The organism is Ruminococcus flavefaciens (genome assembly GCF_900119075.1).
GTDB lineage: Bacteria > Bacillota > Clostridia > Oscillospirales > Ruminococcaceae > Ruminococcus > Ruminococcus flavefaciens_Q.
In genome coordinates, this window is the sequence record NZ_FPIP01000004.1 from 230,686 (window position 1) to 288,356 (window position 57,671).

The window sequence follows — 57,671 nt, forward strand, 5'->3', positions numbered from 1 at the left end:
CCAACCGCAGGCGTATGTGCTTATGGAGGCTGAGACGCACACGGTCCTGAATGAGCTTAACGCCGATAAACGGCTGAATGCAGGATATCTAACCAAGCTTATGAGCGTACTTCTCATAGCAGAGGACATACAGAACGGGGAGTATTCTCTTGCTGACGAGCTTACTGCCTCCGAGAGCGTCACCAATACCAAGGGAGCTGTCATATGGCTCGAAAGCGGCGATAAGATGTCAGTTGAGGAGCTTCTGAAAAGCGTTATAATCGGAAACGCCAACGACGCTATGACAGTTCTTGCGGAGAAATCCTCGGGAAGTACCGAAAGCTTTGTCATGGACATGAACGCAAAGGCTTTTGATTTAGGTCTGCGTGATACGCGGTTTGTCTCGCCCTATGGATATTATTCCGCGGAGGAGTACACGACAGCCCGTGATATGGCGGTTATCTGCTGTGAGCTGGCAAAATATGATTTTCTGACGCCTATGTTTTCAACGTGGCGTGATTTTGTAAAGGGCGGAAAGACAGAGCTTGTAAGCGAAAACGCTCTTATTCGTACTTACGACCGACATATCGGCTTCAAAGCCTGCCATTCTGATGAAACGGGTTACTGCGCTGCCGAGGGCGGACGCAATGAAAGCGGCAGTACCTTTGTATCGGTAGTTCTTGGGGCTGAAAATGCGGATATATCTCTCGGGACTGCAAAAAAGCTCGTTCGCAGCGGCTTCAGCGGCTATAAGGTGGCATTTACAATGTTTCCCGACGAGATGCTTACCCCTGTAAAGGTGAAAAACGGAACTTCTGCGGCTGTGGAGATATACCTCAATGAGCAGGGAAAGACTGTTGTGCCCAAGGGCTCGGGAGAGCTCCGCGCAAGGGTAGTCATTCCCGAATATCTTACAGCTCCTGTGAAAATTGGTCAGCCAATCGGCACAGCAGCCTTTTATAACGACGATACGCTTGTATACGAAAGCGAACTGCTGACGAAAAGCGCTGTTCCGAAACTGAGCTATAAATATATTTTATATAAGCTGTTGGATAAAATGATGGAAAAGTGAGGATAGAATTGTTATAAATATACAAATGTTGAAATTGTTACGCAAAGGACTTGAAAAAAATCCAAAAATATAGTATCATAAAGATGGTAAATTATATTTGTATGGCTTACCATACATATTGGAGGTAAATTCTAATGTCTTTAAAACTCAACACCAAATACTTGAAGGACTTCGTCAATGCTGACGAAATGGCTGGTATCAAGGCTCAGGTAGAGGCTGCTGCTCAGTCACTTCACAGCAAGTCAGGTCTCGGCAATGATTTTTTAGGCTGGGTAGAGCTCCCTACAGCCTATGATAAGGAAGAATTCGCACGTATCAAGGCAGCTGCCGAGAGAATCAAGAAGAATTCAGATATCCTTATCGTTATCGGTATCGGTGGTTCATATCTTGGCGCAAGAGCAGCTATCGAGCTTCTCAAGTCGCCTCTTTACAACAATATGAAGAAGGACACACCTGATATCTATTATGTTGGAAACAGCATCAATCCTGCTTATCTCAACGAGATCATTGCTCTCTGTGAGGGTAAGGACTTCTCTGTAAACGTTATCTCTAAGTCAGGTACGACCACAGAGCCCGCTCTTGCTTTCAGAATCTTCAAGAAGATGGTTGAGGATAAATATGGCAAGGAAGAAGCTAAGAACCGTATCTTCGCTACTACAGACAAGGCAAGAGGAACTCTCAAGAACCTCTCAGACGCTGAGGGCTACGAGACATTCGTTATCCCTGACGATGTAGGAGGACGTTTCTCTGTTCTTACAGCTGTTGGTCTTCTTCCTATTGCAGTTGCAGGCTGCGATATCGACGCTCTCATGAAGGGCGCTGCCAAGGCACAGGCTGACTTCTGCGCAGATTTCGACAATAACGATTGCTATAAGTACGCTGCACTCAGAAATATCCTTTACAGAAAGGGCAAGTCAGTAGAAATGCTGGTTTCCTACGATCCAAGCTTCGTAATGATGTCTGAGTGGTACAAGCAGCTCTTCGGCGAGAGCGAAGGCAAGGACAACAAGGGCATATTCCCGTCAGCAGCTGTTTTCTCAACAGACCTTCACTCAATGGGACAGTATATCCAGGACGGTGCAAGAATTCTCTTCGAGACAGTTGTTGACATCAAGAAGCCCAAGACTGATCTCTTCCTCGAGCCCGACGCTGAGAACCTTGACGGTCTCAACTTCCTCACAAACCAGAATATGTCAGTAGTAAACAGAAAGGCTTTCGAGGGTACTGTTCTCGCTCATACAGAGGGCGGAGTTCCTAACATCATTCTCGAGCTTGACGATACTACAGAGGAAAATGTAGGCTACATGATCTATTTCTTCGAGAAGGCTTGCGCTATCTCAGGCTATGTTCTCGGTGTTAATCCTTTCAACCAGCCAGGCGTTGAAAGCTACAAGTCCAATATGTTCGCTCTTCTCGGCAAGCCGGGTTATGAGGGCGCAAAGGCAGCTCTTGAAGCTAAGCTCGGCTGATCGCTGTGTTTAGTTCATAATACAAAATATAATACGTCACAAATGCCGCAAGGCACGGAAGGAGTAAATTATGATTAAACTTATTACAGGTAAAAAAGGCACAGGTAAAACAAAGATACTTATCGACCAGATCAACGAAGCTGTAAAGTCAACAAACGGCAACCTCGTTTGCATCGAAAAGGGCGATAACATCAGACGTTCTATCAGCTTCAGAGTTAGATGGTGCGATACAGAGAGCTTTGCTATTGAGGGTACAGACGCTTTCTATGGCTTCGTAGCAGGTATGCTCGCAGGCAACTACGATATCAAGGACGTTTTTGTTGACGGTATCCTCAAGATCGTAGGCAGAGATTACGACGCTCTCGGCAATCTCTTTGAGAAGCTCGACAAGCTCACAGGCGAAGAGGCTACTATCGTATTTACAGTTTCAGCTGACGATTCTGAGCTTCCTGAGAGCGTAAAGCAGTTCATCAAGTAATTCTGCGGAAAAATTTGAAATTTTTACACCGAAGTATTGACAGATAAAGTCAATTGGTGTATAATATATCTTATAGTGCTCTGAAGGATTGTTGTATGAAGATCAATTTAAAGCAGATATTCAATATTGTCGGAGAGAAAAAAGATTTCTCCTATGAGATAGCTCCAGAAGAATTCGGTGATATCAAAGGATTTTCATTCGGTTCCGATGTTAGTCTCAGCGGAAAGCTCTATAACAGGGCAGGCGTAGTCTATCTTGATTATACTGCCGTATTCAAGCTTCTTCACACCTGCGACAGGTGTCTGAAAGAGTTTTCCAGAGAATATGATCTTTCCTTTGACCATATTGTTGTTCCTTCCGTCAGCAACGATGATAACGATGATTATATCGTGGCAGACGGCGAGAGCATTGAATTGAATGAAGTTGCGCTGAATGATATTCTCCTCAGTCTGCCGACTAAGGTGCTTTGCAGGGAAGACTGCAAGGGACTGTGCATGGTCTGCGGCTGTGACCTGAATGAGTCTCAGTGCGATCATCTTAATTAATCTGAGCCGTGAGGCTCTGTAAGGAGGTGCCACAATGGCTGTACCAAAGAGAAAAACTTCTAAGGCAAGACGCGACAAGAGACGTTCTGCTGTTTGGAAGCTCGAAGCTCCTGCAATGTCCAAGTGTGACAACTGCGGCGCATATAAGGCTCCCCATAAGGTCTGCAAAAACTGCGGATTCTATAAGGGCGTTGAGGTCCTTAAGATCGACGCTGAATAATCGGCTTGATCCGATAAAAGAGAAGGAGAGGAGGAGAGAATCCTTCTCTCCTTTTTAAGTATCTGATTTTTGCAATAACAGACCGCTTTGCAGGCTTATGCCAAAACGTATTATCGAAGAATTTCAGCAGATATTCCTCGAAAATACTGCGCTTCAGAGCTGAATAACGTGTATCAGCTCGTAGGGGGGAATATGGAAAAGAGCAGACTTAAAGTCATAAACCGCGACGTGATAAAGTATATCATCATATTTTTCATGTTCTGGGGACATCTTTTCGCATGGCTGAGCGTTGGTGATACGCCGCCTGACGGACTTTTTGCCGATTGTCCCTTTTGGCAGAGAATTTTCATTCGGCTTAGTCTGATGACTCCGCCTGTAATGTTCTTTTTCATTGCCGACGGCTACAAATACACTCGCTCTGTTAAGAAATACGCACAGAGGCTTTTTATTTTTGCCTGTATAACGCAGGTCCCGTTCACTCTTTTGTGGGGACCTATAACAGGCTGGTGGGGCGCGAACATCATGTTCACCCTGTTTTTCAGCCTGCTTGCTTTATGTGCATGGGAGAGCCATTTCAAGCTCTGGCAGCGTATCGCCCTTATAGTGCTTATATGCGGCGTTACTACAGCTCTTGTGTCCGAGTGGTTCATATTCGGACCGCTTATAGTGCTGGGGCTCCATATCTTCCGTGAAAAGCCGAAGGCAAGGCTGATATGGTATGCCTGCGTCTGGGCAGTATATATCCTCGTATCGGATATACCGCTGTATTTTGAGGGATTCTCGCTTATAAAGCTTGAATCGACAGCTATGCATATATTCGATTTTGCGGCGGCATATGCCCTTATGACAGTGTTCTACAACGGCAGAAAGGGAAGATTCCCTAAGTTTTCAAAGTGGTTTTTCTATATATTCTATCCTGCCCATTTATGGCTGGCAGTGATACTCAGACTTGTTTTGAAGTAAAGAGAGAAAGGAGAGCAATACAATGTCATTACCGATAGTTGCAGTTGTTGGACGTCCTAATGTAGGAAAGTCCACACTTTTCAACAAGCTTATCGGACAGCGCTTGTCTATCGTAGAGGATACCCCCGGCGTTACACGCGACCGTATCTATTCTAAGTGCGAGTGGCGCGGCAAGGAGTTCATGGTGGTGGATACAGGCGGTATCGAGCCCGAAAGCAATGATGTTATCCTTGCGCAGATGAGAAGACAGTCGGAGCTTGCTATCGAAAAGGCTGACGTTATCGTGTTTGTAACGGATATCAAATGCGGAGTTACCGCTGACGACTATGCCGTGGCACAAATGCTCCTTAAAAGCGGCAAGCCCATAGTTCTTGCTGTAAATAAAGTTGATAATCTCGGAGATCCTCCGCTGGAGCTCTACGAGTTCTATAATCTGGGACTTGGCGATCCATATCCAATATCCTCTGTTCACGGTCACGGCACAGGCGATATGCTGGACAAGGTGTATGAGAGCCTGCCTGACGGTGAGGAGACTGACTACGGCGAGGATCATATCAAGGTCGCCGTTATCGGTAAGCCAAACGCAGGAAAGTCCTCGCTTATCAACAAGATAGCAGGCGAGGAGCGTGTTATCGTTTCCGATATTGCAGGAACTACCCGTGATTCAACGGATACCGTTATCAATAACGAGTACGGCAATTTCGTATTCATTGATACCGCAGGTATCCGCAAGAAGTCAAAGGTCACAGAAAAAGTCGAGCACTACAGCGTACTCCGTGCTTATATGGCTGTTGACCGTGCTGACGTGTGCGTAATTATGCTTGACGCAGCCGAGGGCTTTACAGAGCAGGATTCTAAGGTCGCAGGCTATGCTCATGAGCAGGGAAAAGCCTGTGTCGTAGCTGTAAACAAGTGGGACCTCATAGAAAAGGACGACAAGACCATGCAGGAGTACAGAACTAAGCTGGAAAATGATTTCAGCTTTATGTCATACGTACCCTTTGTGTTCATATCTGCTAAGACAGGACAGCGTATCAACAAGCTCTATGAGCTCATCAAGTACGTTTATGAGCAGAACAGCATGAGAATATCAACGGGTATGCTCAACGACGTCCTTGCATACGCTACCACAAGAGTTCAGCCTCCGTCGGACAAGGGCAGAAGACTGAAGATATACTATATGACACAGCCCTCTACAAAGCCTCCGACCTTTGTTACCTTTGTAAACAGGGCAGACCTTTTCCACTTCTCATACAGAAGATATATTGAAAATCAAATACGCTCAACATTCGGACTTGAGGGAACTCCTGTTCGCTTTATAGTCCGTGAGAGGGGAGGAAATGATAAATAATGAAGGTGTTTTTCTCAATTATCGTCGCCGCAGGTCTTGGATATTTCCTCGGCAGTATAAATTTCTCTATCATCGTCGTAAGAATGATGACTGGCAGAGATATCCGCGATATGGGCAGTAAAAATGCAGGACTTACCAATACTCTCAGATGTGCAGGCAAGCCCAGCGCGCTTCTTACTCTCATAGGAGACCTCTTAAAAGGCGTAGTGGCAGTATTCCTTGCAAGAGGCTTCTGTCATCTTCTCCATGCAGGAATGCTCCCGGGCAATGATACACACTATATCGGCTATATAGCAGGCTTATTTGCAATAATAGGTCATGTTTTCCCGATATATTACGGATTCAAGGGCGGAAAGGGCGTACTTGTGGGGGCGGCTTCGTTTTTAGCTGTTGACTACAAGGTATTCCTTGCACTTCTGGCTATTTTCGTTGTGATACTTGCAATTTCCAAGTATGTTTCGCTTGCTTCAATAATTTCGACAGCATACTGCCCGCTTGCAACACTGCTGATGTCATGGATAGTTGACGGCTATTCATTCGGAAGAAGCTGTCTGTATATGCTTCTTTCACTGCCAATGGCGGCAATGGTCATATTCATGCACCGTTCAAATATCCAGAGACTTATTGACGGAAATGAGAATAAATTCACATTCAACACCATAGATATAGGCAGAGAATGATTTATCGTAAGGAGTGATCTTCTATGGCAAAAATAGTTATACTCGGTTCGGGCGGTTTCGGTCTTGCACTGGCAATAATGGCTGAACACTGCGGAAAACATGATGTTACAGTATGGTCGAAGTTCCAGTCGGAAATAGATGATATCCGCTCTCACGGCGAACATGTTCAGAAGCTCCCGGGAGTACCTATCTCCGAGAGTATTGCCCTTACAAGCGATATCTCCTGTATAAAGGGCTGTGATATGCTTGTATTCGGTATCCCGTCATCATTTGTGCGCAGCGTAGCCAAGGAGGCTGCTCCCTACTGTGACGACCATATGGTCATCGTCAATACAGGTAAAGGACTTGAAGAGGGAAGCCTTAAAACTCTCAGCGAAGTAATACGTGAGGAGATACCAACCCCAAAAATGGTAGTTCTCTCAGGACCGTCTCATGCTGAGGAGGTCGCAAGATGTGTTCCCACAACTGTAGTTGCTGCTTCTGAGAATCATGACGCTGCCGAGTACGTTCAGCGTGAATTCGGCAATAACTTCATGAGAATATATCTTAATGACGATGTAAAGGGCTGCGAGATAGGCGGAGCTCTCAAAAATATCATTGCTCTCTGCGTTGGCATATGCGACGGTCTGGGCTACGGCGACAACACAAAGGCTGCCCTTATGACCAGAGGCATACACGAGATAGCACGTCTCGGAAAAGCCGCAGGCGCTGAGCCTATAACCTTCAGCGGACTTACAGGCATTGGCGACCTTATCGTTACCTGTACGAGTATGCACAGCCGCAACAGACGCGCAGGCATACTTATCGGTCAGGGAGTTTCTCCCGAGGAGGCTGTTGAGCGCGTAGGCACTGTTGAGGGCTATTTCTGCTGCAAGGCTGCTTACGACCTTTCAAGACGCCTTGGAGTTGAGCTGCCTATCACAGAGCAGCTTAATGAAGTGCTTTTCAACGGCGGAGATGTCAGACACGCACTGGGCGCACTTATGAACCGTCCACAGATCTACGAAGAAATATAAGCTACACTATTACGAGGTGAATCAAATTGATTAATATCTGCGATTACAGAGGTCATATCAGAAACTGGAGAGGTCTTTGCGAAGAACTGGGCATTGATAACACGCTTTCCCGTGAGGATCGCGAAAAGGCTATTATCGTCAAGGCTTATGAGAAGTGGGGCAGGGAAATGGCTGACCATTTTTACGGAATGTTCGCATTTGCTCTTTATGATACCGAGAAAGACAAGTATTTCTGTCTCAGAGACCAGTTCGGCACAAAGCCTTTCTATTATTATATCACAGCCGATAACAAGCTCCTCTGCGGAACAAATATCAGCAGGATAATCGGTCAGGAGGGCTTCGTCAAGGAGCTCAATGTGGATATGCTCCAGATATACATGACACTGACCTATGTTGCAGGCGAGGATACATTCTTCAAGGGCGTGAAGAAGCTCATGCCGGGACACTGGCTGGAATTCGAGGGCGGAAAGCTGACAGTTCAGCGTTACTGGACTCCCACATTCAAGCCCGACGAGAGCAAGTCCCTTGATGACTGGGCAAACGAGATACATGATACACTGACTAATATCTTTCCCGAGGTCAAGGACGATGACGAAGTGGCAGAGTCATTCCTTTCGGGCGGCGTTGATTCATCTTATGTGCTTGCAATGAGCGACGCTAAGAGAGCCGATTCCTGCGGATATGACGAGGAAAGATTCGACGAGTCAAGAGTTGCAGCCAAGACTGCTGAGCTCCTTAACGTCGAGCACAGCGTTGCAAATATCCAGCCAAAGGACTTCTTTGATATCGTTCCTTTCGTTATGTACAATATGGAGCAGCCTTTAGGCGACGCTTCTGCTATAGTATTCACTCTCGGCTGCAAGGCTACTGCCGAGCATACAAAGCTTTGCTACTCGGGCGAGGGCGCTGACGAGTTCTTCGGCGGCTACAATATGTACCGCAATGCCGAGCGATACGGCGACAACCTCAAGACCTTCTATGTGGGCAATACCAATATCATGAAAGAAGAGGAAAAGCAGAAGATACTCAAGCACTACGATCCCAATGTGCTCCCCATAAACCTTGTGAAGTACATCTATGACGAGACTGAGGGACTTGATCCGCTGACAAAAATGTCTGATGTGGATATCCAGATATGGCTTGAGGGAGATATTTATCTCAATGTTGACAAGATGAGTACTGCCTGCGGTCTGGAGATTCGTATGCCCCTCACAGACAGAAGAATATTCGATATTGCTTCACGTATGCCTTCAAAGTACAAGGTGAATGAGGAGCAGAACAAGGTGGCGTTCAGAACCGCTGCTGCAAAGGTACTTCCCGAGGAGATCGCTTTCAGAAAGAAGCTGGGCTTCATAGTTCCCGTAAGAATATGGCTTGCTGACGAGCGCTATAACGCAGATGTTCGCGCTAAGTTCAACAGTGATATGGCTGCGCAGTTCTTTGATATCGACGAGATAAACGCTATATATAAGGATTATGTAGGCGGAAACTCTGATAACTGGCGTAAGGTATGGACTATCTATACATTCCTCGTATGGTATGAGGAGTACTTCGTAAAGAGATAATGAATAAGCCCTCTGTGCTTAACAACACAGAGGGCTTCGTTAGGATAATATAAACAGTCACAGCGGAGAGAGGAGTTGTGACTGTAATATTCACTTATGCCAATTTCAGCTGAAGTCTTATCTTATCTGTTACAAGAGCTATAAATTCCGAATTTGTGGGACGTCCGCGGTAATTATCTATAGTATATCCGAAAAAGCTGTTTATGACCTCGGAATCGCCTCTGTCCCATGCTATTTCGATAGCGTGACGGATAGCTCGTTCAACGCGTGATGAAGTGGTATCGTACTTCTGTGCCACACATGGGTAAAGAAGCTTAGTAACACATTCCATGAGCCTGCTGTCTTCGATCGCACTGAGAATAGCTGTGCGCAGATAATGGTAGCCCTTTATATGGGCAGGTACGCCAAGCTTCTGTATTATTTCCGTTACCATTATTTCTGTGTCGGTACAGGTGCTTGAAATGGGGACAGTGCATATGGACTTGATTATAGATGGAAGATCCTGCACATCATACGGTCGTGAGAGATAATATGACGCTCCGTTTTCCATTACCTGCCGCTCAATGAAGCTGTTCTGGATATCAGATACAATAATGAATGCAGGCGTCTTAACGAGAGTCTCTTTGACACGCTCCATAAGGCATATGGCGTCGGTATCCTGCAGACTCAGATCGAGAATGACTGCATCAGGGGCGTCATTGATTATGGAATCAAGTATCGCTCTGCTGTTTTTCTTTCGGGTAAACGCTGTAATATCGTTTTCCCTGAGCGCTGCTGCTGCTTTTACTCCGTTTGATGCTGAATCGTCACCGATCAATACTTTGATTCGTTTGTTTTCCATAGTTTAGGTTTAACTCCTTTTCTTTTAATCTACAAACACATTGTACATCACTTTGAAAGGTTTTTCAAGGGGTGTTTTTAGCGCAAAATGTCGAAAATCAGGAAAATTTATGGGCGATTATTTTAATTTATTATTCTTTGACTATATAGTGGACTTTTTTGTTATATGAAACGCTTTATTTTGTAATATGATAAATATATATTGAAGCCTATTGACTTTTTTTTTGATTTGCTGTATAATATTAAAGTACTTTGCGAGTGTGCTGGAATAGGCAGACAGGCACGTTTGAGGGGCGTGTGTCGAGAGACGTATGGGTTCAAGTCCCATTACTCGCACCAAGGGAGACTTTTTTCTAAGTCTCCTATATATATGGACAGATGGCTGAGCTGGTCTAAGGCGCACGACTGGAACTCGTGTATACGTTAATAGCGTATCGAGGGTTCGAATCCCTCTCTGTCCGCTCTTTTAAAGAAGCCTGTATTTCGAGGAAAACACCGAAATACAGGCTTTTCTCATGCCTGTAGAAAACAGTTTTAAATGCATTTTTGCAGTTGCGTGTGACTGATTTTCAGTCAAAAATCACACGAAATCACACGAAAATCACACGAAATATATTGGTGGTACAAAGCTATTAAAGAAGCCAGCTCCCTTTACGGGAGCTGATTCTATTTAAAAATATTCATTAACAAAAAGCTTTCAATGAATGTTACCGTTACTATACTCTTCCAAGAATTCAGCTGCACTGATCCCACCCTTTATCAGGTGACTTAACCTAATCAGTTCTTTAGGACATTCTTCCATCTCTGACTCTTTGCATGATTCAATAAGGAGCAATGAAAAGTCCCTTTGGATAAATACACCGCTGCTGGAATGACAAGCGTTCTTTTCAAATACCACACAGCTTACGGTCATATCGTTCATATCAAGACCTGTGGTTTTTATAGGACTTCTGTTATCCTCAACGACGACAGCAAATGTATTGTCATAAGTGAATACAACAATATCACTGGTTGCGTATCGATGCGGGATCCAAGCATACGAACTGAATATACTGAAGTTGATTCTGTCGTTATATAGATTCCACATATCATACGGCTCGCCCTGTTCATTGATAAGCGCTGTTATATCTGTAACATTTTCAAATTCATTTATTTTCACTTTTACTATACAAAACTCATTTCCGGAATGATTATTCTTTATTTCATCCATGGCAGTTTCAAATGTATCGAATGTTCCATGGAAACCGATATTATCTCTGTCGTGAGCGTTATAAACGTGATTGTTGTCAGGACGGTACATATCAGCGAGAACCTTCTCGGTAGAATCAATATACTCTTTTAAAGCGGACTTAAAGTCTTTTTCTCGACAATTGTATATTCCCTTGTTGAAATCTTCTGCTGAATATGTATCATATCTCTCTTTCAGTGCTTCTAGCTTCTTCTCTATTGAACATCTGCGGCTACGGACTATCAATATACATTCAATCGCCGGTTCGAGTGTCTGATTTCTAAGATGATCTCTCAGAGTATCTGAGTCGATAAAATCAAGTACGGATATTTTCATAGTCTTAATCCCTCCAAAATTGATCTGAATCTATTGCTTTTTCGCACTTCTATGGTATAATATAACAAAGACCATGTACGAAAAAGCGAACACGCCTATCCGTATACTATAAATAGAACAAGCAGAGCGAGGTGTTACTATGTATACGATACAGCCCAAGAAGCTGATGATCATCAATATTCTCGATATTTTGAAGAAATACACTGACGAAGACCACAGACTTTCTCAGAAGGACATTGTTGATATTCTCAAAAAAGAATATAGTATGCCTGCTGACAGAAAAGCGGTAAAGAGCAATCTGATGAACCTTGTGGACTTCGGATATCCTATCAATTATAGTGAATCGCTTCGTAAGGACAAAAACGGCGAGGACAAGACCGTTCTGACCGACTGGTATCTCAGCCATGACTTCAGCGACGCAGAACTGCGCCTGCTTATTGATGGACTCCTGTTCTCACGCCATATTCCATACAGTCAGCGCAAAGAGCTTATCACGAAGCTGGAGGGGCTGTCCTCTGTTTACTTCCATAGCAAGGTACGGCATATCTGTACGATGCCCGATGACAGCAGCTCGAACAAGCAGCTCTTCTACACTATCGATGTTCTCGATGAGGCTATCGAAAAGAAGCGTCAGGTGGAGTTTGAGTATTGCAGTTACGGTACCGATAAGCAGCTCCACCCTCGCAGGAACGATAACGGAGAGATACGCAGATATATCGTAAATCCATATCAGCTTGCGGTTATGAGCGGTAGGTATTATCTTATCTGCAACTATGATAAGTACGACAGGCTCTCCAATTATCGCGTGGACAGGATAAGCGATATCCGAATGCTCGATACTCCGGTAAAGCCTGCGGATAAAGTCGCCGGATACAAGTACGGACTCGATCTCGCCGAACACATGGCAGAGCACATTTTTATGTTCACAAGCGAGAGGATAAATGTGAAGTTCCGTGCCAACAGCTACATTATCAACGACATCATCGACTACTTCGGAACTGACATTGATATTTCCGATGTCACTGACAAGGATTTCATTGTCCGCGCACATATCAGCGAAGAGGATATGTTCAAGTGGGCGGTACAGTATGCAGGTCACGCTGTTGTTCTTGAACCCGCTCCCCTCAGGGAGCGTGTCATAAATGAACTGAAAAAGTCACTTACTAACTACGGTATATAAAAATGGGGCGGATTATCCGCCCCATAGATTTTATTATTTACATTGTTTCATCGCCACGTTCTACAAAATGCTTAATATGTCACTTGTTCAACAAATCATATTCAAGACGTGCTTTGGCTGCTAACTTAATAATTATCTTATTATTAATTCCAATAGACAAGTATTCTTTCTCGACTTCATCATAGTTGTTTAGACTTTTCCTTGAACCTCGCCAATTACTTGTATGCCACATTTTCATTATAGGTACATCCTTCCCATTGACATTAATGAATAAGATGTCCCCTTTATAATTAGCTCCGATATTTTGAAGAAGATTCATGTTAAAAGTTTTTATTCCAAGCCATACTATAAGATTAGGGGCAATTAGTTTAATTTCTTTTTCAATGAATTCCTTGTATAAATTACAATAATTCTCTATGTGTTTGCCATCGCCGATTTGATTGTTTCCGCCTCGTTTATTAATGTTCATAAATGCAAAGCGTTTTGCAGAATTATAATACTCAGGTGAAGGCTCTTGAATCAACTCATTAAATACGGCACATATACGTTCGCGCATTTTGCCTTTCCAATTGTCATAATGATCATTATAATATTCATTGAAGCTATTTCTTCTATCCCCAGCTTTTTCATATTTAGGATTGTCAATATTCGCTTCGTTAGATATAAAAAGGATTTTATTATTTTCTTTTTTGAATACTTCAGGGTCTATAATACCGTCGCCTATAAAATTGTCTTTCGGAATGTTCTTGGAAGAACCTTTTGTTGTTTCCCAATTTTCTTCACTTTCTATGGAATGAGCTTCCTTCCAGATATTAAAAAGTTCATCAAGGGTTTCAGCTTTGGTAGCTTCTTGTTTAAGTTCTTCAAATGTCATAAAGAACACCTCCTAAGTATATTCTACTTTTATTATATCGCGTCAGTATTATACTTTCAACATTTTTCTATGAACAAATAATATCACAAACGATGTCCGAAAAAACGAACACCTTTATTCTTATAATATAATTGAGGTGATAGTATGAAAGATGAATTCGTTGTTATCGATATAACTTCAAACGATCTTGATGAAGAATCAGAAATAGTCAGCTTTGCCGCACTCCGATTTGAAAACGGAGTTCCTACCTGCCGTTTCTTTGAATATGTCAACAGCGAAGCTGTCCTTTCAGATAGTGTTTCTGAGATACTCGGAATTACCAATGATACGCTGAGCAACTATGGAACAACAATGGAAGATGCTTATTGGCAGTTCATAGAGTTCTGCTGCGGCAGTGATCTGGTCGCTATGCACCATGACTTTGATAGCAAGTTCATAGAACGTATATGCAGGGAGTATGATCTTCCAGCGCTTGAAAATCATATCACTGACCTTGATACCATGTTCCGTATGAAGTTCAACAGAAGCTACAGCACACGCTTCGCCGAAAAGCATCTGGGTATTACCTCTGATGAGAATGACGAATGGAGACATCTCGATATTGCAGGAAAGGTGTATATTGTATTACAAGGAGAATGATTGCAAACCTGCTCCCACTATAGAATTGTCATTCAAACGATGTACGAAATACCGTACATCGTTTCTTTTATACTATAATAGGGGCGATAGTATGAATGATAAGGATATACGCAAAATACTGATAAACTACCTTCTGGCAGAACGTCAAGATATCCGCATATATCAGGAAAAGACAATAGGCAGTTCAATTTGCGATGTAATGGCTGTCAGCTCTCACCTTACGGGTTATGAGATCAAGAGCGACAGCGATGACTACAGCAGGCTTGACAGACAAGTCTCTGCCTATGATAGTTTCTTTGACAAGAATTATCTTGTAATTAGTCAGAAGCACAGAAAATCAGCTGAAAACAAGGTTCCTCGTCACTGGGGAATAATATGCATAGAGCAGGACAATGTTGAAATTCTTCGCAGAGCAGCAGACAATCCTAACGTGTCAAGACGCTCACAGCTAACTGTTTTATGGAAGCTTGAACTGAAAAATATACTTGTCAAAAACTCGATGCCTATGTATGCTCAGAAGGACAAAAACTATATATCATACCAGATCTCAAAACAAGTTGATCCTGCTATTCTTGGTAAACAAATTGCCTATGAGCTCTATAATCGTGAATATTCATATTATGATGCAAAAGACTTTACTATCAAAAACGATAGGGATAGAAGTCAAACACCGTTGTTTGAGCTTCTTGAAAAGGTCACAGAAGACGATACAAACAGCTTTACTCTCGAGGAATGGATATCTTTATATACTCTTCGGTTTGCTACTGTAACTGCATGACCTATATATCCGCCCGTCAGAGCCTTTCCAAGAACAAGTATATCAGGCAGAACAAGATCAGCCACAAAGCGATTTCCTGTACGTCCGAAGCATGTTGCGACTTCATCAAAGATCAGCAATACATCATATTGATCGCATAACTGCCTTGCTCTTTCAAGAAAGCAGACATCATACATACGCATTCCGCCTGCACCCTGAAGCAGCGGTTCAACGATAAAACAGGTCAGGCGTTCTCCGTATTCTTCAAATGCCTTTTCAAGTGCGGGTATCTCTATAGGTATATGGACAACACCACGCTTTTTCTCGCTGTTAACGCCGAACGCAAAGTGATAGTCCTCATCATCACCGACTTCCATAGCCTTGAATGTATCTCCGTGATAGGCGTGTTCAAGCGAAAGTATCATATCCCGGTCAGAACCTCGGTTTGTGTTGAACTGTAATGCCATTTTTAACGCAACTTCCACAGCAACGCTGCCTGAGTCTGAGAAAAAGCAGTAGTCCAGATCCCCAGGCAGCCATTGTGCCAGTTTGTCAGAGAGCTTTTGAACAGGTTCATGTGTCATTCCGCCAAGCATAATGTGTGCAAATTTTTCAAGCTGACCGCTGATAGCAGCATTGATCTCTGGGTGATTGTAGCCATGAATAACACTCCACCACGAAGATACCGAGTCTATCAGGTCTTGACCGTCCTCTGTATAAAGATGAACGCCCTTGGCATGGGATATTTTTATGGGCGCATCAAGTGTTTTCATCTGAGCGTATGGATACCAGATCATATTTTTCTCCTCTGTCACATATTCTTTTCAGTACGTCTTCTGAAATGTCAATATCAGTATCAGTCTCACCGACACAGGCAATAACAGGCAGCCCCGTGAGTTTTTCACACATCAGCTTGTTATCCTCTTCCATTACATCGCCCTTGTGAAAGTTGTTCAGTATCAATCCCCGTATCTCCAGACCGTGAGCCTTCATGTATTCACAGGTAAGAACCACGCTGTTGATCGTTCCAAGTCCTGCATCTGCCACTATGATCGTGGGAAGTCCGAGAGCTTTGATAATATCCTCAAGCATGATCTTTTTATCATCGCAGCGTATGGGACACACGATACCGCCGCTTCCTTCGCAGATAACGTATTCATATTCATCGCAGATCTTTTGGAACTGTTCCCTGACCGTACTGATTTCCACAGGATCACCCTCTATCCTTGAAGCGAGATGAGGTGATACTGCTGTTTCGTATATATAAGGACACATTGTATCAAGAGGCTGCGATATTCCTGAAATTTTCTTTACATAGGCAGCGTCACCCGGTATCAGTCTGCCGTTTTCATCACGTTCGTTTCCGCTGACTGCCGCTTTGAAATAGGCAGTGGCACAGCCTGCATTATGTAGCTTCCTGACAAGCAGTGCTGTGACAAAGGTCTTTCCAATATCCGTCCCCGTGCCTGTAACAAATATTCCTTTATTCATTTTTATCGCTCCCCGTACAATAGCCGATCCTGTTCAGCATAGCAATATCTTCACGGATACGATTGCCCGATGTCGTCAGCATATCTCCTGTGATAGCCGAATTTGCACCCGAAAGGAAAGCACGTTCACCACAGTTTGTCATAAGGTTTCGTCCTGCGGCAAGGCGAATATCGGCTTCGGGAACGATAAAGCGGAATATCGCAACAGTCCGCAGAATATCAGACTCGGTGATACGTTCGATATTTTCCAGAGGTGTGCCTTTAATGGGGATAAGAGCATTTATCGGTATCGAACTTACGCCAAGCTCACTGAGTGTCAGAGCCATGTAGATACGATCCTGCCAGCTTTCGCCCATACCTATGATACCACCCGAACATATTTCAAGTCCTGCCGCCTTCGCTCTGCGTATGCATTCCAGCTTATCCTCAAAAGTATGTGTTGTGCAGATGTTTTTAAAATTTGCTCTCGAAGTCTCTATATTCGCATGATACCTTGTAACTCCTGCACGGCGAAGATCAGAAAACTGTTCTTCTTCCAGAAGACCGAATGAAGCACATAAACCAACATGGTTTTCACATGAAAGGGTACGGTAGGTGTCAAGGGCCTTTTCAAACTCATCACCGCTCAGTCTGCGCCCTGCGGTAACTATCGCAAAGCGGTGTACGCCCTGTTTTTCGTTATGATTACATTCAGTTACGATCTGATGCTTATCAAGAAAAGCATATTCTTCGATACCCGTACAGTGATGGGCGGATTGTGCACAGAACTTGCAGTCCTCGGAGCATCGACCGCTTCTGCCGTTGATGATACTGCAAAGATTGGCTGTGCCACCGCTGAAATGTTTACGCAGTTTATCTGCACATTCTGTAAGCACGTCTAATTCAGTGTTCAGCAGAAAACTCAGATCATCATTTTTCGTCAGCCTTCTGCCGTTGATTATCTGTTCGGTCATATTCTTGATATCCATTATATTGTTCCTTTCGCATAGATTACAGGCATAAGCCGTTTTGCTAAAGTAGTAGATAATAAGCAGAGTGCAATATCTCCTGGTACTGCAAGCACAAAGCAGTACAGGAACAAAGCGCCGATACCGATAGGGTCACGCAGGTATACTGCACTTATCATATAATAATATAGCATTCCAAGTGCATAAACAACCGCAAGTCCTGTAAAACAGCCGATCAGGATGTGTTTTGTATCAGGTTTTCCGCTGTGAGCAATACATCCGGCAATATATGAGCCTGCAATAAAACCAATAAGATAGCCGAATGTCGGTTGCAACACATAACCTATACCGCCTCCGCCTGTAAAAACAGGCGGTCCTGCAAGCCCAAGAATAACATACAGAGCTGTTGCCGCAGCACCTTTGTTTTTTCCAAGAATGATCCCTGCAAGAGTTGTGAACAGAAACTGCAATGTGAACGGGCAAACAGGGACAGGGATACGAATATATGCGCCTGCTGTTATCAGAGCAGTAAACATTGCTGTCAGAACCATACTTTTTGTTTTGTTTATGTTGTTAATGTCAATCACTTCCTCCGTTCAATATTATAGCACTGCGCAGCTCTGTTGTCAACCATTATTTTTATAAAGGTTGACAATAAAAGTGAAACAATTCACCCTAAATAGAACAGCCCTCAGAATTACTGAAGGCTGTTCAGATATTCAGTTCCAATAGGTTATAACCTGATAATGGGATATACGCTTGCAAAAATGCATTTAAAATTGTTTCCTACTGGCTTCTTTTTAAAAAGCGACAGAGAGATTCGTTTTTTGTAATGCAACGTTTTTGCCTATTTATAGCCGTTTATAAAATTAGTGTGGAATAATTGAGGGGAATAGTATTAATCTGATTGAAATTCATTTCTCCTATAGCCGTTCTCTTTCGATTATTGATATATTGATAATCATGCTTATCTAGCTTAATTTCAATGATATATGAACGACGCAAGTAGTTAACGGCTCCCTGCCAATAGCGTACCGCTATACTATTGGTATATTATAACAGCGATACTCATATCACAGTTACAGGCGCTTTTTTGTTTGGTTTAATTATCAGGAGAGATCAGTGTGTCTTACTGCGTCTCTGACCTTGAGTACAAAGGAAGGCGAAACTGAAAGCTCGTCTATACCCATTCTCAGGAATGTTTCGGTAAGACTTGTGTCAGCTGCAAGTTCGCCGCATATACCTATCCACGCACCATTTGCATGGGCATTTTTGGCAGACATTTCTATGAGCCGGAGAATAGCTTCATGGTGTGTATCAACGAATTGTTCAACGGCACTGTTCTGCCTGTCACAGGCGAGAGTGTATTGTGTCAGATCATTGGTACCTACGCTGAAAAAGTCAACAAGAGGAGCAAGTTTATCGCTTATGACAGCTGCTGCGGGAGTTTCGATCATTATACCGAGTTCTGCGTTTTCATCGAAGTCTACTCCGTCAACGCGGAGCTCCTCTCTGACCTCTGCGCATATTTTTTTGATCTGTTCCACCTCCGATACACTTGTTATCATAGGGAACATGATACCAAGCTTGCCGAATGCGGAAGCCCTGTAAAGGGCACGGAGCTGTGTCCTGAATATCTCTGGACGAGTGAGACAGATCCTTATAGCTCTGAAACCGAGGGCAGGATTGTCCTCCTTTGCGAGATCAAAATAATCCACCTTCTTGTCAGCGCCGATGTCAAGAGTACGTATAATGACCTTTTTGCCAGCCATGCTTTCAAGCACCTTTTTGTAGGCAGCAAACTGCTGCTCTTCGGTCGGATAATCGCTGCTCTCAAGATAGAGAAATTCACTTCGGAATAGACCAATTCCTCCTGCGTCGTTGGCAAGAACTGCTCCGATATGATCCACTCCGCCGATATTGGCAAAAATATTGATCCTTGTTCCGTCGAGCGTAACGTTTTCCTTGCCTTTTAACTCCTGGAGAAGCCTCTTCTTTTCCTCGTCCTCTTTCTGCTTCGTTTCGAGTTTTTCGAGAGCCTCGGTGTCAGGAGAGAGGAATACCTCACCGGTATATCCGTCAACTGCGGCAAACATACCGTCTGACACAGCTGAGAGAAAATCATCACCTGCACCAATAACGGCAGGGATATTCATATTCCTTGCCAGTATAGCTGTGTGAGAATTTGAAGAGCCGTGAGATGTAACAAAAGCGAGGACCTTGTTCTTGTCCAGCAGAACGGTTTCGCTGGGAGCCAGATCGTCTGCACAGATTATCACTTTTTCGTCGCTGCTGTTCTCCTGAGAACCGTCGTCTGAAAGGCAGGCGATAATGCGATTCGATATATCCTTTACGTCTGCGGAGCGCGCCTGCATATAGGCATCGTCCATAGACGCGAACATTTCTGAAAAGTTATCGGCGGTCACCGAGACTGCATATTCTGCATTGACAGACTGAGTGTCGATAATACTTTCGATGGACTCGTTGTAATCGTCATCTTCGATCATCATCATGTGTATCTCAAAGATCTGAGCATTCTGCTCACCGACCTCCTTGAGTGCTTTGTCATATATTTCCTGAAGCTGAGCTGTTGCCGCTTCCTTTGCGGCTTCCAGTCTTTTCTTCTCGGCAGCTGTATCGCTGACGTGTATTCGCTTTACAGTTGTGTCCCTTCGTTTGAAAACAGAGATCTTACCGATAGCTACAGCACCGTAAACTCCCTTGCCTTTGAAAATGGTCATATTGATGCACCTCCTTTAAAGGTATGGGACAGCAATGATGCCGTCCCATTTTCGTTTGGAATTATTCGCCGAAACCGTTCTCGAACATTGCAGCGAGTTCATCAAGAACTGCCTGCTCGTTACCGCCGTTAACGACTATTTCCACTTCGGTGCCCTTTTTGAGTCCTGCTGCCATGATCTGCATGACATTTTTAGCCTTGATGTCCTTATCATTGGTTTTGAGAATGACCTCGCTGTCTGAATGAGCCTTGACAGCCTTTGCGATCATACCTGCGGGTCTCATGTGCATACCTTCTGCGTTTACGATATTTACCTTTTTTGATACCATAAATTTTCACTCCTTATAATAATGATTTGTTTTATGCGTTCTGAGGATGCTTCTTTTTGAGCAGAGCCAGCATTAACATTCCAACTACTGAGCCGATGGCAAGTGCTATAACATACTGGAGAGGGTGTCCTACCACAGGGAATACGAATATACCGCCGTGAGGAGCTCTGAGCGTACAGCCGAATGCCATTGATATGCCGCCTGCTGTTGCCGCACCTACGATACAGGAGGGGATCACTCTTGCAGGGTCAGCTGCGGCGTAGGGGATAGCGCCTTCTGTTATGAAGCTGAGTCCCATAATGTAGTTGACGGGACCGTTCTTGCGTTCCTCCTCGGTAAATCTGTTTTTGAAGAATGTGGTAGCCAGTGCTATAGCGATAGGGGGGACCATACCTCCTAACATTACTGCTGCCATGATATTGAAGTTGCCCTGAGAGATAGCAGCAACGCCGAATACATAGGCTGCCTTGTTGAAGGGACCGCCCATGTCTATCGCCATCATACCTCCGAGTATGCAGCCAAGGAGGATCTTGCTCGAGTCGCCCATGCTGTTGAGGAAGTTGGAGAGACCGTCGTTGAGAATGCCCATTACAGGGTTGACTGCACACATCATGATGCCGACAATGGCGAGTCCTCCGAGAGGATAAATGAGTACGGGCTTGATACCGTTGAGAGCCTTGGGCAGCTTATTGCACGCCTTTTCCAGGCAAAGTGTGAGGTATCCGCCGATAAAGCCCGCCAGCAGTGCACCGAGGAAGCCTGAGGGAACATCTCCTCCCGGAGAAGCAAAGGTTGCACCTGCGGCTGCCATTGCGCCTCCTGCCATACCGACAAGGAAGCCGGGGCGGTCAGCTATGCTGAGTCCGATATATCCTGCAAGCACAGGTATCATGAACTGGAAAGCGTAGTTTCCGATAGTCTTGAACCATGCCGCAGCCGCAAGGTGGGAACCGAAATCACCGTCCTGGGGAGCGCCTCCGAAGGAGTCTATCAGGAAGGCTAACGCGATAAAAATTCCTCCCGCAACTGTGAAGGGCAGCATATTTGAAACGCCGTTCATGAGGTGTTTGTAAAGCTTTCTTCCGAAGCCTTCGCTGTCAGATGTGCTCGATGAGCTGCTGTCGGCTTCGCCCTCATGATGATATACGGGAGCGTCGCCTGCTTCGATGCGGTTTATAAGCTCCTCGGGGATCTTTATACCGTCTGATACCTTGGTCTTTATGACTTTTTTGCCGTTGAAACGCGCCATAGAGACAGTCTTGTCGGCAGCTACGATTATACCGTCACAGGCGTCTATCTCCTCCTGAGTGAGGATATTCTTTGCACCACCTGAGCCGTTTGTCTCAACTTTAATAGAGATACCCAGCTTTTTGCCTGCTTTTTCAAGAGCCTCGGCAGCCATATAGGTGTGGGCAATACCCGTCGGGCAGGCGGTTACCGCAAGAACTTTATATCCGTTTTCGGATCTTTCTTCAGCAGCAGGTTCGTCGGGATATTTCTCCTTCTCCATATCGTCGATGACCTTCAGGAACTCATCAGCGTCCTTGGCTTTCAGAAGGTCGTCTCTGAAATCCTCGTCCATGAGTATAGTCATAAGTCTGGACAGAACTTCAAGATGAACATCTCCGTCATTGGGGGCTGCTATCATAAACAGCAGATTTGAGGGCTCATCATCAAGGGCTTCGTAATCAACTCCATCCGGAACTGTCATTGCCGCCAGTGATGGAGCCTTTACAGCTTCGCTTTTTGCGTGTGGTATTGCAATTCCTTCGCCAACAGCGGTCGAACCCTTTTCCTCTCTTGCGAGGATGCCTTTTTTATAAGATTCCTTATCGGCGATATTTCCGCCTTTTACCTGAAGGTCTATGAGCATATCGATAGCTTCGAATTTTGACTTTGGGGAAGCGTTTAGCTTGATGCTATTTTTGCTGAGCAGATCTACAATTCTCATGAGCTATTCCTCCTTACTGTTGTAATATCAGAGCTGAGCGAGCAGCTCTTCGATCTTGGTTTTTACTGCCAGTCCGTCTGAGAAAGCTGTGGCTCCTCCTGCGGCGGTACCGAGCTTTAATGCGTATTCATAGTCGCCGTTCTGAGCTCCGGTCAGAAAACCTGCTACCATGGAATCTCCTGCACCGACTGAGTTTCTGACTTTTCCCTTGCAGACGCCGCAGCGGTGGCATTTACCGTTCTCGTCAATAAGCATAGCTCCGTCACCAGCCATTGAGATCAGAACATTTATAGCTCCCATGTCTTTCAGTTTTCGGGCATAGCGCTCTATTTCTTCATCTTCCGAGAGGGTTACTCCGAACATCTCACCAAGCTCATGATTATTTGGCTTGATGAGGAAGGGCTTGTACTTCAGAACGTTGAGCAGAAGGTCATTTGTGGCGTCAACAACTGTCCTGATCTTTCTGTCCGAAAGTCTCTGCATGATCCTCTCATAGATGTCCGATGGAAGACTGGAAGGGATACTGCCTGCAAGCACGAGCGTATCACCGTCTGACAGCTTGTCCAGCTTTACGAAAAGTGCTTCCAGCGCCTCGTTGTCTATGTGCGGCCCCTGACCGTTGAGTTCGGTTTCTTCGCCGGCTTTGATCTTGACATTGATCCGGGAGTTGCCGGTTTTCAGTCTTACGAAATCTGATTTTATGCCCATTGCCTTGAAACCGTTTTCGATAGCCTCGCCTGTGAAGCCTGCGGTGAAGCCCAGAGCAATGGACGGTGTACCAAGCTCATTCAGAACTATGGACACATTTATCCCTTTGCCGCCGAAGTACATTTCCTCCGATGATGAACGATTAACTTCGCCAAGCCTCATTTCAGCTGTGTGTACAACATAGTCGATGGCAGGGTTGAATGTTACAGTGTATACCAACTACATCACCTCCTTGATATTTGCAGCTGTCAGATATTTTTTATCACTGAGTTTATCAGTGATTATTATGACCTTATCAAGATCCGTGAAAGTTACTGAGGTAATCTGATCGAATTTGGAATGATCCGAAAGGATATATGCGTTCATGCTGTGTCTGATCACCTCAGCCTTTATGCTCGCCTCATTTCTGTCGGGAGTGGAAACTCCGGCAGAAAGTGAGATTCCGTTTGCTCCGATGAAGCTTTTTGTGAAGTTGTAAGCTTGAAGGCTGCTGACACACTCTGCACCGACGATCGCTTCTGTTGTAAGCTTTATCTCACCGGCTGGGAGGAAAACTTTGAAGCCTCTTTGTGCAAGCTTTTTTGCGTGAACAAAGGCATTGGTAACAAATGTGACGTTTTTTGCAGAGATATAGTCTATCATTTTTTCAGTTGTTGTTCCGGCGTCAATGAATACGAAATCACCGTCTTCTATCAGTGAAGCTGCATACTTAGCTATAGCAGTCTTTTCATCATTATAAAGATGAGATTTTTCTTCAATATTCTGTTCTCCGAAGCTGAATTTGTCAATGCAGGGCATAGCACCGCCATGTATCTTGATAAGCAGTCCGCGTTCTGCAAGGTGATTAAGATCTCTCCTCACGGTAGATGCAGAAGCACCGAGTAATGAGCAAAGCTCACTGAGCGTAACGGCATTTTTGCCGTCGAGTGCATTAAGTATCATCTGATGTCTTTCTTCTGTAAGCAAAATTATCCCCGTCCTGAATATTTAATAGTATCATTATCAAACGAACATTTATGAGTGAATGTGAATGAATATGATTGATGTTGATTGAATTATATCATCAAGTGTCAAAATAGTCAAGAGAATTCAATCAAAAACATTCATCGGCAGTAAATATCTGTGTAGATAAACAACAAATGACTGCACGATTTGTCTATATTGACTATGGATGATGTTTTCTCAGACGAATTGATGACGGTAATTGACTGTATAAAAAGAAAAAGGTTGAACAGCATTATCATATGCGATTCAACCTTTTTCTTTTACCATTCTGGCGGACAGAGAAGGATTCGAATTTTTATAAAGCCTTGTTTCCGCCTATATATAGCCTTTTGTTTTTTTCGTATGGAATACTTGTATGGAATGAGTTTTTGACTGGTGCAATACTATTCTTCTATTTGAATTCAATTTCAACATCATTATCAATAATACAATTGGACTTCTCCAAACACCTTCAACCATCTCCACAGATATTACGAGCAAAAGTATAATTAAGGAGTCCCCTTTATTTGCAACGTTTCAAATGATAAAAAACCATGTATTTGAAACGCTTTTTGAATGTGCCATAAGACTTTAGTCTATTGAAATACAAAAAAAGCATGTCATCTAAGTCGTTTTTAGGCTTTTGAAATATTGCAAATAAAAACGATATCCTATTGAAAGAGTATGAGCCGGCAAAATGCCGGCTCGCTCCTGTTTATTTAATCTTTCTTTCGTACTCTTTGACCCTGCGATAAAATGTGTTGGCACGCAGGCCCATCTCTTTCTGAAACCATACCGCCGTTATAGCGCCAGACTTCCACTGCTCGTACAGTTGACCGAACTTTATCCAGTCGATAGGTAAAGGCTGCCGGCCTTTATATTTACCCTGTGACTTTGCAATAGCGATACTCTCACGCTGACGCTGTAAAGTCTGCTCACGTTCAAGCTCTGAGAGTGCCGCGAAGATAGCGTCAAAACAGAATGTGCTTGCTCCGTCAACGCTGAGAGGATACGGCATACTTCGCAGGAACAGATTACAAAGCCTCATGCCGCTTGATGTAAATGCAGTAAACAGTTTTACTGTACAGCAGGCGATAAACGAAGACGCTGCAAAGGTGGGTGCAAAAACGATTAAAGAAGGCGTTCATCTTATATGTGCAGCGCTGAAGCTCTACGACATTAGACCTGTGCTGAGTGTTACATACCCTGCAAGAAAGCCGAAGCTGAAAGAGCTACCCACGGCGGAACAAGTAATGAACATGGTACGTGGTACAGATATAGAGCTACCATGTCTGTTGGCAATGTGGTTGTCGCTACGTATGAGTGAGGTCCGTGGATTACAGTTCCGTGACCTAAAAGATAATGTACTTACTATATGCCGCAGTAATATTTACTTTGATGGCAGCAACATTGTTCGCGATGTTAATAAGACATACAAGTCGACGAGAAGGCTGACAATACCAGGCTACATAAAGGATCTCATAAATGCTGTTCCTCATGAAAGAGATGATGATTTTATTGTTCAGATGGAGTATCAGACGCTGCGAAGCAAGTTTTATAAGCTGCTTGCAGAGTATAACTATCATATGACTTTTCATGATCTCCGTCACTTGTCTGCGAGTGTTATGCTCATGCTTAACATTCCTGACAAGTATGCGATGGAGAGGTGAGGGTGGTCGACCAATTCTACGCTTAAATCAGTATATCAGCATACGTTCTCAGAGGAGCGTAAGCAGGTCGATAAAAAGATCGACGATTACTTTAACAGGCTGATTGAAGGATCAGATAAGGATAAGAATTTTTGAATGTTAATTATTGCAGCCTTGCGGCTGCCTTTTTTTGTTTGAACTATTGACCAAATTGTGAGCGTATGTTATAATTGAATCAGCAAAATAGTAATTTTTATTATCACAGTTTTCCTTATGCGTGACAACTGGTAAAGGAGTTGGGGACCTGGATTCTTATGTATTAATCAACAATAAATGCTTTGCTTTCTCGCAAAATATGTGTATAATAAAAGCATAGATATCTACGAATTCGGCGGCATTATAGACTGGACCGGTGAAGTAGTCACAAGTGAATGATAAATAATGGAGTGAGCATAGTGAAAAAATTTCTTGTGTGTACATAAAGAATACACATCCTTTTTTTATAATCATATCAGATTCTAAGATATGAAAGGGAGTATTAAAATGAAAAAGGATTATATCAGATTAATAGCTATTATAACTTCACTTATTCTTTTGGCGTTTGTTATTATAGAAGGACTATATACATATGTGACAGCCACAAAGATAATGAATGAGAAAATGGCACTGGCAGAGAATCATGCGTTGAAGTTGTCATCAATTGCGCGGGTAGATAATACTGATAATATAATCCATATGGCTTATTATGAATTTAAACTGCAATCACAGTATTGTAGAAATGACGATATCGGCTTTTACGGAATGATAAAGCTCGATGACGGTAAAGTAGTAGAGTCAGGCGATTTTGTTGAAGTAATGTCTGTTTCAAAGGATAACTCCAATAAATTTGATTACAGGTATTTTCCTGTAAGCTCTGATTTCAAGCGTGAAAATGCATTTATCTCATATTTTGATATTGATGCAATGTGTGACGATAATTTCATATTCAACGGAAAATTTTCCTATCATGAACAAGATCCCAAGAATTTTTCGAAGTATAATACTTTTGAGTATACCATAGGCGACAACGAATTGGCTTCTATAGAGAACGCTGTTCCGGTATCAGAATGGCAGGGTGATAACAACCTTCACGCTGAGTACTATAAAATGGCCCAAACAAAGTACGAAGCCAAGCTTGACAAACAGGCAAAGAAGCAGCTTGCAGAAGTGCGCAGCAAGATAGACAAGGGCTATGTGTTCAAGATATATCAGGATGCCTACACATTCTATTATGTGGGAGAAGTAAGTGATGAAGGCTCAATGCAGAAGAAAATAGACAGTGGCCAGATTGTAAGCTTTGTTCAGTATAAGCTTGGTACCTCATATTATATAACACATTCCTGCATAAACTCCAGCACTGACAATGCGTTCCTCTGCTATGTTTTTCACCCGCTGGAGCTTGCTTTCAGGAGCCATATCTTCTTATACATTATGAGCCTTATTGCCTTTATTATAATTGAAGCTTTTGTTATTGTCATGATGAGAAAGATGTACGGCAATCAAATGAGCTATGAGCTTATGCGGCAGGATCTTACAAGAAGCATCGCTCACGATCTCAAGACTCCTCTTGCCGTAACAAAGGCTTATACCGAGAACTGGGAGTATATTGACGAGGAGGACAGGCATGAATACGCAGAAAAGCTTAACGCTGAAGTAGATAATATGGTGTCTGTTATCAATAATATGCTCAACATGTCTAAGCTTGATTCAGAAAAGGATATAAATCTGGAAGAGGTTGAGCTTTATTCTATGACATCTGAAATATATGAGCGCATGAAGCCTATCATAAATGAGCGCGGACTCAATGTCAAGCTTGTAACAGATGTATTGGGCGGAAAATATGTGGCATATGCCGATCCGAAAATGATAAAAATAGCTATTGGCAATTTTATTACCAATGCCGTAAAATATGCCGAGAGCAGAGTAGCTATAAAGTTCCTCTGCAATGAGAAAAAAATAACATTTATGGTGACAAATGACGGTCAGTGCATAAGCAAAAAGGACATAAAAAGGATATGGGAGCCCTTCTATAAGGTCGACAAGGCAAGAACTGACAGAATGGGCAGCAGCGGTATGGGGCTTGCTATAAACAGCAGCATATTACGGCTTCACAAGGCAAAATATAAATGTATAAGCAGCAATAACGAGACATCATTCTGGTTTGAATTGAAAAAGGTGAAATAAAATGGAAGAAAAATACAGAATACTGTTAGCCGAGGACGATAAGGCTCTGTGTGATATAACAGCGCTGTTTTTTCGCAAGAACGGATTTGAGGTGGACACAGCCGTAAACGGTGATGAAGCCTGCTCCTGTGTCGATAAAAACAGGTATGATATCATTATCCTCGATATAATGATGCCGGGGAAAGACGGTAAGGAGGTGTGCAGATACATAAGGAAGAAGTATGATGTACCCGTGATATTTCTCACTGCTCTTGGTGAGGAGAATGATATAGTTAATGGTTATGAAGTCGGTGCAGATGAATATGTGACGAAGCCTTTTTCAACAAAGCTTCTTCTTGTAAAGGTCAATGCTCTTATTAACAGATATCACGGACTTCTCGTCAAAAACGGCAGAATAGTCATAGATGAATTGGAGATAGAGCCTGCAAGAAGGTATGTTACAGTAAATGGCAGGGAAGTGGTCATGGCTCCTAAAGAGTATGAGCTGCTTATGTATTTTATTGACAATAAGAACATCGCTCTCAGCAGAGACAAGATACTTGATGCAATCTGGGGCATGGACTACGAAGGCTACGACAGAGCAGTTGATACTCATGTAAAGAAGCTTCGTGCTGCTCTTGGAAGTGCAAGCCGACATATAGAAACAGTTTTGAAGGTTGGCTATATGTGGAAAAACTAAGACGATGAACATTATATTATTACAAATATGCGAGATATATAGTAGGTGCCGGTTAAACCGGCACCTTTATATCTTTTAAAGAAGCTTGCATTTCAAGGAAAGCACCGAAATACAAGCTTCTCTCATTCCTGTAGAAAACGATTTTAAATTCTTTTTTCAGTTTCGTGAGCAGTAAAAACAGGTGTAATGCACACGAAATGCACACGACTGAAAGGCAGTATAACGATAAGAAAAGAAGCCAGCTCCCGTAAGGGAGCTGTTGTTCTTTTTGTGCTGTTAATTTAGAATTTGAAGAATATTTACAATGTCTATTCATTAATCATTTTCAAAATATTTTTTAAAAACCCTTGACAAAGTGTAACGCAGTTGATATAATTGTATAAAAGGTAGTTATACAATTTAGACTTTGCTGTCCGGAAAGCAGGTAAAGTTATATAACCACAAGGAGTGTACACTAAAATGAATATCAACATTAGCAACTCATCTGGCGAGCCTATCTATATACAGATAGCAAACCAGATAAAGACAATGATACTGGAGGGAAAACTCAAAGAGGGCGAAGCTTTGCCCTCTATGCGAATACTCGCAACTGAGCTTCGTATCAGTTTTATGACAACTAAACGCGCATATGAAGAGCTTGAACGTGATGGCTTTATCGAAAGCTACACGGGAAAAGGCTCTTTCGTAAAGGCGCAGAACCTGGAGATCTATCGTGAAGAGCAGATCAAGCGTATAGAATCCCTGCTCATGGAAGCAGGTGATTCAGCACGCAAGATAGGCGTCACAATGGAGGAACTCCATGAATTGCTCGACCTTGTTAACGGAGGGGAATAATATGAATGACTATGAAAACGCTGTTGAGATCAAGGGTGTTACTAAAAAATATGACGGCTTTACGCTGGATAATATAAGCTTTGATATACCTAAGGGGTGTATAATGGGCTTTATTGGGCAAAATGGTGCTGGCAAAACTACTACTATTCGCAGTTTGCTCCACATTACCGATATAAATGATGGCGAGATCAAACTGCTCGGTCTTGACCATATTAAGGACGAAAATGCAATAAAAAAGCGTATCGCCGTGGTGTTTGACGAGCTGCCGTTTCATGATGTGTTCAATGCAAAGGATATGGCTAAGATATTCGAAGGTATGTATCCTGAATGGGATAACGATGAATATATGAAATACATTGAGCGTTTTCAGCTGCCACAGAAAAAGAAGATAGGTCAGTTCTCCAAAGGTATGAAAATGAAATTGCAGATTGCCTGTGCGCTGTCCCATAATGCGGAGCTTCTTGTCATGGACGAGGCAACTACGGGACTTGATCCTGTTGTTCGTGACGAGATACTGCACATATTTATGGAGTATCTGCAAAACGGCGAGCGCTCTATCCTGATGTCCTCGCATATTACCTCTGACCTTGAAAAAATAGCCGATATGGTGACATTCATCGACAAGGGAAAGATCCTGCTGACTGGCTATAAGGACGAGATCATCGAGCAGCACGGTATTCTCAAGTGCGGTAAGGACAAGCTGAAAGAAATTGACACTGAGGATATCGTCAGCATTCGCACCAACAATTTTGGTGCAGAGGTCATGGTGACTAACCGTGAGAGTGCTTCCTGCAAATATCGTGACTGCGTGATAGATCCTGCAAGCCTTGATGATCTCATGCTATACTATGTTCATCGTGATGTAAAGGAGTGGTCGTGATGAAACTATACAGATCGCTGATATATCGTGAATTAATGTTGACACGCAAACGATTTATTCTTATGCTGATACTGTTTCTGCTGCTGGCGTTACTGATGATGACTCCACTTATACTCGTCTTTATCTTCAAACCTGTCGAAGGTGAGGAATCGCCTTTAGAAATGATACCTCTTTTTGTGGGAATAGTAGCACTGACAGGCGGATTTATGGCAGGCACGAATAACGGCTTACAGAAAGCGGACATCAGTTCGGGGTGGAAGAGATATTCCTTTGTTCTGCCGCCGACAGCAAAACAGCAGGCTCTGTCCGATCTTCTGACGAAGCTATGCTATATTCTGTTCTTCGGACTGTTATCATGGGCTTTTGAATTTGTATACACTGCAGCAGCGGATTATTCCAATTTCGGTATCATGCTGTATATTTATATGCTGAATATTTATCTCGGCGCTGTCTGTGCCGTGATGCTGGTCGATATTGCTTACAGCTATATCATGATGTACGCAAAGGATAAAAACCAATTGAAGCTGATAAGCGTACTTGCTTTTGTCGGTGCAGGATTTGTATTCAGAGTATTTGGCTTGTTTCCCGGTATGAATAAAGCTGGGAAGCCTGCTGAGGACGATGCTATGATCTCGGAAGAAGCGGTCAACAAATTTGAAACTATTCTGTGTTCTGGGAAAACAACGCTTTGCATATTAGCCGTTTTTGTTGTTTTATGTGTATTATTCTTCCTTGCGATGTGGAGGTCCCATGAAAGGAGAGAGCCGTAATGACAGGTCTGGTTTACAAGGAATGGAAGCAAAACCGTTGGTTTATTCTCTCTATGATACCTTGCGGCTTCGCTCCACTTCTTGCGCTGCTGCTTTTACGTGAGCAGATAACAAGTGTGGATAATATCGCACTTCGTATCGGTGGACTTATCGCCGGATTTCTTGCAGCAGGGGCTTTGCAGCTGCTGGTATTGCGCGGTGATGACCGCAAGCTGTGGGGATACTGGATAACTGCAACACCTGAAGGCTACAAGGGCTTTCTCCGTTTGAAGTATGAGATGATATTTGCTATGGTGGTAGTGTTTCTGTTTTCACTGCAATGTGTGGACAGAGGATACTGTGCTGTTGCAGCAGATATGGGAATTACAGAGATTGAAGAAGTCAGCGGCATTGCCGTTCCACTCTGCTTTGTGCAGATACTTTCCCGTGCCATTGACATACCTTTCGTCTATCGTTTTGGAAGTAAAAAAGGAAGTATTATCAAAATGATCTTTATGGTCACGGGAGCTGTTGCCATTTCAGTATTAATGATACTGAATGCAGAGCATTTTGATACGATCATTGAGATGTGCAAAAAGGTATTCAATGTACAGAATAGCTCTCTGATACTGTCGGTCTGTCTGGTAGTATGTCTTGCGCTGTACTATCTTTCCTACCGCATTACTTGCAGGCTGTATCTGAAAGGAGTGGAGCAGTATGACCACTAAAAAAGAAAATGCCCAAAAGCTTGGCATATATCTGTTGATCGTTTCAATGTTCGTATTGCTTTTCTTCGTTTTCAGAACAACGATGAACAAATCGAATACAGCATTTTTCATTATATATTATTGCCTGTTCTCATTCTCACCTGCGATTGCAAGCCTTATCACAAGAGCCGTTACAAAAGAGGGATTTCGTGATATGAAGCTGCATCTGAATCTCAATGGTAATTTCAGGTGGTATCTGTTGGCATTCGGGCTTCCGCTGATATTCTTTTCAGCAAGGATACTGCTCCCCATTATCGTAAGCGGACACAGCAATTGGCTAGGCGGATTCACAGTTCAGGATGCGGTGGCAAGTGTATTCATGCTTGCGGCATTATCTGTTGTTCAGTCAATCGGTCTGCTTGGTGAGGAGCTTGGCTGGCGTGGATATATGAATCAGAAAATGGAGCCGCTATTCGGCACGGTCGGCACCTGTTTGTTCGGCGGTGTCGTGTGGAGCCTGTGGCATCTGCCAATGGATCTGGCAGGCTGGCTTGACGGTGAAGATACATTTTCCGATACGCTGATGATGTGCGGCGGAAGAATGCTCTTACTGACGTGCTTCGGTACATTCTTGATGTGGCTTACAAAAAAGACGGATAGCGTATTTCCTGCGGTGGTGGCGCATTTCATGTTCAATCAAAGTCAAGGTGCTTTTGGCGGATTTCTCTCGCAGTGCAATATTCCTGAAAACGCCGATCTTGGAGCAATCTCAGATGTATGTGAGTATACTACGATTATCATTCTGGCTGTTTTTTTATTGGGTTGCTATTACGTGAAAACAATAAGAACAAGAGAAATATATAATGTAATATGCACACGAAGAAAAGGCGATATAATGTTATGAAAAATGCCAGCTCCATTATGGATCTGGCATGAGTATGGTTGCAGTAGACTAAGGTCTATTGACACAGTGTAAAACAGTGTCATATAAGTGCTTTTTTCGCTTTTGCAATATTTCAAATTATATGGACAGTCTAATGAAAAAAGAAGGAGCCGTTAACGGCTCCATTCTTATTTATATATGCTTGTCTTCATACTCCTTGATGCGGCGGTAAAAGGTGTTGGCACGCAGGCCCATTTCTTTCTGAAACCATACAAAAGTAAAAACTTAGCTATTATAATACTTCATACAGCTGTCCTAACTGTTTATCATTCTCCTTCAGACAGACAAGGAAATATCTCACCTCAGCCTCTTCGTCTGTAATGGGGACTTGAATGCGGTCTGAACTGTTTCCGAAAAACTCATTTGCAGTATCTGTGCTAAATGACGGGAGGACAGAGGCATTGACGATCTCGTCAAAAGTAAAGCGGTCATTTTGGATCAGAAATCTGGAATGCGGCATCTTTCTGACGGCCATATCGTGCCAGAATCCGATCTCCGACATCAGCAGGAAGCTCTCGCCGTCAAGGTCGGAGAAGGACAGCGCGGCTTCATTTGCAAGCCTGTGTGTCGGCGGCAGCGAGAAGAACAGCTTTTCCGATCCACAGGCAGTGCTGATATAGTGTTTATCCTCGGGATGAAAATGCAGCACGATCAGCTGATACTGTCCGTTGTGGAGACCTTCCAGCAGTTCCGTTTCCTCCGTGATCTCCGTTTGTATCGTCATGGTCGGATATAATTGCGACAGAAGCGGAGTCAGTTTCCATATGGGTGCGGGCGCACAGACGCCAAGCGAAATCGTCCTGCGGCTGCGGTCAAAGTCACGTACCTGCTTTGCAATGCCGTCAATCTCTGACAAGGCTTTCCCGGCAAGCTCAGCGGTCAGTATGCCGTTTTCGTTGAGCTCCAGCTTATTGCGGCTGCGTACAAACAGCGGTACACCAATCTCTTCCTCCAGTTTTCTCATATTCCGACTCAGCGCTGGCTGCGAAAGATACAGCCGTTCGGCAGCTTCGGAAAGTGTGCCGTATTCTTTGAATGCGGCAAGCTGCCGCAGAAGATATAACTCAAACATATCATCACCTCAGTATGATTTTGATTTATAGCAGTATCAGATATTAGCATTGTACAAATCCAAAATAGTATGCTATAATATGCTTGTAACAGGATATCTGTTCTGATTATAACACAAACCAGTATCAAAATCAATACCGGAAAAGAGGGATCATATGCCGGAGAGAAAATTTCTGACTGTATTCTTTTCATGGGGCGGACACACAAGAAAGGCTGCCAAAATGATCACAGAAACAACAGGCGGCGATCAGTTTGAGCTGAAACCGGAAAAGGCGTACTCAAAAATATACCCCATCTGTGTGACACAGGCGAAAAAAGAGCGTGACAAGGACACACGGCCTCCCTATGCAGGAGGTATTGCGGATATATCACAGTATACCGACATTGTGATCGGTTATCCGGCATGGTGGTATACCTGCCCGATGATCGTGCTGAGTTTTCTTGAGCAATACGACCTGACCGGTAAAAATGTGTATCTTTTCAATACCCACGGCGGAAGCGGTTCTGTCGGCACGGACGATATCAAGAAGCTGTGCAAGGGAAATGTCCACAAAAGCATTGACGGAAATCACCTGACAGAAGCTGATGTCAGAGAATGGCTGAACCTATAAGACAAGGAGGAACTTATTATGGAATTCGTAACACTGAACACAGGAGCAAAAATGCCGATTGAGGGCTTCGGCGTATTTCAGGTGCCCGATGCGGCTGTCTGCGAACAGGCTGTATATGATGCAATCAAGACAGGATATCGCCTTATCGACACTGCACAAGCCTATATGAATGAAGCGGCTGTCGGAAAAGCTGTCCACCGTGCGATTGCTGACGGACTTGTAAGCCGTGAGGAACTATTCATCACCACGAAGCTGTGGGTATCAAACATGAAAACAGAAGACGGCGCCTATGCTTCTCTGAAGGAATCTCATGCAAAGCTTGATATGGAGTATATTGATCTGATCCTGATCCATCAGCCTATGGGCGATTATTTTGCAGGCTACCGTGCGCTTGAAAAAGCTTACAAAGAGGGTTGGGTAAAGGCAATCGGCGTATCAAATTTCTATCCTGCTATTCTTGCAAATTTCTGTGAGAATGTAAAAATCATGCCTGCTGTCAATCAGGTTGAACTGCACCCGTTCTTTACACAGGACAGTGCGATCACGCTCATGAAGGAATACGGTATCGCACCACAGGCATGGGGACCTCTCGCAGAGGGCAGACACGGTATCTTCGCCCACCATGTACTGACGGTGATCGGAGCAAAATACGGTAAGACCGCTGCACAAATTGCGCTGAAATGGAATGCTCAGAGAGGTGTTTCGATCCTGCCAAAATCCGTTCATGTGGAACGTATGGAGCAGAATTTTGACATCTGGGACTTCACCCTTTCAGACGAGGATATGCAGAAGATCGCGGCACTTGATCTTGGGCACAGCGAGATAGTTGACCACAGCGATCCTGCATTCGTAAAGATGATAAATGGTTTCAAGATCTGAGGAGGATAAAACTATGTACTTAGAAAATATCAACGGCCCTGCCGACATCAAAAAGCTGGAGGTTTCTCAGCTTCAGGTACTTGCAGATGAGACAAGAGCCGCACTCATCAATAAGATCAGCAAAGCCGGCGGACATCACGGACCGAACCTCGGTGTGGTGGAGCTGACTGTGGCATTTCATTATGTATTTGATTCCCCGAAGGACAAGATCGTTTTTGACGTATCCCACCAGTGCTATCCGCACAAGATCCTGACCGGAAGAAAAGAGGCATTTCTGGATGAGACGCATTTCGGCGATGTGACAGGCTATACTAATCCGAATGAAAGTGAACACGATATGTTCATTGTCGGCCATACTTCGACCTCTGTTTCTCTGGCGCTCGGACTTGCAAAGGGACGCGACCTGAATCAGCGCAGTGAAAATATCATCGCACTCATCGGCGACGGTTCCCTTTCGGGCGGCGAGGCGCTTGAGGCTCTCGACTACGCAGGAGAGTACGACAGGAACCTCATTATCATCGTGAATGACAACGACCAGAGTATCGCTGAAAATCACGGCGGACTCTACAAAACGCTGAAAAAGCTCCGTGAATCAAACGGCACTGCCGAGGACAATCTGTTCCGTGCAATGGGACTGGACTACCGCTATCTCGATGACGGTCACGATACCACAAAGCTTGTTGAACTGTTTGAGAGTGTGAAGGACATCGACCACCCTGTTGTGCTGCATATCCACACGATCAAGGGAAAAGGTCTGCCCTATGCAGAAAAAGACCGTGAAAGCTGGCATGCAGGCGGTCCCTTCCACGTTGAGGACGGTTCACCGCTGTATCCCAATGAGGGCGGAGAAAGTGTTGTATTCAGCTGCCTTAAGGAACTGCTGGACACCAATGAAAAGGCTATCGTCCTTAATGCCGCAACTCCTATGGGACTCGGCTTTGTGAAAGGCGTCCGTGAGGAATACGTCGACCGTGGACAGTTCATTGATGTCGGCATTGCAGAGGAAAATGCAGTCGCTATGGCAGGCGGAATAGCAAGAAACGGCGGCACGGCGGTATTCGGCACATTCGCTCCTTTCTATCAGCGTACATACGACCAGATGTCACATGATGTGTGCCTGAATGACAGTCCTGCAACTTTCCTGATACTTAGCCCCGGTGCCTACGGTATGAATTCCAACACCCACATTGCGCTCTGCGATATTCAGATGTTTGCTCATATCCCGAATCTCATTTATCTTGCACCTGCAAGCAATGAGGAATTCGTGCAGATGTTCCGCTATGCAACCACGCAGAAGCAGCACCCTGTTGCGATCAGAGTGGTGGACAATCTGAAATCGACAGGTGTCGCTGACGATACTGATTACTCAGTTCTGAAAAACAAGATCGAACGCAAGGGCAGCAAGGTCGCACTCTTTGCAGTGGGCGGACTTGTTCCCATGGCACTGGAAGCGGCTGACAAGGTCAAGGCTCAGACCGGTACAGAGATCACGGTCATAAATCCGAGATTTGTCAGCGGTGTAGACGAGGATCTTCTTGATTCACTGAAAAAAGACCACAGCCTTGTCATCACCATTGAGGACGGTGAAGTTATGGGCGGCTACGGACAGAATATTGCAGCATTCTACGGCGATTCTGATATGCGAGTACGCTGCCGCGGCATTTCCAAGGCGTTCCACACGGAATTCAAGGCTGAGGAACTGCTTGATGCTCATGGTATTTCCGTGGATAAGCTGACCGCTGAGATAATCTGTGCGTTGAAATAATAATCTATTTCACATGAAAAGAAGTTCGCTTATTAAAGGACTACCAATATGAAGGTCTGCGACTTTTTCTGAAAGTTTGTTTCAAGACATGTGTGACGGTCAGCATGGAAAAGTGAATATAATGATAGCATCAAAAACGGCACTTCAGAAAGAGAAGTGCCGTTTTTTCATATCAATTGATGCAAATAAGTGAGAAATCAGAAATACGATATATTCCGGTTCCCTTATCCAGTCCGATAAGGAACTTGACATTGTCATCTGACTGAGTCATAGTTACTGTGTCAGTGATAGTCTGAACGTTAGGAGTGAACGTATGCTCATGGTAGGAATAGCTCTTATACTCTCCGTAGCCCTGCTGGAACATCGTATAAGTGTTTATGTTCTGTGAAGTACTGATCTTGTAAGTCATGCGGTAGGTCTTTCCTGCCTGAAGTGAAACTGTGCTGCTGCTTACCTGCGCATACTGCCCTGTCTTTGATACATTGACAGTTATGCTTCCGTCATCATTGTACTCGATAGAGCCGACACCATCATTCATCCAGACGCTCCAGCCGAACTGATCTATCATATTCGGATCGTCCTGCCAGTTATCATTTATTCCATAGAGGAGATTGAGATGGTGTTCTGCATATTTCGCTCTGTTCTTGTAGAAATTGCGGATCATTTTAATGCAACTGTCATAGTTTGAACATATGCCAAATCTGCGGAAAGTATCATTAACAGCATCTTTTGTTGCGGCAGCATATGAGTCTATCTTTGCTGATACCTTAGAATTATCGAAGTTATCATTCATTATCTCCTTGTATCGGCTATAAAACTGCTGCTTGAATTCGTTATTGTTCATCAGCTTGTTGAATAGTGAGGAAATACTGGTGATTTTTCCTGATTTGTCCATATCCTTGAAGCAGTCACGGCGGAATGAGCACTGTCCGTCATAGCCTGAAGAATACTCCGTATCAAATAGCAGGAAACGCCATTTACCATCCATATATGGATTTGAGCTATCGTTCTCGTCTGAACGCCATATCATCCAGTTATTGCTATTAATAATGCAGTCCCAGTTTGCGATATAGTTTTCAAAAGCGATAAAGTCGATCAAGCCGTTAATATCCAGAGTATCGCATACCCTTTTATAATTTGAAGGATCTGACATATTTGCGGACATAGCCCAGTTCCAGAACTGCTTGAAATCCTGATATGCCGAATCAAGTCCCGAATACTCGTACCCATTCTTTACAGTAGTTATACGGTCGGAATCCACATGATAATGTGATTCAAGATAGTTCTCGTCAAGCTTTTCCTGCATTGAATAGGTACCCCAGAATTCTCCATCAAGGAAGACAATATAATCCTGCTTTGCCTGTTTACCGAGTGATAGTCCTTCTGCGAGGGACTGGTTCAGGTCATCACGGAAACGGCAGTTATCATAAGCATTTCCGCCATTTCGGATAGTTACCTTTTTATATTCCTTGATCTTTGCGCCGTCAATATCTGTGGCACCGCCCTCGAAGAAATCATACTGCATTTTATTTGCACCGTAGTCACGGCGTGCATAGAACGTCATGCTCTTTTGAGGGAATGCGGCAGACCAGTTTCCAGCTATGCGGACTCCAACATCTTCTGTAAACTTGAGCTTACCCTGTTCAAATACTTGTATATTGCAGGGGCGCTCCCATTCCTTGCCCTCCGAGTTGTAATTCGTCGGATTTTCGTTGCTTCCCACATCAAGATTGGGATCAAAGCTGCCACTGTTCTTCCAGCGGTAATACTGATCACCGATCATATATATACCTTTTTCCTTATCAAAGAAATTACTGCTGTCAGTGGAGATTGAAAGCACTTTCATATCCTTGTAATATGAGGCGTTTTTTCCGACAAAGTAACTGTTTGTTGCTACGTCGCTGTAAAGTCCGTTGCTGTCCCTGCATACCGCTCTAACTACCATGCCCTTATCCACTGCGAAATTCGGAGGCTCATAGCCTCTGAGAGAAATATCACGGATAGAAGCGAGCTGATTGGTATCATTGGTGTTATTGCGTATGCTGATACTTCCCTGATACTGTTTTGCTGAACCCGAGGTGCGCGGATCCGAACCGTCAAGTGTATAAAGCACAGTGGAGCCGCTGCTGCCTGAAATAGCAAGATCGAATGCAGAATCATAGAAGCCTCCTTCTGATGAGAATACAGGCTTTTCAACACGGTATACCACTTCAGCTAAGCTGTTAGAAGCTCCGGGTGTGGGATTCAGTAATGCCAGACTGTCAGAGCCGTCGGGGGTTCTTCCGAAGGTAACATCAGTATCAAGCTCAGGGAGCTCAAGCTTGTCAAGCTCCGTACCGTCAGGTGAAGTCAGGTATATGGTTTCTCCTGTTGCGCTAATTTTAAAAGCAGCATGAAGCTCACCTGTTGCTGAGTCGGTATCATCACAGAAAATGATGATATATTTACCGACGCCAAGCGTCGTTCCCTGTGGAAATGTGAACTTGTAACGGTTTTTGTCACCGTCTGAAACTCCGATTCCGCTGAGATCACAGACATTGTCACCCGCATTATACAATTCGATCCAGTCGGGTGATGTTCCATCAGCTGCCTTTATTGATTTTTTGTTTGTAGAGCATACTTCGTTGATATATAGTTCCGATGTACCGCTCTGCTGATGGGATACGACCTTTTTTCTCATCTGACACAGGTCAAAAATATCCCATACACCATCATTATTAAGATCATACTGTTTTCCGTCAAGGTTTTCATCAGTATTTTTTCCGAGCAAATAATTCTGAAAATTCTTCAGATCCTGTTCACGGAATATCTGACAGTTATCTGCCGCCGCAGCTGTCAGTGTGAATTTGTCTGCTCCTCTGTGAGAAGCATATTTTGTGCCGTCATGAACAGCAGTTCCCTGATATGGAACGGCAGATGCCGTCAGAAAGAGAGCTATCAGACCGGACAACAGCTTATTATGCTTCATGGGTTTCCACCTCCTGAAAAATTATGTATTACATTTCGTGCACGATTACACCGTAATTATATGGTATTTTACGCTGTATGTCAAGAGACTTTATAGTACATTTTGTGTTGAATAAAAAACATAATGTGCAAATATACAAAGGCGTATAAAGCAAACAGATATTATTTATTATGCTTTATACTAAGAAGTCTTCGTTTTAGTATCCGTATGCATAAAAAATCTTATTGAGGCATATCCACATGAGAAGTGAAGCGCAAATGGCGATACATTGCAATGGGATTTGATTTGCAAAAGGTTTACAGATTGACTTTTCGGGGCTTTTTGATATAATAAAAAATGGAGTCAGTAATTACAGGCGTCTTCATTTTTATTATAGTATTTAAGCAAAATATGCAGGAAATATCAATATTTCAATAATCGAAAAAGAAATGCTATACCAGAAATAGTTTTCATTCAGAATAATTCTATTCCACTCATTTATTCCACACGAAAAGTATAAAAGGCTATAAATAGGCGAAAATAGCCATTTAAAAATATTCGAATCCCTCTCTGTCCGCTCTTTTAAGAAGCCTGTATTTAGCAGAAAACGCTAAATACAGGCTTTTCTGCTGTCTATGCAAATGCAGTCAAAAATGCGCGTGTGATAATGAAAATGCATAAAATCACACGAAAATGCAGGGTCAGTCACACGAAAAATCACACGAATAAACCTGAAAGGCTGTTCTAATTCTATGCAAAGCTCGTCTGTCAAAGACGAGCTTTTGATTTTACACAAGACGAAAGGCAGCATAACGATACAAAAAAGGCCGGCTCCATACGGAGCTGGCCTTTTTATAATTTCATATTTGTTGTTGCTAATGATAGGTATATTTTACCAGTTTTCATATCGTTTTCCTGTATGCAACGCTGTCATTCTCTGCATCTCCTCATCTGTCAGTTCAAAGTCGAATACGCTGATGTTTTCAAGGATATGATCAGGATTCTGCGAACCAGGTATCGTAATATATCCTGCCTGCAAATGCCAGCGAAGGATTATCTGAGCTGAAGTCTTTCCGTGAGCTTCGGCGATCTCCATGATTGTTTCATTTTCAAACAAATCCTGCGTATGACCTCTTCCGCCGAATGGATACCATGATTCGACTACTGTCCCATACTTTGATACATATTCTTTGAATTCCGTATTCTGATAGAAAGGGTGGTTCTCATTCTGTACCACCGCAGGTTTGATATTCTCACCTGCAGTAACACGCTCGTATTCTTCCGGAGTATAATAATTGGAAATACCGATACTGCGGAGCTTTCCGTCTCTTACGCCTTGACACAAAGCCTTATAGACCTCCGTATCATTGCTGCCGGGCTGATGTATCAGCATAAGATCAATGTAATCAACGTTTAGTCTTTTAAGGGAATCGTCTATAGACTGATATGCCCTCTCATAATTGGAGGGCATTACTTTTGTTGTGATGAAAACATCTTCACGTTTGACTATACCTTCGGATACAGCTCTTTTCAGACCGTTGCCTACGCCTGTTTCGTTGCCGTAATACTGAGCCGTGTCGATAAGACGATAACCGTCTTTCAATGCTGTATAGACTGATTCTTCAACTGTTTCATCGTCCTGCGTCCAGGTACCGAGCCCGAGTATTGGCATTTCATAGCCGCTGTTCAGCAATACGGTCTTGCTGTCAAAATCAAATTCTGTTTTCATATTTTTCTGTTCAAGTATCTTTTTTCTCATCAGAACTATATCAAAGGTACTCCATATACCATCATTATCAAGATCATAATGTTTATCTGTCAGGTCATTTTCTATTGGTTTCCCAAGGATAAAATCGCTGAGATTGCGTATATCATGCACTGTATATATGACCTTTGTGGGGGCGAGCTGAAAAGAAACAGTTACTCCGCCGCTTCCAAGTGCATCTGTCAATCCGGTTGTATCCTTGATATGACCAATCTTAGTGTAGGTGTATGATGTGTCAAAGCTCTTGTAGAAAACAACAAGGCAGTTATCACCATACAGCATAATATCACCTGCAGTTATCCTACCGACTTTTTCTGGAGCTGACGGTAATTTCGAATCAAGATAATAATACTTCTCATTGCTGTTAAGTTCTGACATATCAAGTGTCATGGGCAGAAACTCCTTCAATGCTGTAACGGTATCATTATTTTCAAGCGTGATCTGAAACTCTTTATCTCCGACAGAAATGTTCATGATAGGCTCGGATTCTTTCACTGACTGTTGTTTAAATTCCGTAGCAGTGGCTGTTATGGAACTTCCTTTGTTTGTTGGTAAGGCGTCTTCATATGCTCCGCAGCCGCTGAACATAAGCATGACAACAGAAAAAAGAAATGATGTAAACAATCTATTTTTCATCATATATACTCCTTATCACTTTCGCTGGACTTCCGACTGCTATCATATTTTCAGGAATATCCCTTGTCACCACCGAACCTGCACCGATGACAGCATTATCTCCGATCGTAACTCCCGGAAGAACTGTTGAGTTAGATCCTATCCAGACATTTTTGCCGATATGTATAGGCTTTGGTATCAGGTCATGGCGTTCTTCGGGAAGCAGTCCGTGATTAAGCGTTGCAAGCACCGTATTATGACCAACCAGTGCACCGTCACCGATGTAAATGCCGCCTTGATCCTGAAACTTACAACCCGAATTGATGAACACGCCCTTGCCAAGATGAATATTCTTTCCGCAATCGGTGAAGAACGGCGGGAAAAGTCCGACCTCGACGGGCTCGCCGATAAGTTCCGACATAAGCTCGTTTATCTCATCGGGCGTATGATAACGGCTGTTGATCTCCATTGTGATGCGGATAGCCTCTTGACTCAGCCTGTGCATAGTCTGATGAACACCGCACTCTGACGTGACCTGTCTGCCACTGTTTATGTATTCGAGAAATTCAGATGTTGTCATTTATATTCCTCCCACCAATGCTCGGTAAATGAAGCTATATTATCATAGTTCACGGTCTGACCTATCCTCGGCGTTGCAATGCTCACGCCCTGCTCGTCTGCCGCTTTTACAGCTCTCTGCGGCGGTTCGTCCCAGGCGTGATTTGAGAGTGAATATGCGCCCCAGTGAACGGGTATCAGCCAATTTGCGTGAACGTCCTTTGCAGCCTGCACTGTTTCTTCGGGGAACATATGGGTAGTTGCCCAACCTTTGTCATATTGTCCTGAATCGGCAAGCATTAGATCGGGCGCTCCCAATTTGTCATATACCTGTTCAAACAGATCGTAATAGCCCGTATCGCCCGTGTAATAGAAATTGTGAGAGCTGTCCTTGATATAAAGTCCGCCCCATAACGTGGCATTGTTTTTCAGCGGATTTCTTCCCGTGTAGTGTTCCGCAGGGGTGTAATGCCTTCAAGCTCGAGCTCCTCCCACCAGTACAGCGGGTGCAGCTTGCTTTCGTCAACGCCCCAGCCTTTCAGTATCACATCAATACCGAGGGGAACGATATAATTGCTTACCTTACTGTCTATTGCCTTGATCGTGTTGTAGTCAAGGTGATCGTAATGGTCGTGGGATATGAAAAGCACATCTGTTTCGGGAACGCTGTCTGTATCGAGGGCATACTCTGCAAATCTTGCCGGACCTGCAAAGCTTACGGGCGAAGCCCTGTCACTCATTATGGGATCAATGAGAATATTCTTATCGTTCATTTGCAGCAGAGAAGAAGAATGACCGAGCCATGTGATCTTCATTTCTCCCGACTTTGCACGTTCAATGCTTTCGGGCGTTTCGGCAGGCAGCTTATTTTCTGGAACGTTCCTATCACTCTTTGGCGAGGCTTCACCTGTCATGACTTCAAAGTCAAGTTCGTTATGGAACTGCTTTTCATAGTACAGATCGGTTTTTGCTCCATATTCTTTTTGCTTTTCCTTATCGGGTGTATCTCCTACGGAAGGATAAAATTCAAGGAACAGCAGACCGATAACAAGTATCGCAGCAATGATGATGACGATTATCAGGAGTACCTTTCCGCAAATTTTCAGTATCTTCATAAGATCACACCCTTCATGGAATTTATACGTTTCTGCCTAACTCATAGGCTGCCTTTAAGTATTCTTCACTCTGCTCCGCTTCGGCAGGGACGTTGAGACCGCCGCCTGAAAGCACTTTTACAAGTCTTGCTTTCTCAAAGCAGTCCACCCAGCCCTGCAAGCCGCCCTTAGCTGTCTGACAGACCTCATCGCCGTCCTCAGCAGAGGCAGTGATAAGATACACATCTCTGAACTTGTAGTCGGACGGATAAAGCGGATTACAGCGGTCAAGCAAGGTCTTGAGCTGACCGCAAAGCTCATAGTAGTAGATCGGATTTGCAAAGATAAGCACCTCGGCATTGCCGACTTTCTCGCATATTTCCGAGGCATCGTCCCTGATAACACACTGCATTGTTTTCTGACAGGCAAGACAGCCCTTGCAGAAATTCAGTGTTTTGTCTTTCAGCGTGATGAATTCTACATCGTGACCTGCGTCCTCTGCGCCCTTTGCCGCCTGTCGGGCAAGTATTTCGGAATTGCTTTTGTTACGCAGACTTGATGATATTACAAGTACCTTTTTAGCCATAGTTCTGCTCCTTATTTCAGATATTCACGGTAGAAAGCCTCGATCTTGTCAAACGGGATTGCGTCTTTTCCACCGCCGTCATAGAGGTCTGTGTGAACCGCATCAGGAATGATCATGAGTTCCTTATTGTCAGCATATTTGCTGTCCTTAGTCATAGCTTCATAAGCGTCTCTGCTAAAATAGCATGAATGGGCTTTTTCACCGTGGATAAGGAGAACAGCGCTTCTTATTTCGTTGCTGTAGGTATTGATAGGCTGATTGATGAATGACATACAGCCTATTGAATTCCAGCCATCGTTTGAATTAAGTGAACGACTGTGGTATGCTCTGCCCTTGTAATACTCGCTGTAGTCCTTTACATAAAACGGAACATCCTCAGGCACCGGAAGAGGCAGACAACCGCCACCGCGTACATATTCTCCTGAAGCATAGTCTTTTGTACGCTGTGCGTTAAGAGCTTCTTTCGTCGCAAAACGTGATTCTTCGTTATCGCCTTCATCAAAATAACCATTTGCATTGACTCTGGACATATCATACATTGTAGCTGTAACAGTTGCCTTGATACGTGTGTCAAGTGCTGCAGTATTTATCGCCATGCCGCCCCAGCCACAGATTCCGCAGATTCCTATCTTATCAGGATCAACATTATCCTGTACTGAAAGGAAATCAACTGCTGCCTGAAAGTCCTCTGTATTTATATCAGGAGAAGCCATGTATCTTGGCTGACCTCCGCTTTCTCCCGTAAAGGAAGGATCAAAAGCGATAGTCAGGAAACCACGCTCCGCAAGTGTCTGTGCATAAAGGCCGCTGCATTGTTCCTTGACTGCGCCAAAAGGTCCGCATACTGCGATAGCAGCTAATTTCCCGTCGGAGTTCTTCGGAGTATACATATCAGCCGCAAGTGTAATTCCATATCTATTGTGGAAAGTAACCTTCTGATGTTCAACCTTGTCAGACTTCGGGAAAGTTTTGTCCCATTCCTTTGTAAGTGTAAGATTTTCCATGTAATTCATTGCATTTCCTCCTTTTTCTGTCAAATCAGTAATGAGCTGTTCGGTTGGATCAGCTTCTGTCTGTGAGCTTTTAGGCGTATCAACGTTATTCTGTGTAGAATTGTTCTGAGAATTGCCGCATCCTGTAAGTAATGCAGTACATAGGCAGATCATTATAGTCGCTAATCTGATCTTTTTTTGTTTCATAATAATACTCCTTTTAAGTGATGCGATACGTAAAGCTTTACTGATATGATCATGATCGTTTCATCGTGTGAGTGAAGTAGTCAAGGCAGTCGATACAATAATTATATTTATGGACTCTATCGAGCAGTGAAAGTCTGTGCTTTGTAATCAGCTTATCAAGTGCTGTGTACTGTTTCTGTTCGATCAGCTTTATACACTCAGATATCTCGGCTTCTGACATACCTGCATCGGTCAGGTTGCGCCTTATTCTGAACAGGTCCATTTTGTCTGCCATGATGTTCACCTCCCTGTGTTTTCATTCTAACACAGTTAAAGCAAAATAGCAAATACTTTATAAGCAAATCAAGATATGCTTGACAGGCATATCACAAGATGATATAATATAGCCATACCCGAAAGGAGGTACGGCTATGGAAATTCGTGTATTACGCTATTTTCTTACTATCGCAAGAGAAGGAAGCATCACATCGGCTGCTGAACAACTGCATATCACACAGCCTACGCTGTCAAGACAGATCAAAGACTTGGAGGATGAGCTTGGACAGAAGTTATTTCATCGAAGCAGCCACAGTATGAAACTGACACAGGAGGGGTTTATATTCCGTAAAAGAGCCGAAGAAATAGTTGCAATGGTGGACAAGACATCCGCTGAATTTCTTTCTATGGATAAACCGATTGCAGGTGATATCTATATCGGTGGCGGAGAAACTCTTGCAGTAAGTCTTATTGCTGACCTCATTTCAAAGCTAAGGACGGAATATCCAGATATACGATATCATCTTTACAGTGGCAATGAAGCTGATGTAACTGAACGGCTTGACCGTGGTTTGCTTGATTTCGGTATTCTTGTTCAGCCTGCAAATGTTACGAAATATGACTATATACACCTGCCTGCCGAAGATATATGGGGAGTTGTTATGCGAAAAGACGCTCCTCTTGCAAAAAAGAAAGCTATCGCGAAAGCAGACATTATAGATTTACCGTTGATTTTTTCTCGTCAGGTATTGAACACCAAAAGCGAAAACAACGCTTTCATTCAATGGTTCGGTGATGATTTTGATAAACTGAATATAGTCACTACTTTCAATTTGATGTATAATGCTGCACTTATGGTAAAATCCGGGGTTGGTTACGCTGTAGGTATAGACGGTATAACCAACACAAGTGACGAGAGTGAACTATGCTTCCGTCCGCTTATGCCAAAAATGACTTCGGGGCTTGATCTAATATGGAAGAAGTATCAGGCTTTTTCGCCTGCAGCTGAGCTGTTTCTTGAAAAATTACGGGATACTTTCGGATGAAAGAGATTTGGAGCTGACAAAAATGCCGACTCATTCTTAATTCACATATACTTCTCTTCATATCCCATAATGTGGCGATATATCACATTACCCTAAAAATGAAAGTATTCGCATTGCAGTTTCGTGTACAGCAAAAACAGGTGTAATGCACACGGAATGCACACGGAATGCACACGACTGAAAGGCAGTATAATGATATTAAGAGAAGCCAGCTCCCTCGCGGGAGCTGTTGTTCTGAAAATACATATTGTATCCACAAAGACCATCTGGTGTGCCGATTCAAATCGGGTGTAATGATCTTCATTGAAAAGTGAACAGATAGAGCAACTCCGCATTACTGGTGATTCAGTCATGCTGTTTTTCCTTTGCGTAATATGTCTCTTTTTTTATTTCCAAGTCAATATCAATCCATGTTTCACCGCACAGATTATATTCCTCCCGCACTCCATTTTCTTCAAATCCGACGCTTTTATAGCAATAATATGCCTGCTTGTTGTTTTCAAAGACACCAAGGCTGACTGAATCAGCTCCATATATCTCAAATGCAAATTTCAAGCCGAGCGTAATCATCTGTTTTCCATAGCCCGTTCCTCTTTTTGAAGGATTGACAATCACATATCCGAAACGGAGCTTTTTATCATCTTCTTCAGGACGTACTCTTGCAGTAAAGAAGCCGACAAGCCCATTTTCATCAAAAGCAGTAAACGGAAAATACCTGTCGTTATCTTCTCTGCCTGATGTTGCTTCAAGCAAACGTTTTTCAGTAACAGGATATTCACCCAGAATTCCGGCTGACCACTTATAGAATTCTTCCTCTTTGTTTGTCCATGTAATAATTGTTTTTGCATCATTTTTTCTGAATGGTCTAAGCCTAAGCATTTTTCTGACTCCTGTTCTTTATACTTTTTTCGACAACATGCGCTCATCGCTGATGTAAGAGCTTTTCGGCGCTCTTGTCCATTTCATTTATCGGCCATAAAATATACTCCTTTTCAAACTTATCCCGTATGTGCATCATCAGCCATAAATAAGCTTTCTTCTCATTAGGCAAAGATCGAATACATCAAGTCTGTTATCTTCACACAGATCAGCCGCTTTCCAGTCAGTTAGTTTTGTATCCGGTACAGCGAGCAGCCACTTCTGGAGCAGCACCACATCGGCAATGTCAAAATTCCCGTCTGCATTCACATCGCCCATGCGTCTCTCGGACGATTCGCTGCTTTCCGTAAAGCACCATGACTGCATAGAAACGCCCTGATCGGAATAGACGAAATAGAGGTCATGCGTACCACCGATATTGCTGATCGGATCGCTGTAAACGGTTGTAAAACTGCTTGGAGAATCAAAGGCGATACTCGTCAGCAGGACGCCTGTTGGCGCATCAAGATGCACATCAATGCTGCCTTTTCCTTTCACAGATGCTGCAAATGATATCGGCTTTTCTACCAGCGGAGCATTGTTCGTATTTGCGGCATTTTCGGCTGCAAACAGCTCGATCGCATCGTCTGCCTTGACATACTTTAATACGGCATAATCATCTGTATAGACCGCATCGCCGTCCGAAAATCCGTTCCAGATATTCCGCAGACCATCTGCCCATTCACGGGTATTTGTCAGCTCAGCGGCAACAGCAATATTGTACTTTCCGTTGAGTGTGATGGAATCAACCTCCATTGTCACAGGGGTATCATTTGCCGCTGTGAAGCAGCCGACGATCTGAAAGCCCTTTGCGCTGTTCATATCGACCGTGACCTTGTATTTTCCCTTGCCTGTGACTTCAACAGAGCTTTGATTTTTGACACCGTTCTGTGCTGATGCGTACATCGTGATCGTTGTGGGGGCATCCAGACTTGTGACAGTCAGATCATACTGAATGGTATCAATATTTGTCTTCACCAGTTCGGCAGCAGTAGGCTGTGATGCATCTTCGGATTCGGTAAACTGCACACCCCGGACTGCCGTCCATGATCCGGCCTGCTTTGCGCTGACAATCGGTGCATACGGATCGGTCATATCATAGTCGATCTGCGCAGTACCTACCAGCTCAGCGGAAGAATGCTCCTCATACGGGCTGAACACGCCGTTCTGTGACGCGCCCTTTTTCGTACCGCCTTTATCCTCAATCTTTACATTTTTCTCGTCTACTACGATCTCATCGACACCCATACTACGGTAACCGCCGGTAATGCCCATACCGTGCTTGAGCATCAGCGTGTGGTAGAACATATACCATTTGCCCTTGAACTTGTGCATATGCGTATGGTTGTTGGAGTAATCGAAGCCGACTTCGCCGGGCTGACGGAAGCATTCGCCCATCATCTTCCAGCTTGTCGGATCAAGCGGCGTTTTTGTCGTCATATAAACCATGCCGCAGCCGCCCGGTGCAGGACAGTCGAAATCCCACTGTTCACTGTGATCGTTCCAGTCGCTGCAATAGGTATACACGTAAGTTCCGTTAATATAGTTCAGTTCACTTGCCTCAAAAGAATATGGTGCAGGTATCTGCTTGAACTCGCTGTCAAATGAGATCATATCCTCTCCCAGCCGAACGATGCGCACAGAACCCGGCATATAGTCTGTACCACCCGATGCTTTGCCTGCACCAAAGGAAAGCCAGCCGACACCGTTGTCATCAATGACGGCACCGGGATCAAAGGGATTGGGACAGTCGCTCAGACCGGGTGTATCACCGGTCACAAGGCAATGTCCCAGCGGGTCTGTCCAGCCGGTCACAGGATCGGTGGATGAGATGACGCCTGTGCCGACTCCGCTGTTTGAGAAATACAGATAGAAATGCGTTTTTCCGTCCGCCTCTTTACGAGATACAATAGACGGCGCCCACGATGCCGTGATCCACGGTGCGATCTCTCCGACATTTATCTCGCCGTGATAGGTCCAGTTGACCATATCTGCTGTGGAGAACACAAGCAGAGACTTTATCTTTTCATAAGTATTGTCCACATCGGGACCGGCGGCTTCAAACTGCTGATGGTCGTTCGTACCGTAGACATAGAGCCTGCCGTTGTATTCAACTGCTGTCGGATCGGCGCAGAAGAAATCGGGGGAAATGGGATTGTTGAAGCGGGTGTCTTTATAATTCCCGGAACTGATCTGATCGGCAGGGATCGTGATACCGGTCTCCAGCGTTTTGACCGCATTTGTCATGCTGATGCTTTCAGCAGATGCGGAGAGCGGTAAGGATGAAAGAAATACTGTGGCTGACATGATCAGTGTCGCAGCCTTTGATGAAATAGATTTTCTCATAGCTTGATCTCCTCATCAAGGTATTGTGAGAAATCCGCAAGTAATATGCGGTGATTCTCAGATTTGTCCTTTTGAGTTAAGAATTGCCTTGTATGTTATGGTTTGTTACAACGTTTCGATGCTTGTTAATTCCTCAGATCGTGCTATATTCATTCTTAAATCTATTTTAGCATAATATATGGAGAAATGCAAGGGCTTATCGCCCGTACCAACCGTTGTTTTGCCGCAAGGTCAAAGAGTTTGTTTTTCATAATTATACCGTCCTTTATAAGTTTTGAATCAAAGTTACAATGTTCTTTTAGATATTCCGGTTCAAGTCCGGTGTGACGATCAGCATTGAAAAGTGAATATGATCCCCCTCATCAGGCAGGAAGTAATGCTCCTGCTTGGTGAGGGGGATTTTTTTGTTTATTCCTTCGTTTGGTGCTTCTGTCGGGAATAGCGAGTGATACTTGTTACGATCATAAGAATCAGATCAAGATCAATTATTGTGAGTGCAATTAATGCGGAATAGGAAAGCCACACTGCAACAAACAGATAATTGTATCCGATCAGATACGGAGCGGCGAAACATAATACAAGTAATGCCGACAGAATGATCAGCCTGAGACACAGCCTGATTTTTTCTTTTTTCATATTCACGGCTTTTTTCGCAAGTCGCTTTTTCTGTGTCAGCAGTAAGACTACGAGCAACACAAGCAACAGCAGGAACACAACGGCGATCGGGGCTGCGATTGAATCCGACGAAGGTGAGGCGCTCATATGTTCGAATTTGCCTTCCGTCATAAGCTTATATGCGCTTCGTGCAGCATTGACCGGGCTGTCTGATGAGATATTCGTTGCCGCAAATGTCCCGATGTTTCGTTCACGATCAATGTAAAGCATCGTAGAAAAGTTCGGGTTCCCGCCGGAGTGCTCCATATAGCTGCCATCTTTCTCCTGCATCCATCCGTTCAGATAATAACAGTCAGCACCTTCCTCCGCGTTGATGTACTGTGATGCAGCCTCTGCACGGTGAGATTTTTCAATTGCCTTTTCAAGCTTTTCGGGGAGTTCCAGTTGTCCGAGCTGCGCCTTGATCCACAAAGACATATCTGCTGTCGTCGTAATGACATAGCCGTCACCCTGACATCCTTTAAAACGCGGTGCATCATACTCGATCGTCTGCCAGAAGCAGCGCTGATAGCCTTGTGCTGTCGGAATATCATATCCGGTTTCCGTCATTCCAATGGGAGCAAATATCTCCTCCGCTACATAATCCTCAAAACGCTCTCCGGAGGCAACTTCGACAAGGTATGCCAGAATATCATAATTCAGGTTACAGTATTCAAATTCCGTACCGGGTTCAAATCCCAGATCAATGCCCTCAGCTATACGTGCGGTGTCTTCTTTCAGCCTCTCGTCTGTTCCAATCTTGACCTGCTTATATGTTTGAGATTCAGGAATACCCGATGTATGATTGAGGAGCTGCCAGATTTTCAGATCATAGCTTTCTCCCTGCCATTTCACATCAAACCACGAAAGATAGTCCGATACGGAATCATTGATTGACAGTTTTCCTTCTTCCTGTAGTACCAATACGGAAAGAGCAGTAAATGCTTTTGATACAGACGCAAGTTCATAATGCGTGTGTTCCGTTGCAGGAATCTGCTGTGCAATATTGTCATAGCCCCAGTTTTTGTAGGAAGCATTCTCACCGTCAACAGCCACAAGCGACAAACCGGGCGTATGCGTTTCATCCACATACTCAGTGATGTAATTATTCAGTTCCGCGTCATCCAGAACAGAATCTGCCGCAGAGGCAGGCAGGAACGGTATGATTGTGAGCAGCGTCCCAATAGATAAAAATACTGCGGCGATCTTTTTGATGTTCATTATAGTTTGTGTCAGCTCCTTTTTCTTTTCTTTCGGAAGATTGATTTTGCTTTATTCGTTTTGATTTGACAACCTTTCCGCACACTGGGCGCTATTTTGCATCTGACAGCCTTCCTTAGTTCTATAATCCTTTATATTATAGCATACTTTCTGCGGTATATCAAGAATTTTGATGGAGAAAAAGCAGGGAGGCTTAAATGAGTAACCCCGTATCACTAAGCTTTGGTTCAGTGGTGGGGGGATTTTATATTCTTCATCGACTTAGAAGCTTTTTGTCAGCTTGACACTGACTTGAAAAATCTGCTATAATTAAAGAAAAGGAAAGGACAATGCCTATGGACAAGAAAAAAGCGATAGACAGTTCCAAAAAAGCAGTCACCGTCTTTTTTAAGATAAGGCGTGGCTTTAAGATATATATTGCATTTATCACGGGTATACTCAGCGGTATCGAGATATACAAGCAGTTTTATCCCCTGACCGAGAGCCGTGTGATAGCTGTTATCTTTGGGATATTGTTCGGGGCATTTATCACGGCGGTCATGCTGCTGATACTTGAAGTGATACGAAAATGTGTGGGTATTGCAAAATCAAAGGGCATGAAGATGTTTGAAAAATACAAAGAAAGGGTGCGAATGAAGCTGATAAAAAGGAAAACTGAACAGACTGCACCAAACCGCAAGATAAAAGCGGTCGTTGATATGATGTTTGATGACATTCCCTATTCCGAGGAAGTCACGCAGGCGCAGGAGAAGATAGAAACTGCTCTTAATACGGAGTTTGACAAAATAAAGTCTGACCGCCATGAAGATGAAGCACTGGAAGAACTGCTCGGCAGATACGGCAAGCTCTCGCAAATGGCAGAGCTTGCAGGCTATCCTGCGGAAAGTGCGGAAAAATGGCGTGGTGAAACGCAGGCAGTAGATATTCGCCCGCTGAAAAAGGAGATGTGGAAACAACGGCTGAGGATATATCTCACCTCGGCATTTGCCGTGTTTGCGCTGTTGCAGGTGTTCTGGCTTATCTATAACATCACCGCAAAGCCTGTTGCCGTTATCGGTAATATATTTGTTATCGCCCTCGATCTGTTTATCGCATCATTCCCGTTCCGCAAATATCTTAAAACCGAGAAAGCCGCCGAGGGAAACAAGTACGACACCGATTCCTACAAATATCTCTGTACCCGAAGCGACAAGTACGCAAAACGTCTTCTCAACGGAATTGCACTGCTGTTTGCAGTGGTGTTCGTGTTTGTGGCATCGGAGCTTAGCTTTTACTTCTTCGGTAATTCCAAATCGGCTGAATTTGCGGAAAATTTCTTCAATAACAGTATCGTTATCGAGATACCCGTATTTCTGCTGATAAAAAATATCCTCTCCCTCAGAATGATAAGGCGGAGGATAAATATTCCCGATAAGGGCAAGTACAAAAAGCACATCATCGGCATAACGGCGTTTTCGGCAGTCTACTGGCTTGGCGTGACGACATTCACGGTCATAAAGAGCAAGGACATCGCATACCCCGGAAATGTCTTTATGATAGCAGGGATATTTTTCGGACTGCTTGTGATCGCTTATGACTTCACATTAAGACGCAATGTCACATTCAGAAACATCGTCATCAACAAGCCGAGAATAGCTGTTTATACGGCTGTTGCAGTTGCGGTATCGGGATTTATGATCTTGCAGCAGGACACCTGGTACACGCAAAGCTACATCAATTCCGTTCCCGTTGTCGAGCATAACACTCACAAGGTAGAGTACAATGACGAAACTGGTGTTTACACCATTACCAAAACCACCGATGATTTCAAGATACTCCACCTGACCGACATTCACATCGGCGGAAGTCTCTATTCCTATCGCAAGGATATAAAGGCGCTGAAGGCTTGCTATGCGGAGATAGAGCATACTCACCCCGATCTCGTTGTGGTGACGGGTGATCTGAGTTTTCCGCTGGGGATAATGTCAATGTCGCTGAACAACACCGCACCTGTGGGACAGTTTGCGGCATTTATGAGGAACACGGGAATTCCGTGGGCATTCACCTACGGCAACCACGATACCGAGTCGCTTGCATCTGCCAACACGCAGGAACTCAGCGAGGTCTACAAGTCGCTTTCTTTCAAGACCTCGGGCAATCTGCTTTACCCCTACACCCAGCCCGATGTTTTGGGCAGGAACAATCAGCTGATCGAGATAAGAAATGCTGACGGCTCGCTGAACACGGGGCTTTTCATGATTGACTCGAACGCATACACGGGCGAGGGTATAAACGTTTATGACTATATCCATGACGATCAGGTTGACTGGTACGCTGACGAGGTTAAAAGAATGAACGCCGAGGCAGGTCACACGGTAAACTCAATGGCGTTCTTCCATATCCCATTGCAGGAGTACAGGACTGCGACGGAGCTTTACAACGAGGGCAGCGACGAGGTCAAATACTTCTACGGTGAGAACCCTGGCGATCACGGCGGTATCACCAATGATCTTGTGTGCTGTTCCGACTACCCCAGCAAGATGTTCGACACAGCCCTTGAACTTGGCAGCACGACGGGATTCTTCTGCGGACACGACCACTACAACAATGCCTCTATTGAGTATAAAGGCATACGCCTGACCTACGGCATGAGCATTGATTATCTCGCAATGCCCGGTATAGAAAAGGAAACAAAACAGCGTGGTGCGGAGCTTATAACCATACACGCTGACAGCTCCTGGAAGTCAGAACAGATACTGCTTGATTCTATAACATAACAAAAAGCAGATGCTTTCACGGTAGAAAGCATGCGGAATAAAAACACGGATAACCGTCTGATGAGGACGGTTATCCGTGTACGAGATATTATAAAGACATCTTGAAGATCTCTTCAACATCGGCAGGGGTGAGAGTTGTAAATCCGACCAGCTTGCCCTTTGCGCCGCAGGCTTTCTTTGCCATGAGTGCGAAATACTTATCGTCAATGCCGAGGTCGCTCAGACGGCTCTGAAGTCCGAGTGTCTCAAAGTAGAATTTCTCCAAAGCTGCGATAGCTGCCTTTGCACCCTCCATATCGGAAAGCGACGCATCTACACCGAGAACATTCACACCGAAACGCTTGATCTTCGGTGCTGTTTTATCACTGAGGATATATGTCAGCCATCTCGGAATGATGATAGCAAGTCCGTGACCGTGGGTGATGTTGTAAAAAGCGGAAAGCTCATGCTCGATCATGTGAGCGATAGCGTCCTGAGAGACACCGCTGAAAAGGAACCCGTTGAGCGCCCAGCTTGATGCCCACATCAGATTGGAACGTGCTTCATAATCATCGGGCTTTTGGAGAGCGACAGGAGCGTACTTGACTACGGTTTTCAGCACCTCCTCCTGCATACGGGTGAGCATATCCATTTCTTCCTGATCGGTGAAATATGCCACATCAAAAACGTGCGCCATAATATCCGCACTTCCGCTTGCGGTCTGGTATGCGTTTACGCTGAATGTGTTTGTAGGATCGAGGAAGGAAACATTTGGTCTTAATGTCGGTCCGAAAATGGGCTGTTTTTCGTTCAGTTCGACATTGCTGATAACACCGCCGATGTCCATTTCGGAGCCTGTAGCGGAAAGGGTAAGAACCGCTATGATAGGCAGATTGTCGGGAACGAAAGCCTTTCCTGTGATGATGTCCCAGCAATCGTTACCCTCATACTTTGCAGTGGCAGCCATAGCTTTTGTTGCATCGATCGTCGAGCCGCCGCCTACTGCGAGAAGAACATCAATGCCTTCCTTTTTGCAGAGTGCAGCACCCTTGTTGACAGTGGTGTGATGCGGATTCGGCTCAACACCGCCAAGCTCAAACACCGTCATATCAGCCTTTTTCAGCTCTGCGATCACCTTATCGTACAAGCCGATCTTCTTGATAGAACCGCCGCCGTAAACGAGCAGGACTTTCTTGCCGAACTTTGCGATCTCCTAGCTCAGATGATGAAGCTGATCCTTGCCAAAATATACCTTTGTTGTGTTGCTGAAAACAAAATCTTTCATAACCGGCCTCCCGATAATAGTGATTTTTTACGTCTAAGAAAGAGTCCTGATTTGGGCTATTCCTACTTCTTATTATACCAAACAGCCCCGAAAGAGTCAATCTACTGGGCTATGTACGAAAGAAGCGAATCCGGGAACTGGCTATTTTCATCAATTCTCAGCCGCGTACCATCACGGAGTTTGATGAGGCGCTGGTGAAGAAGCTGCTGGAAAGCGTCAAGGTCTGCGAGTTCTTTCTGGAATTCCGGTTCAAATCAGGCGTGACGATCAGCATTGAAAAGTAAACAGAGATAAGAAATCCCCGCATCACTGGTGATTCAGTGGTGCGGGGCTGTTTTTATTCTTCCTCGGCCATAACGGTCATACCTTATCAAATTCTCTGAAATGTTTCATGGTATCTTCTATTCATTATAACACAATTCCTCACATTATCGTATCTATTCAGACGTCCTCACGGATAAAGTGTGTAGGCTGCCACGGTTCTTTCTCGGGAAGTCCAAACTGTGCCTTGCCGAGAGCGATCGACTTCATCAGGAAGCTCATATTCTTGGCAAGTGTTCTCATCGTCTGCAATCCTTCTGCATCAAGTGCAGCCTGTCCCTGTTCTCTTCCGTGAACGCAGTTCCAGTACTGGCTGGAAGCGACAGGCATATTGCAGATGGTGAAATACTTGTTCAGTTCATCGAAGGTAGCGGAACATCCGCCGCGTCTTGCAACAACAACGCTTGCACCGACCTTCATTGTCTTATCGAAACCGGTGCTGTAAAACAGTCTGTCAAGGCAGGCGATCAGAGTAGCGTTGGCAGATGCGTAGTATACAGGCGAGGCGACTACAAGGCCGTCTGCTTCTTCAAATTTGGGTGCTATCTCGTTGACTACGTCATTGAACACGCACTTACCGAGTTCACTGCATTTGCCGCAGGCAATACAGCCGCGGATATCCTTGTTGCCGATATGACAGACCTCAGCTTCCACGCCCTGTGCTTCAAAGGTTTTAACAAGTTCTTTTATAGCGATAGCGGTGTTTCCGTTTGCGTGTGGACTTCCGTTTATGATCAGTACTTTCATTGTATACCTCCTCCTTTACAGTGATTTTCCAAGCTGATAAGCCTTTTC

At 44.1% G+C, this 57,671-nt stretch carries 50 protein-coding genes, 2 tRNA genes and 3 pseudogenes (2 of these 55 only partly in view); 28 read left to right on the plus strand and 27 right to left on the minus strand.

Features of this window, described 5'->3' with window-relative positions; all coding sequences use genetic code 11:
- The 10 genes from BT105_RS07950 to BT105_RS07995 form a co-directional block, all read left to right on the plus strand.
- On the plus strand, nucleotides 1–1,051 hold the 3' portion of the coding sequence (locus BT105_RS07950; RefSeq protein WP_177243949.1) for a D-alanyl-D-alanine carboxypeptidase family protein. The gene continues 89 nt to the left of window position 1, outside the view; 1,051 of the gene's 1,140 nt are visible here — the last part of the coding sequence; its start codon lies off the left edge, out of view; the stop codon is at nucleotides 1,049–1,051.
- Nucleotides 1,052–1,185: 134 nt separating this feature from the next.
- Nucleotides 1,186–2,520, plus strand: a complete 1,335-nt coding sequence (locus tag BT105_RS07955; protein ID WP_072300229.1) for a glucose-6-phosphate isomerase — start codon at nucleotides 1,186–1,188, stop codon at nucleotides 2,518–2,520.
- 70 nt (nucleotides 2,521–2,590) lie between these two features.
- The gene (locus tag BT105_RS07960) at nucleotides 2,591–2,998 is read left to right on the plus strand and encodes a hypothetical protein (RefSeq protein ID WP_072300230.1); all 408 of its coding nucleotides are present in this window, start codon (nucleotides 2,591–2,593) and stop codon (nucleotides 2,996–2,998) included.
- A gap of 95 nt (nucleotides 2,999–3,093) precedes the next feature.
- Nucleotides 3,094–3,543, plus strand: a complete 450-nt coding sequence (locus BT105_RS07965; RefSeq protein ID WP_072300231.1) for a YceD family protein — start codon at nucleotides 3,094–3,096, stop codon at nucleotides 3,541–3,543.
- 34 nt (nucleotides 3,544–3,577) lie between these two features.
- Nucleotides 3,578–3,763 (plus strand): 50S ribosomal protein L32, encoded by a 186-nt coding sequence (rpmF, locus tag BT105_RS07970; protein ID WP_019678749.1) that lies wholly within the window; start codon nucleotides 3,578–3,580, stop codon nucleotides 3,761–3,763.
- A gap of 192 nt (nucleotides 3,764–3,955) precedes the next feature.
- The gene (locus BT105_RS07975; protein ID WP_072300232.1) at nucleotides 3,956–4,726 is read left to right on the plus strand and encodes a TraX family protein; all 771 of its coding nucleotides are present in this window, start codon (nucleotides 3,956–3,958) and stop codon (nucleotides 4,724–4,726) included.
- Nucleotides 4,727–4,748: 22 nt separating this feature from the next.
- Nucleotides 4,749–6,077, plus strand: coding sequence for a ribosome biogenesis GTPase Der (der, locus tag BT105_RS07980; protein ID WP_072300233.1), 1,329 nt, complete (start codon nucleotides 4,749–4,751; stop codon nucleotides 6,075–6,077).
- A complete protein-coding gene (gene plsY, locus BT105_RS07985) occupies nucleotides 6,077–6,757 on the plus strand; it encodes a glycerol-3-phosphate 1-O-acyltransferase PlsY (protein ID WP_051530499.1) in 681 nt (226 codons plus the stop codon). Before der ends, plsY begins: the two co-directional genes overlap by 1 nt.
- Nucleotides 6,758–6,780: 23 nt before the next feature.
- Nucleotides 6,781–7,773: an NAD(P)H-dependent glycerol-3-phosphate dehydrogenase gene (locus BT105_RS07990; RefSeq protein WP_072300234.1), complete on the plus strand. Its 993-nt coding sequence runs from the start codon at nucleotides 6,781–6,783 to the stop codon at nucleotides 7,771–7,773.
- A 26-nt stretch (nucleotides 7,774–7,799) separates the two neighbouring features.
- Nucleotides 7,800–9,338: an asparagine synthetase B family protein gene (locus tag BT105_RS07995; RefSeq protein WP_072300235.1), complete on the plus strand. Its 1,539-nt coding sequence runs from the start codon at nucleotides 7,800–7,802 to the stop codon at nucleotides 9,336–9,338.
- Nucleotides 9,339–9,432: 94 nt separating this feature from the next.
- Here the strand turns inward: BT105_RS07995 and spo0A are convergent, their stop codons facing one another.
- A complete protein-coding gene (gene spo0A / locus BT105_RS08000) occupies nucleotides 9,433–10,179 on the minus strand; it encodes a sporulation transcription factor Spo0A (protein ID WP_072300236.1) in 747 nt (248 codons plus the stop codon).
- Nucleotides 10,180–10,432: 253 nt separating this feature from the next.
- On the opposite strand from spo0A, the gene BT105_RS08005 reads away from it, so the two are divergent.
- Nucleotides 10,433–10,517 (plus strand) — tRNA-Leu (locus BT105_RS08005).
- A 33-nt stretch (nucleotides 10,518–10,550) separates the two neighbouring features.
- Nucleotides 10,551–10,639: transfer RNA gene (locus BT105_RS08010), tRNA-Ser, on the plus strand.
- 236 nt (nucleotides 10,640–10,875) lie between these two features.
- Here the strand turns inward: BT105_RS08010 and BT105_RS08015 are convergent.
- A complete protein-coding gene (locus tag BT105_RS08015) occupies nucleotides 10,876–11,742 on the minus strand; it encodes a hypothetical protein (RefSeq protein ID WP_072300237.1) in 867 nt (288 codons plus the stop codon).
- Between the two features lie 139 nt (nucleotides 11,743–11,881).
- Here BT105_RS08015 and BT105_RS08020 point away from each other — a divergent pair, with 139 nt between their 5' ends.
- Entirely contained in the window at nucleotides 11,882–12,922 is a 1,041-nt protein-coding gene (locus tag BT105_RS08020) for a helix-turn-helix transcriptional regulator (protein WP_072300238.1), read from the plus strand.
- 79 nt (nucleotides 12,923–13,001) lie between these two features.
- Here the strand turns inward: BT105_RS08020 and BT105_RS08025 are convergent, their stop codons facing one another.
- Complete coding sequence (locus tag BT105_RS08025; RefSeq protein WP_072300239.1) at nucleotides 13,002–13,796, minus strand: uracil-DNA glycosylase family protein; 795 nt, start codon at nucleotides 13,794–13,796, stop codon at nucleotides 13,002–13,004.
- Between the two features lie 144 nt (nucleotides 13,797–13,940).
- Here BT105_RS08025 and BT105_RS08030 point away from each other — a divergent pair, with 144 nt between their 5' ends.
- On the plus strand, nucleotides 13,941–14,435 hold the full coding sequence (locus tag BT105_RS08030) for a 3'-5' exonuclease (protein ID WP_072300240.1): 495 nt from the start codon (nucleotides 13,941–13,943) through the stop codon (nucleotides 14,433–14,435).
- 91 nt (nucleotides 14,436–14,526) lie between these two features.
- Nucleotides 14,527–15,213 (plus strand): sce7726 family protein, encoded by a 687-nt coding sequence (locus BT105_RS08035; RefSeq protein ID WP_072300241.1) that lies wholly within the window; start codon nucleotides 14,527–14,529, stop codon nucleotides 15,211–15,213.
- On the opposite strand, the pseudogene BT105_RS08040 reads toward BT105_RS08035, so the two are convergent.
- From BT105_RS08040 to BT105_RS08085, 10 genes and pseudogenes are all read right to left on the minus strand, one after another.
- Nucleotides 15,165–15,989: pseudogene (locus tag BT105_RS08040) on the minus strand (aminotransferase class III-fold pyridoxal phosphate-dependent enzyme); the annotation flags it as partial. The gene BT105_RS08035 and the pseudogene BT105_RS08040 sit on opposite strands and share 49 nt — an antisense overlap.
- Nucleotides 15,952–16,683, minus strand: coding sequence for a dethiobiotin synthase (gene bioD / locus BT105_RS08045; protein ID WP_072300242.1), 732 nt, complete (start codon nucleotides 16,681–16,683; stop codon nucleotides 15,952–15,954). The gene bioD and the pseudogene BT105_RS08040, both read right to left, overlap by 38 nt.
- Entirely contained in the window at nucleotides 16,676–17,644 is a 969-nt protein-coding gene (gene bioB, locus BT105_RS08050; protein WP_177243954.1) for a biotin synthase BioB, read from the minus strand. Before bioB ends, bioD begins: the two co-directional genes overlap by 8 nt.
- A 5-nt stretch (nucleotides 17,645–17,649) precedes the next feature.
- Nucleotides 17,650–18,216, minus strand: a complete 567-nt coding sequence (locus BT105_RS08055; RefSeq protein ID WP_347496935.1) for a biotin transporter BioY — start codon at nucleotides 18,214–18,216, stop codon at nucleotides 17,650–17,652.
- A gap of 522 nt (nucleotides 18,217–18,738) precedes the next feature.
- The gene (gene ptsP, locus BT105_RS08060; protein WP_072300244.1) at nucleotides 18,739–20,370 is read right to left on the minus strand and encodes a phosphoenolpyruvate--protein phosphotransferase; all 1,632 of its coding nucleotides are present in this window, start codon (nucleotides 20,368–20,370) and stop codon (nucleotides 18,739–18,741) included.
- Nucleotides 20,371–20,431: 61 nt separating this feature from the next.
- Nucleotides 20,432–20,698 (minus strand): HPr family phosphocarrier protein, encoded by a 267-nt coding sequence (locus tag BT105_RS08065; protein ID WP_072300245.1) that lies wholly within the window; start codon nucleotides 20,696–20,698, stop codon nucleotides 20,432–20,434.
- 31 nt (nucleotides 20,699–20,729) lie between these two features.
- Nucleotides 20,730–22,649 (minus strand): PTS fructose transporter subunit IIABC, encoded by a 1,920-nt coding sequence (locus tag BT105_RS08070; RefSeq protein WP_072300246.1) that lies wholly within the window; start codon nucleotides 22,647–22,649, stop codon nucleotides 20,730–20,732.
- Between the two features lie 27 nt (nucleotides 22,650–22,676).
- Complete coding sequence (gene pfkB / locus BT105_RS08075; RefSeq protein ID WP_072300247.1) at nucleotides 22,677–23,576, minus strand: 1-phosphofructokinase; 900 nt, start codon at nucleotides 23,574–23,576, stop codon at nucleotides 22,677–22,679.
- Complete coding sequence (locus BT105_RS08080) at nucleotides 23,577–24,323, minus strand: DeoR/GlpR family DNA-binding transcription regulator (protein ID WP_072300248.1); 747 nt, start codon at nucleotides 24,321–24,323, stop codon at nucleotides 23,577–23,579.
- 733 nt (nucleotides 24,324–25,056) lie between these two features.
- A pseudogene (locus BT105_RS08085) lies at nucleotides 25,057–25,308 on the minus strand (recombinase family protein); the annotation flags it as partial.
- A gap of 79 nt (nucleotides 25,309–25,387) precedes the next feature.
- Between BT105_RS08085 and BT105_RS08090 the strand changes: the two are divergent.
- From BT105_RS08090 to BT105_RS08125, 8 genes are all read left to right on the plus strand, one after another.
- Nucleotides 25,388–26,011 (plus strand): site-specific integrase, encoded by a 624-nt coding sequence (locus tag BT105_RS08090; protein WP_072300249.1) that lies wholly within the window; start codon nucleotides 25,388–25,390, stop codon nucleotides 26,009–26,011.
- A 522-nt stretch (nucleotides 26,012–26,533) separates the two neighbouring features.
- A complete protein-coding gene (locus BT105_RS08095; protein WP_072300250.1) occupies nucleotides 26,534–28,213 on the plus strand; it encodes a sensor histidine kinase in 1,680 nt (559 codons plus the stop codon).
- A gap of 1 nt (nucleotide 28,214) precedes the next feature.
- Nucleotides 28,215–28,892, plus strand: coding sequence for a response regulator transcription factor (locus BT105_RS08100; RefSeq protein WP_072300251.1), 678 nt, complete (start codon nucleotides 28,215–28,217; stop codon nucleotides 28,890–28,892).
- 459 nt (nucleotides 28,893–29,351) lie between these two features.
- Entirely contained in the window at nucleotides 29,352–29,726 is a 375-nt protein-coding gene (locus tag BT105_RS08105; protein WP_072300252.1) for a GntR family transcriptional regulator, read from the plus strand.
- Between the two features lies 1 nt (nucleotide 29,727).
- Entirely contained in the window at nucleotides 29,728–30,606 is an 879-nt protein-coding gene (locus tag BT105_RS08110; protein WP_072300253.1) for an ABC transporter ATP-binding protein, read from the plus strand.
- Nucleotides 30,606–31,376 carry a hypothetical protein gene (locus BT105_RS08115; protein ID WP_072300254.1) on the plus strand — a complete coding sequence of 257 codons (771 nt, stop codon included), beginning with the start codon at nucleotides 30,606–30,608 and terminating at the stop codon, nucleotides 31,374–31,376. The genes BT105_RS08110 and BT105_RS08115 overlap by 1 nt, the downstream gene beginning before the upstream one ends.
- Nucleotides 31,376–32,083, plus strand: a complete 708-nt coding sequence (locus BT105_RS08120; RefSeq protein ID WP_072300255.1) for an ABC-2 transporter permease — start codon at nucleotides 31,376–31,378, stop codon at nucleotides 32,081–32,083. The genes BT105_RS08115 and BT105_RS08120 overlap by 1 nt, the downstream gene beginning before the upstream one ends.
- Nucleotides 32,073–32,966 (plus strand): CPBP family intramembrane glutamic endopeptidase, encoded by an 894-nt coding sequence (locus BT105_RS08125; protein WP_072300256.1) that lies wholly within the window; start codon nucleotides 32,073–32,075, stop codon nucleotides 32,964–32,966. Before BT105_RS08120 ends, BT105_RS08125 begins: the two co-directional genes overlap by 11 nt.
- A gap of 271 nt (nucleotides 32,967–33,237) precedes the next feature.
- Here BT105_RS08125 and BT105_RS08130 read toward each other — a convergent pair whose 3' ends face one another.
- Nucleotides 33,238–34,077, minus strand: coding sequence for a LysR family transcriptional regulator (locus BT105_RS08130; RefSeq protein WP_072300257.1), 840 nt, complete (start codon nucleotides 34,075–34,077; stop codon nucleotides 33,238–33,240).
- 154 nt (nucleotides 34,078–34,231) lie between these two features.
- On the opposite strand from BT105_RS08130, the gene BT105_RS08135 reads away from it, so the two are divergent.
- The 3 genes from BT105_RS08135 to BT105_RS08145 are packed head-to-tail and all read left to right on the plus strand — an operon-like array spanning nucleotide 34,232 to nucleotide 37,331.
- Entirely contained in the window at nucleotides 34,232–34,687 is a 456-nt protein-coding gene (locus BT105_RS08135; protein WP_072300258.1) for a flavodoxin, read from the plus strand.
- A gap of 18 nt (nucleotides 34,688–34,705) precedes the next feature.
- Entirely contained in the window at nucleotides 34,706–35,566 is an 861-nt protein-coding gene (locus tag BT105_RS08140; protein ID WP_072300259.1) for an aldo/keto reductase, read from the plus strand.
- Between the two features lie 13 nt (nucleotides 35,567–35,579).
- Nucleotides 35,580–37,331, plus strand: coding sequence for a 1-deoxy-D-xylulose-5-phosphate synthase (locus BT105_RS08145; protein WP_072300260.1), 1,752 nt, complete (start codon nucleotides 35,580–35,582; stop codon nucleotides 37,329–37,331).
- A gap of 172 nt (nucleotides 37,332–37,503) precedes the next feature.
- On the opposite strand, the gene BT105_RS08150 is transcribed toward BT105_RS08145, so the two are convergent.
- The 7 genes and pseudogenes from BT105_RS08150 to BT105_RS08185 all read right to left on the minus strand — a co-directional run bounded on the left by BT105_RS08150 (nucleotide 37,504) and on the right by BT105_RS08185 (nucleotide 46,369).
- Nucleotides 37,504–40,299 (minus strand): CotH kinase family protein, encoded by a 2,796-nt coding sequence (locus BT105_RS08150; RefSeq protein WP_072300261.1) that lies wholly within the window; start codon nucleotides 40,297–40,299, stop codon nucleotides 37,504–37,506.
- 871 nt (nucleotides 40,300–41,170) lie between these two features.
- The gene (locus BT105_RS08155; protein WP_177243950.1) at nucleotides 41,171–42,679 is read right to left on the minus strand and encodes an aldo/keto reductase; all 1,509 of its coding nucleotides are present in this window, start codon (nucleotides 42,677–42,679) and stop codon (nucleotides 41,171–41,173) included.
- Nucleotides 42,669–43,238, minus strand: a complete 570-nt coding sequence (locus BT105_RS08160) for a sugar O-acetyltransferase (RefSeq protein ID WP_072300262.1) — start codon at nucleotides 43,236–43,238, stop codon at nucleotides 42,669–42,671. Before BT105_RS08160 ends, BT105_RS08155 begins: the two co-directional genes overlap by 11 nt.
- Nucleotides 43,235–44,331, minus strand: a pseudogene (locus BT105_RS15280) (MBL fold metallo-hydrolase). The gene BT105_RS08160 and the pseudogene BT105_RS15280 overlap by 4 nt, the downstream one beginning before the upstream one ends.
- Nucleotides 44,332–44,353: 22 nt before the next feature.
- Nucleotides 44,354–44,896, minus strand: a complete 543-nt coding sequence (locus BT105_RS08175) for a flavodoxin family protein (protein WP_072300265.1) — start codon at nucleotides 44,894–44,896, stop codon at nucleotides 44,354–44,356.
- Between the two features lie 11 nt (nucleotides 44,897–44,907).
- Nucleotides 44,908–45,900 carry an alpha/beta hydrolase gene (locus BT105_RS08180; protein ID WP_431767978.1) on the minus strand — a complete coding sequence of 331 codons (993 nt, stop codon included), beginning with the start codon at nucleotides 45,898–45,900 and terminating at the stop codon, nucleotides 44,908–44,910.
- 244 nt (nucleotides 45,901–46,144) lie between these two features.
- Nucleotides 46,145–46,369, minus strand: coding sequence for a hypothetical protein (locus BT105_RS08185; protein WP_028515537.1), 225 nt, complete (start codon nucleotides 46,367–46,369; stop codon nucleotides 46,145–46,147).
- A 136-nt stretch (nucleotides 46,370–46,505) separates the two neighbouring features.
- Between BT105_RS08185 and BT105_RS08190 the strand changes: the two genes are divergently transcribed.
- Nucleotides 46,506–47,396 carry a LysR family transcriptional regulator gene (locus BT105_RS08190; RefSeq protein ID WP_072300266.1) on the plus strand — a complete coding sequence of 297 codons (891 nt, stop codon included), beginning with the start codon at nucleotides 46,506–46,508 and terminating at the stop codon, nucleotides 47,394–47,396.
- A 345-nt stretch (nucleotides 47,397–47,741) separates the two neighbouring features.
- Here BT105_RS08190 and BT105_RS08195 read toward each other — a convergent pair whose 3' ends face one another.
- From BT105_RS08195 to BT105_RS08205, 3 genes are all read right to left on the minus strand, one after another.
- Entirely contained in the window at nucleotides 47,742–48,275 is a 534-nt protein-coding gene (locus BT105_RS08195; protein WP_019679668.1) for a GNAT family N-acetyltransferase, read from the minus strand.
- Nucleotides 48,276–48,413: 138 nt separating this feature from the next.
- Nucleotides 48,414–50,660 (minus strand): family 43 glycosylhydrolase, encoded by a 2,247-nt coding sequence (locus BT105_RS08200; protein WP_072300267.1) that lies wholly within the window; start codon nucleotides 50,658–50,660, stop codon nucleotides 48,414–48,416.
- Between the two features lie 408 nt (nucleotides 50,661–51,068).
- Nucleotides 51,069–52,535 (minus strand): serine hydrolase domain-containing protein, encoded by a 1,467-nt coding sequence (locus BT105_RS08205; protein ID WP_072300268.1) that lies wholly within the window; start codon nucleotides 52,533–52,535, stop codon nucleotides 51,069–51,071.
- 335 nt (nucleotides 52,536–52,870) lie between these two features.
- Here BT105_RS08205 and BT105_RS08210 point away from each other — a divergent pair, with 335 nt between their 5' ends.
- On the plus strand, nucleotides 52,871–55,291 hold the full coding sequence (locus tag BT105_RS08210) for a metallophosphoesterase (protein WP_242940102.1): 2,421 nt from the start codon (nucleotides 52,871–52,873) through the stop codon (nucleotides 55,289–55,291).
- An 88-nt stretch (nucleotides 55,292–55,379) separates the two neighbouring features.
- Here the strand turns inward: BT105_RS08210 and BT105_RS08215 are convergent, their stop codons facing one another.
- From BT105_RS08215 to BT105_RS08230, 3 genes are all read right to left on the minus strand, one after another.
- Nucleotides 55,380–56,480 (minus strand): iron-containing alcohol dehydrogenase, encoded by a 1,101-nt coding sequence (locus tag BT105_RS08215; protein WP_278289611.1) that lies wholly within the window; start codon nucleotides 56,478–56,480, stop codon nucleotides 55,380–55,382.
- 516 nt (nucleotides 56,481–56,996) lie between these two features.
- On the minus strand, nucleotides 56,997–57,623 hold the full coding sequence (locus BT105_RS08225) for a flavodoxin family protein (protein ID WP_072300270.1): 627 nt from the start codon (nucleotides 57,621–57,623) through the stop codon (nucleotides 56,997–56,999).
- Nucleotides 57,624–57,638: 15 nt separating this feature from the next.
- Nucleotides 57,639–57,671: the 3' end of a flavodoxin family protein gene (locus BT105_RS08230; RefSeq protein WP_028517357.1), read on the minus strand. 501 nt of this gene lie beyond the right edge of the window; 33 of the gene's 534 nt are visible here — the last part of the coding sequence; its start codon lies off the right edge, out of view; it ends in the stop codon at nucleotides 57,639–57,641.

Coding starts and splice junctions, on each gene's coding strand:
- BT105_RS08195 (WP_019679668.1), bottom strand. CDS start 48,275: ATGCTTAGGCTTAGACCATTCAGAAAAAATGATGCAAAAACAATTATT.
- BT105_RS08160 (WP_072300262.1), bottom strand. CDS start 43,238: ATGACAACATCTGAATTTCTCGAATACATAAACAGTGGCAGACAGGTC.
- BT105_RS08155 (WP_177243950.1), bottom strand. CDS start 42,679: ATGAAAAATAGATTGTTTACATCATTTCTTTTTTCTGTTGTCATGCTT.
- BT105_RS08185 (WP_028515537.1), bottom strand. CDS start 46,369: ATGGCAGACAAAATGGACCTGTTCAGAATAAGGCGCAACCTGACCGAT.
- BT105_RS08205 (WP_072300268.1), bottom strand. CDS start 52,535: ATGAACATCAAAAAGATCGCCGCAGTATTTTTATCTATTGGGACGCTG.
- BT105_RS08140 (WP_072300259.1), top strand. CDS start 34,706: ATGGAATTCGTAACACTGAACACAGGAGCAAAAATGCCGATTGAGGGC.
- BT105_RS08145 (WP_072300260.1), top strand. CDS start 35,580: ATGTACTTAGAAAATATCAACGGCCCTGCCGACATCAAAAAGCTGGAG.
- BT105_RS08115 (WP_072300254.1), top strand. CDS start 30,606: ATGAAACTATACAGATCGCTGATATATCGTGAATTAATGTTGACACGC.
- BT105_RS08225 (WP_072300270.1), bottom strand. CDS start 57,623: ATGAAAGTACTGATCATAAACGGAAGTCCACACGCAAACGGAAACACC.
- BT105_RS08200 (WP_072300267.1), bottom strand. CDS start 50,660: ATGAGAAAATCTATTTCATCAAAGGCTGCGACACTGATCATGTCAGCC.
- BT105_RS08210 (WP_242940102.1), top strand. CDS start 52,871: ATGGACAAGAAAAAAGCGATAGACAGTTCCAAAAAAGCAGTCACCGTC.
- BT105_RS07965 (WP_072300231.1), top strand. CDS start 3,094: ATGAAGATCAATTTAAAGCAGATATTCAATATTGTCGGAGAGAAAAAA.
- BT105_RS08150 (WP_072300261.1), bottom strand. CDS start 40,299: ATGAAGCATAATAAGCTGTTGTCCGGTCTGATAGCTCTCTTTCTGACG.
- rpmF (WP_019678749.1), top strand. CDS start 3,578: ATGGCTGTACCAAAGAGAAAAACTTCTAAGGCAAGACGCGACAAGAGA.
- BT105_RS08015 (WP_072300237.1), bottom strand. CDS start 11,742: ATGAAAATATCCGTACTTGATTTTATCGACTCAGATACTCTGAGAGAT.
- BT105_RS08120 (WP_072300255.1), top strand. CDS start 31,376: ATGACAGGTCTGGTTTACAAGGAATGGAAGCAAAACCGTTGGTTTATT.
- BT105_RS08175 (WP_072300265.1), bottom strand. CDS start 44,896: ATGGCTAAAAAGGTACTTGTAATATCATCAAGTCTGCGTAACAAAAGC.
- BT105_RS07975 (WP_072300232.1), top strand. CDS start 3,956: ATGGAAAAGAGCAGACTTAAAGTCATAAACCGCGACGTGATAAAGTAT.
- BT105_RS08025 (WP_072300239.1), bottom strand. CDS start 13,796: ATGACATTTGAAGAACTTAAACAAGAAGCTACCAAAGCTGAAACCCTT.
- BT105_RS08100 (WP_072300251.1), top strand. CDS start 28,215: ATGGAAGAAAAATACAGAATACTGTTAGCCGAGGACGATAAGGCTCTG.
- BT105_RS07960 (WP_072300230.1), top strand. CDS start 2,591: ATGATTAAACTTATTACAGGTAAAAAAGGCACAGGTAAAACAAAGATA.
- BT105_RS08180 (WP_431767978.1), bottom strand. CDS start 45,900: ATGGAAAATCTTACACTTACAAAGGAATGGGACAAAACTTTCCCGAAG.
- BT105_RS08065 (WP_072300245.1), bottom strand. CDS start 20,698: ATGGTATCAAAAAAGGTAAATATCGTAAACGCAGAAGGTATGCACATG.
- bioD (WP_072300242.1), bottom strand. CDS start 16,683: ATGAATAAAGGAATATTTGTTACAGGCACGGGGACGGATATTGGAAAG.
- BT105_RS08035 (WP_072300241.1), top strand. CDS start 14,527: ATGAATGATAAGGATATACGCAAAATACTGATAAACTACCTTCTGGCA.
- BT105_RS08135 (WP_072300258.1), top strand. CDS start 34,232: ATGCCGGAGAGAAAATTTCTGACTGTATTCTTTTCATGGGGCGGACAC.
- spo0A (WP_072300236.1), bottom strand. CDS start 10,179: ATGGAAAACAAACGAATCAAAGTATTGATCGGTGACGATTCAGCATCA.
- BT105_RS08130 (WP_072300257.1), bottom strand. CDS start 34,077: ATGTTTGAGTTATATCTTCTGCGGCAGCTTGCCGCATTCAAAGAATAC.
- BT105_RS08190 (WP_072300266.1), top strand. CDS start 46,506: ATGGAAATTCGTGTATTACGCTATTTTCTTACTATCGCAAGAGAAGGA.
- BT105_RS08070 (WP_072300246.1), bottom strand. CDS start 22,649: ATGAGAATTGTAGATCTGCTCAGCAAAAATAGCATCAAGCTAAACGCT.
- BT105_RS08125 (WP_072300256.1), top strand. CDS start 32,073: ATGACCACTAAAAAAGAAAATGCCCAAAAGCTTGGCATATATCTGTTG.
- der (WP_072300233.1), top strand. CDS start 4,749: ATGTCATTACCGATAGTTGCAGTTGTTGGACGTCCTAATGTAGGAAAG.
- plsY (WP_051530499.1), top strand. CDS start 6,077: ATGAAGGTGTTTTTCTCAATTATCGTCGCCGCAGGTCTTGGATATTTC.
- BT105_RS08020 (WP_072300238.1), top strand. CDS start 11,882: ATGTATACGATACAGCCCAAGAAGCTGATGATCATCAATATTCTCGAT.
- BT105_RS08110 (WP_072300253.1), top strand. CDS start 29,728: ATGAATGACTATGAAAACGCTGTTGAGATCAAGGGTGTTACTAAAAAA.
- ptsP (WP_072300244.1), bottom strand. CDS start 20,370: ATGACCATTTTCAAAGGCAAGGGAGTTTACGGTGCTGTAGCTATCGGT.
- BT105_RS07955 (WP_072300229.1), top strand. CDS start 1,186: ATGTCTTTAAAACTCAACACCAAATACTTGAAGGACTTCGTCAATGCT.
- BT105_RS08090 (WP_072300249.1), top strand. CDS start 25,388: ATGCCGCTTGATGTAAATGCAGTAAACAGTTTTACTGTACAGCAGGCG.
- BT105_RS08030 (WP_072300240.1), top strand. CDS start 13,941: ATGAAAGATGAATTCGTTGTTATCGATATAACTTCAAACGATCTTGAT.
- BT105_RS07990 (WP_072300234.1), top strand. CDS start 6,781: ATGGCAAAAATAGTTATACTCGGTTCGGGCGGTTTCGGTCTTGCACTG.
- BT105_RS08095 (WP_072300250.1), top strand. CDS start 26,534: ATGAAAAAGGATTATATCAGATTAATAGCTATTATAACTTCACTTATT.
- BT105_RS08105 (WP_072300252.1), top strand. CDS start 29,352: ATGAATATCAACATTAGCAACTCATCTGGCGAGCCTATCTATATACAG.